Genomic DNA, 57,000 nt, shown 5'->3' on the forward strand with positions numbered 1-57,000 from the left:
GAAACAACTCCACGCCGATGATAGTGCGGATTGCCCGTGTGAAAGTAGGTAATCGTCAGGCTCCTTATGCAGTACGTCCAGAACCCCGGTCTCTCACAGCGAGAACCGGGGTTCTGGCGTTTACGCGCGTGGAAAAAGCACGCATCTGCGCTCACGATGCATGCTCCCAAAAGTCTGACGGCAAAACCGTAGGCACAATCGCCCACATGCTCACAAATCAGCGAGCAAAAAACCGTCGCGCATCAGACCTGAAGAGCGGGTCGACCGCTCTTCCAGCCACCACTCAATGCCTGCGCCGCACACGCTCCAGCACATGATGCTCGGCGAGCCAGTGATGCATCATCCCTTCGCCGTTGTGCTCTTTCCGATAGGCCCTCGACTCGAAAATCGATAGCCCAAACAGCACGAGCAGCCCAACAGCCAGCCCGATCAGTCCCGCAATAGTTTCCGCATCCATGGCAGCCTCCTTGGGTCGCAGCCATCACTTCATCTTAGGACAGTCAGAGACGGAAAAGCAGGCGGAAAAATAGCGCTGCTGGCAAGCCGCCAGAATCGGCGGACAGACGCTAGACTGTTGCGCGGCAACATTTCTTGAAGGAGTTTGTGCTGATGTCTCGAATGTCTCGAGCCTGGCTGGCCATTGCGATGGCCGCATTGCTTTCTGCGTGCGCCAACGATACGACGAACAAGCATCACGGTCCGCCGCCGCATGATCCGCCCGATTATCATGGCGTGCCGACGGACGATCGTCCGCCCATGATGATGGACGCACCAAAGCCGGCACAGTAACGAGCCGGCAAAAAAACAGGCGCCTCAGGGCGCCTGTTGTGTTTCCCGCGGAGTAATCGTATCGGTGACGCGCCCAAGCAGCGGCATCAGCGTGAATCCGCGTGCCGCCATGAAGATCAGCAGCGCGATCCAGAGACCGTGGTTGCCGAACGGCCCCACGAGTGCCCACGAAGCAGCGAGGAAGATCGCGAGCGACACCACCATCGCCTGCATCAGCTCACGCGTGCGCGTGGCGCCGATAAAGACGCCGTCGAGCAGAAAGCCCCACACGGAAACGAGCGGGGAGAGCGCGGCCCAAGGCAGAAAAGCCAACGCGGCCGCGCGCACGGCGGGTTGATCCGTTAACTTATCGATGATCCACGAACCGGCGCCCCAATAGACCAGCGAAAATCCGAGCGCGCCCAGCACGGACCAGAACAGATTGACCTTCACAGCCTGCCGGAAAGCATCGCGATCGCGCGCGCCGATGGCCGCGCCAACCAGTGCCTCCGCAGCGTGCGCGAACCCGTCGAGACCAAAGGCCATAAAGGTCTGGAAATTGAGCAGCAGGGCATTGGCGGCGAGCACCGCATCGCCTTGCCGGGCCCCGACATGGGCGAACCACGCAAACGAGCCGAGCAGGCACATGGTACGCAGAAAGATGTCCCGGTTGATGACGATGAGACGCCTGAGCGCGGCAGGCTCGAACACCGACGACCAGCCGAGCGGACCAAGCCCGCGCGGCCAGAGACGCCACAACACCACCGCCCCGAACACGAAACCCGCTGCATCGGCAGTGGCGGTCGCAGCGCCGATTCCGGCGATGCCCCAGCCGAAGCCGTAGACAAACGCGAGCACCGCGACCACGTTCACTGCATTGATGAGCACCTGCGAAGCCAGCGCGATGCGCACCCGCTGTGTACCCAGCAGATAACCAAGCACTACGTAATTTGCCAGCGCAAACGGCGCCGAACCGATACGCGCGTGGCAATAGCGCTGCGCGTTGCGCTGCACCTCGTCACTGCCGCCGATCAGTTCGAGCGCATAGCGAATCAGCGGCGTCTGCACGAGCAGAATCAGCGTGCCGATACCGAACGCCAGCAACATCGCGCGCACGATATTCAGACGCAGCGCCGCCCGATCGCCGGCGCCGTGTGCCTGCGCCACGAGCCCGGTCGTGCCCATGCGCAGGAAGCCGAAGCCCCAGAACACGAAACTGAAGAAGAGCCCGCCAAGCGCCACGCCGCCGAGATCCGCGGCGCTGCCCAGATGACCGGCCACCGCCGTATCGACGGCGCCGAGAATCGGCTGCGTGAGATTCGCGAGAACGATCGGGAACGCCAGCATCAGCACACGCCGATGCCAGCCGCCGCGCGTCGGCAGCGCGTGTGGATCGCTCAACTGCGTTCCTGCACGCAGACCCAGGGCGACACCACAACAGCCCAAAGCTCGGGCTTGCGCTCGGCGAAGTCGGCGGCGGTTTCGGCCTGCATGCGCTCGACGTGGCCGGCCGACAGCCATTGGGCGACTTGCGTGCCGTCGTCGCTGGCGATGGCTTCGGCGACGCTCACGAGGTCGAGGTCGCGCGCCACGTGCAATAGCTTGCCCTGGGCGAAGAATCGTTCGAGGTCCTGCCAGTCGATCTTGGCGGTTTCGCCGAGCAGTTTGGCGTAAAGGGAACTGGGAGTTGCGTCGTCGGTAATCATGATGCTGGGCCTGAAGGTGCGGCCGATACTATAAACGATAGGCCGCGTCGGGATGGAGCGCGCGAGTGCGTATCGAGTGCCGACCAAGGACAGGTCGGCCCGCCAGTCGCATCGCCGGGGAATCGAAATACGTTATTGACCACCTCGATTAAAGGCAATTAATCCGACAAATAGCAGCGTAAAGACAACCGCCAAAGCGTCGAATAAATGCTCATCGATTTCGGCAAAACGAGTGTTTCAAAAATCCCACTCGCGCGGATAATTGCGTGGATACGTGCGTTTGCACACCAAATAACGGGGGCCGTGCGAACGCGCAAAACGGCGTATTGCAGCGCGACAGAAAGCGCTCCCATATGCGCTAAAACGCATGATCGCTATCGTCGTGAAGTGCCCGCTGGACAAGCGTTTGCGACGATTTCAACCGATTGCGCAAAGAGCGCTGCAACGCGCATTTTTATGCGCAAATGCGGCGATGTCCGCACGTCAATTCGTCATCGGGAATTGTTACGACACACAAACCGTGCGCCGCGTCACATTTTCCGTTGAATTAAGTGATTGCGCCGGGTTAAGCCGATTGATAGATTGCCATTCGGCGCATGGTAAACCGGTCCTTTGCCGATATGCGCCAAACCCCCGTTAGCCCGGCGCCATGCCGGGCTTTTTTTTGTTTCGGAGATCGAAGCGCATGGACTTGCTGGTCGTCTGTCGCTTCGATGGACATCGATCAGCGCGGCGGCAGGTCGCGCGCCGGGTCGATCGATCGGCCCTGATAACGCAGCTCGAAATGCAGCATGACGCGATCGTTGTCGCTGCTGCCCATCTCGGCGATCTTCTGGCCTTGCGAAACGGCCTGGCCTTCCTTCACGAACAGCGACTGATTGTGCGCATAAGCCGTGAGGTAATCGCCCTCGTGTTTGATGATCAGCAGATTGCCGTAGCCGCGCAGCCCGTTACCCGCATAAACGACCGTGCCCGGCGCCGCCGCGACGATCGGCGTGCCCGCGGTGTTGACGATGTCGATACCCTTCGAGTCGCGACCGTCGAAGCTGCGGATCACCTGACCGGCGCTTGGCCAGACGAGGGAGATCGGCGCGGCGGCCGCCGGCGAAGCACTCGCGGTGGTGTCGGCGGCGCTATCGCGCGGCGCCGATGCCGCAGCGGATGCCGATGAAGACGCGCGCGGCGTCGTGCGTTGCGCACCGGCGCTCGAACCGGCAGGCGGCGAGACGCGCAGCACCTGACCGACTTCGATCGCGTCCGGGTTCGACAGATTGTTCCAGCGCACGATGCTCGACACCGATTGCCGGTTGCTGCGCGCGATCTGGTAGAGCGTGTCGCCGCGTTCGACGCGATAGAAGCCGGGGCCGACCGGCGCCGAGCCGCACGCAGCGAGCAGCGCGACCAGCGCTGCGCATGCGACACGTTTGAATCCTTGTCCAAATTCGAGTTTGAGTCTGGAATTGAGTCCTGTAGCCAACGGTCAACCTCGCTAGACGCTGCCGGCGGCTGGCCCGGCAAGGGGCGCCGCGACGGCAAAACGTCCGATTTTAGCGGGTTTGAGGCCGCGATTGGCTTTCAACCGACGAATCGGTTGATATCCGCTGGCTTTGGCTGACTTCTCGCGGCGATCAGACGCGATGTATCAGCCCAGCGACTCGACGCGCAGTTGCAGCGTGGCCGATTCGCTCGCGCCCGGCGCGAGCCAGCGCAAACCCTGGCCGTTGTGGATCGCATCGGGCAGGCCGAGCCACGGCTCGACGCAATAGAAGTCCGAATCGGCGGCTTCGGTCCAGGTCGTCACGGCAAACCAGGGGAGCGAGTCAGGTCGATCGAGATCGATCGTCACCGCACGCTTGAGACCCGGCGTGACAAGCCGCACGGGCGTCGCGGGCGGCGTGCGTTCGAGCACATGGAAACGGTCGATGATGCCCGCATCGTCGAGACGATAGTGCGTCTCGCCCGCTTCGGGCGCGCTGATGGAACCGTCGGGCAACTGGTGGCGGCGCTGCGCGGGCGGCATCTCGACCGTGCTCTGCGCGCGCTGCGTGTGGGGCAATTCGAAGTAGAAATGATGGCCCGCGTACCAGGGCAGCGGCACATCGCCGGTATTGGTCGCCGTGAGCGTGACGTCGAGCGCGTGATCGCCAGCGAGCCGGTAAAGCGCCTCGAAGCGAAAGGCGTACGGATAACCCGCGCGCGTGGCCGGCGAATCGGCGAGCGTCATGCGCACGCCGTGACCGTCTGCATCGACATCGGCGGAAAAGGGCAGATCGCGCGCGAAACCATGCGTCGGCAGCTCATGTTCGACGCCTTGCGTGTCGCGCCAGCGGCCGATCTGTCCATCGACGAAATGACGCCCGAGAAACGGGAACAGCAGCGGATTGCCGCCGCGCACGCGCGCAGGCTGATCCCAGTTGGCGTTGTCCGGCCAGCGAATCACGGGCTCGCCACCGACCTGCCAGGACAGCAGCCGGCCGCCGGCCCACGGCGCGAAACGCAGCGTCGAAGCGCCGCGGGTGAGTTCGAGGATGTCGTGCGGGGGACGGGATTCCATGTCGAGGCGTCGTGAGAAGGTGGAGGGAGCCGGCGGCGCCGGAGTGCCTGGCGATTGTGCGCTGCTTTCGGATGCGTGAAAACCCTCGTCGGGAAATCGTGGGTGTTGTGTGCGTGAGGGCGCGCCCATAATCCGTGACGACCGTGCGTTTTCGCACATGCCGAAGACGATACGCCGTAGCAATGTGCAATAAGGAAGGAGGGCGCAGGAATGGATCTCGCAATGGCCATGGGTATGGGACTTTTCAGCCTGTTCGTTGGAAGCAGCGCTTACTTCTTCTACAAAATGGCGCGTTAAAAACGCGCGCGAATTACCCCTTCGGCAACACGCAGGTCTTTCGCTTTCGATTGTCTTTCGCCGGCCTTCGCGCCGGTTTCCGCACGAATTCTCACGCATGGGTTTGAGGCCGCCAGAGCGCGGCCATCGGCATTTGCACCCGCCGTTTTCCTACACACGTCTCGCTTATCGCAGCCTTATTTTGTTGCGACGCGGTAACTTTTCCGACAAATGCGGCTGGAAGCTTGGCGCTGCAATTCGGGCCAGGCATAATCGGGGCGCTTTGCCGCGCCGTCCGCGCGATGGTCCGGCGTTCTGTCCAACCCTTCCGAGGATCCCCGCGTGAGTCTCTCGTTTCTGTTGTTTCTGAGCGTGCTGCAAGGCGTCACAGAACTCTTCCCCGTCAGCAGCCTTGGCCATACGTTGCTCGTGCCGGCGCTGTTCGGCATGCACATCGATAAACACGCACCGCAACTGCTGCCGTTCCTCGTCGCGCTGCACCTGGGCACGGCTGTCGCGCTGCTCTGGTATTTCCGCGCACGCTGGGTTGCGCTGATCAGCGGTTTCTTCGCGTCGCTGGGCGGCCGCAAGAACGACGACGGTCACATGATGTGGGCGTTGATCATCGGCACGATCCCGACGGGCATCGTGGGTCTCGTGCTCGAAAAGCGCATCGAAGCGATCTTCCACGACCTGCGCATCGTGGCGGCAGCGCTGATGGTGAACGGCGTGCTGCTGTGGGTCGGCGATCGCCTGCAGCAGGCGCGTGCGCATCGTGCGCCCGAAAAGCTCACGTTCCGCCAGGCGTTTCTGGTCGGCCTCGCGCAGATTGGCGCGCTGATTCCGGGTTTCTCGCGCAGCGGCCTGACGATGATCGCGGGCAATGCCGCCGGTCTCACGACGGAAAAGGCGGCTGAATTCTCGTTCCTGCTGGGTACGCCGATCATTTTTGCTGCGGGCGTGCTCGAACTGCCGAAGCTGTTCCATGCGCGCGATCAACTCACGACGGCGCTCGTCGGCGGTGTGCTGACCGGCATTGCGGCGTGGCTCAGCGTGAAGTTCCTGATGCGCTATTTCGAAGGCCGCGGCCGTCTGGCGTCGTTCGGTCTGTACTGCGTGATCGCAGGCGCGATCTTTCTTGGCTGGTTCGTGATGCATCCGCAACCGGTTTGATCAGGCATCCGTCGCGCAGGGAGAGGGCACGGCGCGTGGTCGATCGCGGTATAATCCACGCCCGTTGTTGTTCGCGAGGCGTTTAATCCGCGCCAGACGCCGCTCAACACGCAGATTTCCCACGCGACAGTAGCTCAGCTGGATAGAGCATCGGCCTTCTAAGCCGAGGGTCGGGGGTTCGAGCCCCTCCTGTCGCGCCAAACGAAAAAGCCCGCATTTTGCGGGCTTTTTGCTATTCGCCGCGCAGCATCGCCGCTGCCTCAAGCGGCCATCCTCATCTGCGCAAGCAACGCATCGCGCAACCTCGCCAGCCTTTCGCGAAACATAAAAGGCTTCTCGATCCCTGCGATCCGCAGCGCCGGTGCGCCTCCACGTCCGATCACCAGCGTGCCGTAATCGAAAATCCCGCCGACCGGACCCTGGCGCACATGCACGCGGCGCACCTCGCCGAGTTCGAACATCACGCGTCGCGGCCTGAAAACGCCAAACGTGGCGATCAGGCGCTTGCGCGTGAGCGCCAGTTGCGTCGTCAGCAACAGCGCAATCGCGAAACCAAACATCAGCAAACCGCCGCCGAACAGCAGCAGCGCCGAAAAGACCGCATCGCCGAGCGACCCCACCAGCACGCCCCAAACCATCAGCACGATGCCGAGCACGAGCCACGGGCTCATCGCCCACATGCTCAAGTGCCCCTCATAAACGACCCGCTCGCCGGGCGGCAATGTCGATTCCACGCGCCTCATATTTGATCTCCATCAAAACATGCCTAAGCAACTAAATTCAGGTTAGGCGATGGCGAAGATCAATGGCTGTGGTCAAAAGTCGCGTTCGAAGCGTGCTTCAAAAGGGCGCAAACGAGCGGAGGAACAGCAAAAAAACGGGCAGCCCGAAAGCTGCCCGCGAAAAAAGCTGGACGTACCCTGATGTCCAGCCGTCGATGGTCGTATTGGCTTAGAGCTTCAGGTCCAGCGAGTTGGTCAGGTCGCCCATCGCCTGGCCGCCGTTGCTCTTGAGTGCGGTGTCGCGCGCGGTCAGACCCGGCAGCGTCGGCAGGGAGAAGCGGCGCGTGATCAGGCGCAGGATCGAGGTCGTGTCGTACTGCGTGTGATCGACGAAACCCTTCTTCGCATACGGCGAGATGACGAGTGCCGGAATACGCGAGCCCGGGCCCCAGCGGTCGCCCTTCGGCGGCGCGACGTGATCCCAGAAGCCGCCGTTCTCGTCGTACGTCACGACGATCACCATGTCCTTCCACTGCGGGCTCTTCTGCAGATGCGAGATGACATCGGCGATATGCTGGTCGCCGCTTGCCACGTCCGTGTAGCCTGCGTGTTCGTTCAGGTTGCCCTGCGGCTTGTAGAACGACACGGCCGGCAGCGTGCCCGCGTCGATCGCCTTGATGAACTCGCTGCCGTCCATGCCGCCGTCCAGCAGGTGAGTGGTACGCGCGGTCGTGCCCGGTGCGTAATTCACGAAGTAGTTGAACGGCTGGTGGTGCGGCTGGAAGTTCGGCGCCGTCATGTTCGCGCCGTAGATCACGTTGCTCGTGCTGTTCTGCACGGCGCTCACGGCTGCGCCCCATGCGCCGCCGTACCACGCCCACGACACGCCCGCGGTCGAGAGCAGATCGCCGATGTTCTGCGCCGTTTGCGGCGGCAGCGTCGAGGCGTTGTTCGGATCGGCCAGATTGGCGTCGCCGCCCGACGCGGCGGAGTTGCCGCTCGGCTGATACGGCGGCTGCATCGTGTTGACTGCGTAGAAGTCGGGCGTGAGGTTGCCGGACTTCACGAATTTCGGCACGCCGGTCAGCGCCGATGCCGGCGAGTTCGAGGCGAGCGTGAGCGAGACGCCGTCGGCGTCGACCGTCGAGATGGTCGGCTTGGCGGTGACCGTGTCGGCGTTCGCGTAGTACGGCGTGCACGCGCAGATCAGCCATTGGTGATTCAGGAACGAGCCGCCGAATGCGCCCATGAAGAAGTTATCGGCGAGCGTGTATTGCTGGGCGATCTTCCACAGCGGCAGTTTTTCGGCGCTGGTCGTGTAGTGGCCCATCACGAGGCCGCCCGAATCGCCCCACGCGGCGAACATGTCGTTCTTGCCGCCGTGGATCTGCATCTGGTTCTCGTAGAAGCGGTGATACAGGTCGCGCGTCGTCGTCGACAGCGGGACGTTGTAGCCATTCGGATCGTCGATGGCGAACGGCGCGTTGGCCATGTTTTCGGTCATCGCGGCCGTAATGGCGGGCGTGATGCCGGTTTGCGTGAGACCGTTCCAGACCGTCGGCAGCGTGGCGAGCACGGTGCCGTCGCGGTCGAGCTGCTGGGCGCTCGCCGTCGTTACGTTCTGCAGACCATTGGCGTTCGGGAAGCTGCCGTAGAGATTGTCGAAGCTGCGGTTCTCTGCATAGATCACGACGATATTCTTCACCGACGCAAGGCCGGGCTTGACGTCGTTGCCGCCGCAGGCCGCGACGGCGAGCGCCGCTGCCGCCGCTGCGATCGGCGTCGCATAGAACCATTTTTTGTTGATCATTTTTTCTCTCTCGCGTTGGGGTCCCCTTGGGCCGACGCGGGAGGGGCGCCTGCCATTGGGCGAGGCGAAGTGTCTCAACGCAATTTGACAGCCATATGTAAATAATTACATTTAGCTTTTCTATTCCCTGTGATTGCATGACGTTCGTATTACGTTGCGTCATCTGAACGTCACATCGTTGACATACGCTTTCGCGACTTCGATGCGTGATGAGACGCATCGGCAATCGCGGCGAAAGGGCGCTGTGCAGCGCGCGCCGCCATGTTCCGGGGATCAGTTCATGTTGCGTAGATTGGCGCGTCGTTCGACGCGAATGGGGACTCCCGCGCGTTCGGCGCGGCTGATGCTGGCGGCCGCGATGTGCGCGGCACTCGCGGCATGCGACGGCGGCACCACGCAGCCGGATAGCGCCGATAGTCGCAACGCAGCCGGCGCGAGCGCGCACGACGCCAACGCAACTTCAAACAGCGACGGCGCCAGGCTGATGAAGATCTCGACGAATGCCGCCGCGGCGACGCACGGCCAGTCGCGCGCCGAGGTCTACGCGCAGGTGCGCCGCATGACGGCGCTCGGCAAGCAGATGTTCTTCGATCCGTCGCTGTCGGGCTCGGGCAAGATGTCGTGCGCGACCTGCCATAGCCCCGACCGCGCGTTCACGCCCACCAATGCGCTCGACGTGCAGATCGGCGGCGCCGATATGCATCGCCCCGGCATGCGCGCGGTGCCGACGCTCAAGTATCTGCAGGCGGTGCCGGCGTTCGCCGAGCACTATCACGACTCCGACGACGAAGGCGACGAAAGCGTCGATGCCGGCCCGACCGGCGGCCTCACGTGGGACGGCCGCGTCGATCACGGTGCGGATCAGGCGCGCATCCCGCTGCTTTCGTCGTTCGAGATGGCGAGCACGCCGCGCAAGGTCACCGACGCCGTGCGCGCAGCGCCGTACGCCAACGCGTTTCGCGAGGCCTTCGGCGAGCACATCTTCGACGACGAGGACGCCACCTTCAAGGCCGTGCTGAAGTCGCTCGAAACCTTCGAGCAGGCGCCGGACGTGTTCTATCCGTATTCGAGCAAGTACGACGCGTACCTCGCGGGCAAGGCCACGCTCACGTCCGCCGAACTGCGCGGGCTGCAACTCTTCAACGACGAGACGAAGGGCAATTGCGCGAGTTGCCATATCAGCCAGCGCGCGAAAGACGGTTCGCCGCCGCAGTTCAGCGATTTCGGTTTGATCGCCGTGGGCGTGCCGCGCAATCGCGCGCTTGCCGTGAATCACGATCCGCGCTTTTTCGATCTGGGCGCGTGCGGTCCCGAGCGCACGGATCTCGGTCATCGCGATGAATTTTGCGGCCTGTTCCGCACGCCGACGCTGCGCAATATCGCGCTGAAGAAAACGTTCTTTCACAACGGCATTTATCACTCGCTGGAAGACGTGATGCGTTTTTATTCGCGTCGCGATACGAACCCGGAAGAGTTCTATCCGGTGGTGAAGGGCAAGGTGAACAAGTTCGACGATCTGCCGCGCCAGTACTGGACCAATCTCAATACCGACGCGCCGTTCGATCGCAAGCGCGGCGATGCGCCGGTTTATACCGATGCGGAAATCAAGGATGTGATTGCGTTTCTGGGCACGCTCACCGATGGCTGGCAACCGGCGGCGCATTGAAGCGTAGTGGAGCGATTGAGGCGCTTGAAGCGTGAGATCTCGCGCTTCAATTGCCCGCGATCAGAAGACAGGTGGCGGTCAGGATCACGAAGGAAATCAGCAGGCACAGCGCACCGCCGCGCATCACGGTTTCGGGCCAGCGCGGCGCGTTATCGAAACGGATCGCGAAGGCTTCGCTAGCGTGATCCGTTTGCGGCGTGTGCGTATGGTGGGCGATCAGCGCCATCAGACCGATGCAGAGCAGGGCCAGCAAGACCGCGAATACCTGAAGTGCGATGGCGTAACTCATGACAGATAAGTCCTACGAGCGATTAAGCGGATGACAGTGAAAGATTAGGGTTTCGCTGTCGGGCGCTCCATCGGACCAATCCTAAAATGCCGCGGGCAGGCCAGGAGTGCGTGGCGCCGCGCCGCACAGATGGCCAAGGCAGAAATAGGGCGCGTGCTATTCTTTTTCAGATAGTTGGACGAGATAGCAGACCGTTGCCCTACAAGGAGAATGTTCGATGTCGAAATTGCCCCGTGTTCTGTCCGGCCTTGCCGCCGCGTGCCTGCTCGCGATCGGATCGAGCGCCCACGCCGCCAATCTGGGCTTTCTCAACGACACGCCGGCCGCGTGGATGAAGCAGGCCGACTACAACTCGCTCGCGCAAGCCGTGCGCGAAGCGGTCGCCACGAAGCAGGACGGCGAGACGGTCAACTGGAACAACGACGGACTGCGCAGCGGCGTGAAGATCGATGCCGTCATCACGGTCGTCAAGACCGAAAAGGATGGCGACAAGACCTGCCGCGATTCGGATGTGACCGTCAACGCCAAAGGCCAGTCGATGAGGCTGCGTCCGCAGTTCTGCCGCGTCGGCGAGGGCGCCTGGGTCTATCAGAAGAAGCATTGAGGAGCGCGGTGAACGGCAAGATTGTTTCCTGCGGCATCGTGCTGCTCGATGAGCATGGCCGCGTGCTGCTCGCCCATGCGACCGGCACCGGCCATTGGGATATTCCGAAGGGACATGGCGAGCCCGACGAGACCGCGGCGCAAAGCGCATTGCGCGAGATGGTCGAGGAAACCGGCATCGCCATCGATGCGGCGCGCCTCGTCGATCTCGGCCGCTTCGCGTATCGGCGCGACAAGGATCTGCATCTGTTTGCCGCGCGGGCGCTGGCAAGCGAACTCGATCTGTCGCGCTGCGTGTGCGTGTCGATGTTTGCGCGCCGCCACGACGGCGTGATGATTCCCGAGATGGACGCGTGGCGCTGGACCGCGCCCGCCGATGTCGATCAATACGCGAGCCGCAGTCTCGCGCGTCTGTTCCACACGACGCTTTCGCTGGCGGCGCTGCACGAGCGCATCTAGCGGCGCAATGAAAAAAGCCCTGCAAATGCAGGGCTTTTTGACTTTCGGTGACGCGGGTGAGGGCGGATTTGGCGCTTACTTGCCCCAGCTGTCACGCAGACCGACGATGCGGTTGAACACCGGCGCGCCCGGCTTCGAGTCGTAGCGGTCGGCAACGAAGTAGCCGTGACGCTCGAACTGATAGCGGTCTTCCGGCGCTGCGTTTTTCGCGGCCGGTTCGACGTACGCCTGGACGATGCGCTTCGAATCCGGGTTCAGCGCTTCGAGGAAGTCGCGGCCGCCTGCGTCCGGCTGCTCTTCGCGGAACAGACGGTCGTAGAGACGCACTTCGGCCGGCACGGCGTTGTCCGCGCTGATGAACTGGATCGTGCCCTTGACCTTGTAGTTGCTCGAGCCTTCGGTGCCCGATTTGCTGTCCGGGAAGTAGTTGCAGTGCACGGCGACGATATTGCCGTCGGCGTCTTTTTCCGCGCCCGTGCATTCGACGACGAAGCCGTACTTCAGGCGCACCTTGTTGCCCGGGAACAGACGGAAATAGCCCTTGGGCGGCGTTTCCTGGAAGTCTTCGCGCTCGATCCACAGTTCACGCGAGAACGTGAATTCGCGGTTGCCGCGCTCCGGGTGATGCGGATGCACCGGCGCGCTGCACAGCTCGGACTGGCCTTCAGGATAGTTGTCGACGATCAGCTTGAGCGGATCGAGCACGGCGGTCGCACGCGGCGCCTTGTCGTCCAGATCGTCGCGCAGCGCGCCTTCGAACACGCTCATGTCGATCCACGAATCGACCTTGGTCACGCCGATACGCTCGCAGAACAGCTTGATCGCATCGGGCGTAAAGCCGCGACGACGCACGCCGACGATGGTCGGCATACGCGGATCGTCCCAGCCGTCCACGTGCTTTTCGGTCACGAGCTGCAGCAGCTTGCGCTTGCTGGTGATCGCATACGTGAGGTTCAGGCGCGAAAACTCGATCTGTTGCGGCAGCGGACGTGCGAACACGCCGGCGTCGGCCAGTTCGTTGAGCACCCAGTCGTACAGCGGACGGTGATCTTCGAACTCCAGCGTGCACAGCGAATGCGTGATGCCTTCCAGCGCGTCCGAAATGCAGTGCGTGTAGTCGTACATCGGGTACACGCACCACTTGTCGCCGGTGCGATAGTGGTGAGCGAAGCGGATGCGGTAGATGACCGGGTCGCGCAGATTGAAGTTCGGCGCCGCCATGTCGATCTTCGCGCGCAGCACGTGCGCGCCTTCCGCGAACTCGCCGGCCTTCATGCGGCGGAACAGGTCGAGGTTTTCATCGACGGAGCGATCGCGGAACGGCGAATTCTTGCCCGCTTCCGTGGCCGAGCCGCGGTTCGCGCGCATCTCTTCCGGCGACTGGCTGTCCACGTATGCACGGCCGCGCTGGATCAGCAGTTCGGCGAATTCGTAGAGCTTGTCGTAGTAGTCGCTCGCGAAGAAGAGGTATTCCTTCTCTTCTTTCTTCCACTCGAAGCCGAGCCAGCTGACCGCGTCGATGATCGAGTTGACGTATTCGACGCTTTCCTTTTCCGGATTCGTGTCGTCGAAGCGCAGATGGCAAACGCCGTCGTAGCGCTGTGCGACGCCGAAGTTCACGCAGATGCTCTTCGCGTGGCCGATGTGCAGATAGCCGTTCGGCTCCGGCGGGAAGCGCGTTTCCACGCGCTGAGCCCACTTGCCCGAGCGATTGTCGTCGTCGATGATGTTGCGGATGAAATTGGATGCCGCAGGCGCGTCCGTGCGGTCGGCGTCTTTACGTTCGGTATTCATGCGAAAAGGGAAGTCGTTCGAGGGCGCGGTGCAAGTGGCCAGCCTGTCGGCGGGCGAATGTTCATGGACACTCGACCCTGCCGAAGCCGCACCGGGCGCCGGTGGTGCCTTCCATTCTACCTGACGCGACCTTTCCCGCCAGTCCTGGCGCCGGGGTGTCGCATCGGGCTCACTTTGGCGGAGAACAAATGTCGATCAACGAGCCGCGCGTGCTGGTCCTGCCGGGCTATATGAACTCCGGGCCGGGGCACTGGCAAACGCGCTGGGAGGCCGGGCACACGGGCTTCGAGCGGGTGTCGATGCCCGACTGGATGCGGCCGGATTGCGATGCCTGGTGCGCGACGCTGGAGGCGGCGCTGGTGGCGGATCAGGTGGCGGCGACGGGCGGCGAGCGCAGCGTCCTGCTGGCGGCGCACAGCCTCGGCTGCCTGACGGTGGCGCACTGGGCCGCGCGCCACGCCAGCGCGGCGACGCGCGCGAAAGTGGCCGGCGCGCTGCTGGTGGCGTTGCCGGACCCGCATGGCCCCGCCTTCCCGCGCGACGCCAAAGGGTTCGATCCGGTGCCGATGGCGGCGCTGCCGTTCGCAAGCGTCGTCGTCGCCAGCAGCGACGATCCCTATGGCGGCGTGGCCTTCGCGCAGCGCTGCGCGCAGGCGTGGGGCAGCCGCTGGATGGAGATTGGCGCGCGCGGACACATCAACGCGGAAAGCGGCCTGGCCGACTGGCCACAGGGTTTCGACTGGCTGATGTCGATGAAAGCGGGCGCGGCCGCCTGAATTACGTCACTGAATTACGTCACTTAGACCACGCCCTTGTCGCGCAACGCCGCCACCTGCGCGCCGTCATAGCCGAGCACCTCGCGCAGCACCGCTTCGGTATGTTCGCCGAGCGTCGGCGGATGGCCCGCCACCGTGGGCGGCGTCGCGCTCATGCGGATGGGATTGCGCACCAGCCGCGCCGTGCCGCCCGACGGGTGCGGCACATCCACCTGCATCTCGCGCGCGATCACCTGCTCGTTTTCAAACACTTCGGCGAGATTGTTGATCGGCCCGCACGGCACGCCTGCGCCCTCCAGCGCGCCGATCCAGTCGGCCTTGCTGCGCGCGCGGATCAGCTCCGCGAGGATCGGCACCAGCGTGTCGCGATGGCGCACGCGTTCGGGATTGGTCGCGAAACGCACGTCGTCGGCGAGATCCGGGCGGCCCGCCACCTCGACGAACTTGCGGAACTGGCCGTCGTTGCCCACCGCCAGAATGATCCAGCTATCGCGGGTCTGGAACGCCTGATACGGCACGATATTCGGATGCGCGTTGCCCCAGCGCGCGGGCGGATTGCCGCTCGCGAGGAAGTTCGAATTCATGTTGGCGAGCATCGCCACCTGCACGTCGAGCAGCGCCATGTCGATGTACTGGCCCGCGCCCGTGCGGTCGCGATGCGTGAGCGCCGTGAGGACGGCGACGGTCGCGTACATGCCGGTCATCAGATCGGCGATCGCCACGCCCGCCTTCTGCGGGCCGCCGCCGGGCAGGGCGTCGCGCTCGCCGGTGATGCTCATGAAGCCGCCCATGCCCTGCACGATGAAGTCGTAACCGGCACGCGACGCATACGGGCCGGTCTGGCCGAAGCCCGTCACCGAGCAGTAGACGATGTCGGGCTTCACTTCGCGCAGCGAGTCGTAATCGAGCCCGTACTTTTTGAGCTGCCCGGCCTTGTAGTTCTCCAGCACGACGTCGCTTTGCGCGGCCAGTTCGCGCACGATGCGCTGGCCTTCGGGCGTGGCGATATCGACGCTCACCGAGCGCTTGTTGCGGTTCGCCGCGAGGTAATACGCGGCTTCCGCCGTATCTTCGCCAGCGGGCGTTTTCAGGTACGGCGGCCCCCAGTGGCGCGTGTCGTCGCCGGCGCCCGGGCGCTCCACCTTGATCACGTCGGCGCCGAAATCGGCGAGAGTCTGCGCGCACCACGGCCCGGCAAGGACGCGGGTGAGATCGAGTACGCGGATGTGGCTCAGAGCGCCCATGCGATGTCTTCCAATGTCGTTTTACGTAGGACTCGCCGATGCCGGCGGCCGGTTGAGGCCCATCTTAAGCGATCCGCACGCTGCATGGTAAATTTCGGTACAAGGTTTCGCACAGCGGAACCTGGCGTGCCGAAGATGATCCGTGACAGGCCGCTGTCGCAAGCGCGCCAACCGCGCCGAGCGGGCCGCCGCGAGCGTGCGGCGATCCCGTATAATCGTTCGATTCAGCATCACGGAAACTGCGCGTTTCCGTGTTCAAACAAGATTCAGCACTGACGCCCCGAAGGTAAATACAGCACGCCATGAAAGCCTCCGAAATCCGCGAGAAATTCCTCAAGTTCTTCGAGTCGAAGGGCCACACGATCGTGCGCTCGTCGAGCCTCGTGCCGGGCAACGACCCCACCTTGCTCTTTACCAATTCGGGCATGGTGCAGTTCAAGGACGTGTTCCTCGGCGCCGAATCGCGCCCGTACTCGCGCGCCACGACCGCGCAGCGCAGCGTGCGCGCAGGCGGCAAGCACAACGACCTCGAAAACGTCGGCTACACCGCGCGCCACCACACGTTCTTCGAGATGCTCGGCAACTTCTCGTTCGGCGACTACTTCAAGCGCGACGCGATCCACTACTGCTGGGAACTGCTGACCAAGGTCTACGCGCTGCCCGCGGACAAGCTCACGGTCACGGTCTATCAGGAAGACGACGAAGCGTTCGACATCTGGGCGAAGGAAATCGGCGTGCCGGTCGAGCGCATCATCCGCATCGGCGACAACAAGGGCTCGCGTTACGCGTCGGACAATTTCTGGCAGATGGCCGACACCGGCCCCTGCGGTCCGTGCTCGGAAGTGTTCTACGACCACGGCCCGGAAATCTGGGGCGGCCCTCCGGGCTCGCCTGAAGAAGACGGCGACCGCTTCATCGAGATCTGGAATCTCGTGTTCATGCAGTTCAACCGTGATGCGCAAGGCAACATGACGCCGCTGCCCAAGCAGTGCGTCGACACGGGCATGGGTCTGGAGCGTCTGGCCGCCGTGCTGCAGCACGTGCACAGCAACTACGAAATCGACCTGTTCCAGAACCTGATCAAGGCCGCTGCGCGCGAAACCGGCATCAGCGATCTGGAAAACAACTCGTTGAAGGTGATCGCCGATCACATCCGCGCTTGCTCGTTCCTGATCGTCGACGGCGTGATTCCGGGCAACGAAGGCCGCGGCTACGTGCTGCGCCGTATCGTGCGCCGCGCGATCCGCCACGGTTACAAGCTCGGCAAGAAGGGTTCGTTCTTCCACAAGCTGGTGAACGATCTGGTCGCGGAAATGGGCGCGGCTTACCCGGAACTGACCGAAGCGCAGCAACGCGTGACGGACGTTCTGCGTCAGGAAGAAGAGCGCTTCTTCGAAACCATCGAACACGGCATGTCGATTCTCGACGCCGCGCTGGCCGATCTCGATTCGAAGGGCGGCAAGACGCTCGACGGCGAACTCGCATTCAAGCTGCACGACACCTACGGCTTCCCGCTCGACCTTACCGCCGACGTCTGCCGCGAGCGTAACGTCACGGTCGACGAAGCGGCCTTCGACGAAGCCATGGCACGCCAGCGCGAACAGGCGCGTGCGGCCGGCAAGTTCAAGATGGCCGCGGGCCTCGAATACTCGGGCGCGAAGACCACGTTCCACGGCTACGAAGAAATCGCTTTCGACGATGCCAAGGTGGTCGCGCTTTACGTTGACGGCGCATCGGTCAACGAAGTGAAGGCCGGCCAGGACGCCGTGGTCGTGCTCGACCACACGCCGTTCTACGCGGAATCGGGCGGCCAGGTGGGCGACCAGGGCGTGATCTCGAACGCGAGCATCCGCTTCGCCGTCGCCGACACGCTCAAGGTTCAAGCCGACGTTTCGGGTCACCACGGCACGCTGGAACAAGGCACGCTCAAGGTGGGCGACGTCGTGAAGGCGGAAATCGACGCGGTGCGCCGCGCCCGCACGCAGCGCAACCACTCGGCGACCCACCTGATGCACAAGGCGCTGCGTGAAGTGCTGGGCGCGCACGTGCAGCAGAAGGGCTCGCTCGTCGACGCGGACAAGACCCGCTTCGACTTCGCCCACAACGCGCCGATGACCGACGACGAAATCCGTCGCGTCGAACAGATCGTCAACGCGGAAGTGCTGGCCAACGCGCCGGGCATCGTGCGCGTGATGTCCTACGACGACGCGGTGAAGGGCGGCGCCATGGCGCTGTTCGGCGAAAAGTACGGCGACGAAGTGCGCGTGCTGGACCTCGGCTTCTCGCGCGAACTCTGCGGCGGCACGCACGTGCATCGCAGCGGCGACATCGGTCTGTTCAAGATCGTGATGGAAGGCGGCGTGGCAGCGGGCATCCGCCGCGTGGAGGCGATCACGGGCGATAACGCCGTGCGCTTCGTGCAGGACCTCGACGCGCGCATCAACGCAGCGGCCGCGGCGCTGAAGGCTCAGCCTTCGGAACTGACGCAACGCATCGGCCAGGTGCAGGATCAGGTCAAGGCGCTGGAGAAGGAACTGGGCGCGCTCAAGTCGAAGATGGCGTCGAGCCAGGGCGACGAGCTCGCCGGCCAGGCCATCGAAGTGAACGGCGTGCACGTGCTCGCCGCCACGCTCGAAGGCGCAGATTCCAAGACGCTGCGCGAAACCGTCGACAAGCTTAAGGACAAGCTCAAGAGCGCGGCGATCGTGCTGGCGGCCGTCGAAGGCGGCAAGGTCAGCCTGATCGCAGGCGTGACCGCCGAGGCCAGCAAGAAGGTCAAGGCCGGCGAACTGGTGAACTTCGTTGCCCAGCAGGTGGGCGGCAAGGGCGGTGGCCGTCCGGACATGGCGCAGGCTGGTGGCACGGAACCGGCGAACCTGCCGGGCGCGCTCGCAGGCGTGAAGGGCTGGGTCGAAGCGAAGCTGTAAGCGCTCAGACTTGCCGTTAGAAAAGGGCTGCTCGAAAGAGCGGCCCTTTTTGTTTGGCGCGCCGGGCGCTCATGCCGTGGCGATGTCGGCCGGCGCGGGCGTTTCGCGGCTGGCGTGTTCCAGCAGCGCCGATTTCAGCGCATCGAGCGCCGGCGAAAAATGCCCGCGCCGCCACACGAGCAAGGTATCGATACGGCCAAGCTTGCCGAGCGAATGAATCGTGATGTCGTCGGCGCTGCGTTGCAGATCGAGCACCGAACGCGGCGCGACCGCCACACCCGCGCCCGCCGCCACGCAGGCGACGATCGCGTGATACGACGCCAGCTCCAGCACGCGCGTGGGCCGGATGCCGTGCTCCAGATACCACGCCTCCACGTAGCTGCGATACGCGCAGCCGCGCTCGAACGCCACTAGCGTCGACAGCGCGACATCGCCGGGCTGGCGGATCGGCCGATGCCCGCGCGGCGTGATCATCACCAGTTCCTCGCGATAGACCGGCACGCATTCGAACACCTCGGCGTCGGGCGTACCGGCCAGCGGCGTGGCGATCAGCGCGGCATCGACTTCGAATTCGCGCAGACGCTCGATCAGACACCCAGTCGTACCGGTTTCGAGTTCGAGCGTAACCTCGGGCCAGCTCTGGTGATAGCGCGCCAGCACGCCAGGCAGGCGGCTTGCCGCGACGCTTTCCATCGTGCCCAGGCGCAGCCGCCCGGACGGACGCCCGGCCTTGAGCGCGTGGCGCGCTTCATCGGCGAGCGCGAGCAGGCGTTCGGCGTAGGGCAGCAGCGTTTCGCCCGCGGGCGTGAGTACGAGCCGGCGGCCATCGCGCGTAAAGAGCGGCGTGCCAAGCTGTTCTTCTAGCTGCTTGATGCGCGTGGTGACGTTCGACTGCACGCGGTTGAGCTTGGCGGCGGCGCGCGTCACGCCGTTTTCGCGCACCACGGCACGGAAGATCGCCAGCGCGGCCAGATCCATGATTCTCTCCTCGGGATGGATTGGATCATCATAATTCATTTTTCGTGAACGGTTGGCTTGACTAAGATGATCGGAACGGTGTCGTGCGCGATGCCGCTCATCCTCTGTTTTGTCCCTGTATTTGTCCCTGTTTGAATCGCCGATCATGACTAACGCTGCTTCTGACGTGAACGCTCGACCCAGCGCTTCGGATGCGCCGCTGACGCACCCGCAGCACCGTCCCCACGAGGCGCGCCGCGCCGCGCTGGCCTGCATGCTGACGCTGGCGGCGGCGCTCGGCATCGGGCGCTTTGCGTTCACGCCGCTGCTGCCGCTGATGCTGCATGGCGGCGGACTGGACTTGCGCCACGGCAGCTGGCTGGCGTCGCTGAATTACGCGGGCTATTTCGTCGGCGCGATGGGGTGTGCGGCGCTGCGCTTCGCACCGGCGCGAGTGGTGCGCGCCGGGCTGGTGGCGACGGCGCTGCTCACCGTCGTCATGGGCGTGACGCAGCAGTTCTGGCTCTGGGCGATCGTGCGTTTCGTGGCTGGCGCGGTGAGCGCGGCGACCTTCGTGTTCGCGTCGCAATGGGGCTTGCGGCGGCTTACGCAACTCGGCGCGCATGCGTGGAGCGGCGTGATCTACACGGGGCCTGGCGTGGGTATCGTGGCGACGGGTTTGCTGGTCAGCGCGGCTGGCGGCCTGGGCGCGCGGGCAGGATGGATCGGCTTCGGACTCGTGTGCGCGCTGATCGTCGCGATCGTCTGGCCGGTGTTCGTCGAAACGCCGCCGGTCGCGCCTGCTGCCGCGGCAACGGCAAACCCGGCGAGCGCGCAGAGCAGCACCCGGGCAAGTCGCGCCGATGCCTTCTGGCTCGTCGCGCTCTATGGCGTGCCCGGTTTCGGCTACATCATCACGGCGACCTTCCTGCCGGTGATCGCCCGCCATGCGTTGCCGGGATCGATCTGGCCCGACCTGTTCTGGCCGATGTTCGGTGCGGCGCTGATCGTCGGGGCGTTGTGTGCGGCGCGTTTGCCGCTGCATTGGGACAACCGCTTGCTGCTCGCCGCGTGCTATGTGCTGCAGGCGCTTGGCATTGCGTCGGGCATCGTCTGGCCGAATGCGCTGGGTTTTTCGCTCGGCAGCGTGCTGATCGGTTTGCCGTTCACGGCGATCACGCTGTTCGCGATGCGCGAAGCGCGCATCATGCGTGGCGATCATGCCGCCGCGCTGATGGGTTACGCGACGGGCGCGTATGGAATCGGCCAGATTCTCGGGCCGCTGGTAGCCGCGCCGCTTGCTGCGTCGAGCGGATCGTTTTCGCCATCCTTGTGGCTGGCGGCGCTGACGCTGGTGGCGGGCGCGGCGGGGCTGGTGTGGCGCACGGTGCGATCGGGCCAACAAGTTCGATAAGTCCAATAAGGCCCACGAACCGGCGCACCCGGAAAAGCCGTCCCGCGAAGGACGGCTTTTTGCGCTTAACGGAAGTAGTAGTGGACGCCCACCGTGAAGCTGTTGTTATTCCAGCTCGTGTTTTTCGAACTGGCGTGATCCGCCGTCCATTCCGCGGCCACGCCAAGATTGCGCGTGACGGCGTATTCCGCGCCCAGACCCCAGTGCGGACGCGTGGAAGGCCAGTCGACCGTGAAGCCCGCGCGCGCATACGGCATGATCCGGCCGATCGGCATGCCGATCTTCGCGTCGACACCGCCGTCCTTGAAGGTCGCGGAACCGTGATGGAAATCGGCGAAGGCTTCGGCGCCGATCATCAGCGAACCGACATCGACACCGTAGCCTAGCGTCAGGCCCGGGAACAGGGTAGTGTGCGTCGGTTTGTTGACCGCGCCCGAAGCATTCGAGATATTCGCGCCGACCTTGAAACCCGCGTAAGGGCCCGCAAACAGGCTGCTGCTGCCCGTGGCGTAATCGAACGGCTTTGCAGGCGCGTCCGCATGGGCGAGCGACATGCACGATGCCAGGGAAATAATAAGGATGCCAAACAGTTTCTTCGAAAGCATGATGCGTTGAGGTAATCCAGCGAATTCAGGCGTTGTTGCCTCGCCGATAACGCTGGGCATTTCGCGACGGTGCACATTCGAGACGTCAACAAATGTCAGGCTTCGACGTTACGCGGCAACGCACGATTGCGCCCCTGAAAACTCGCGCTCGCACGCTGTCATCGATAGCGCACTAAAATAGCCGCTTCGTGCTTTTTTGCGCCTTCCATCGATCCATGAGCGATTATCAGTTTTGCCCGCGCTGCGCCTCGCGTCTCGTCGAGCGCGCCGACCCCGCCCACGAGGGCGGCCGTGTGCGCCTGGCCTGTCCCGATACCGTCTGCGCCTACGTGCACTGGAACAATCCGCTGCCGGTCGTGGCGGCCATCGTCGAATATGAAGGGCGCATCCTGCTGGCGCGCAACGCCGCCTGGCCGGAAGGCATGTTCGCGCTGATCACGGGTTTCCTCGAAAACGGCGAGACGCCGGAAGAGGGCATCGCCCGCGAAGTGCTGGAAGAAACCGCGCTGCACGCGCAGAGCGTCGAGTTGATCGGCGTTTATGAGTTCATCCGCAAGAACGAACTGATCATTGCGTATCACGTGAAGGCGTCGGGCACGGTGTCGCTGTCGCCCGAACTGCTGGAATACCGTCTTGTCGAGCCCGCGAAGCTGCGTCCCTGGCGCGCGGGCACGGGGCAGGCGCTCGGTGAGTGGATGCGCCGACGCGGCCTGCCGTTCGAATTCGTCGAGCGTCCCGGCGACTGAGCGCCGCTGCATTTACTGACGAATTACGCGCGCCTTCGTCTGCCCGGTCTGCCTCGATTCTCTTTCTGAACTTCGTCCCTACGATCCGATGAACCGACCCGTCGCCATTGCCCGCTCCGACTATCGCCACTTCCTGTCCATCACCACGCGCTGGATGGATAACGACGTCTACGGCCACGTCAACAACGTCGTCTATTACAGCTACTTCGACACCGTCGTGAACGAGTACCTGATCCGTGCCGGCGCGCTCGATGTCGAGCATGGCCAGACGATCGGGCTGGTGGTCGAGACCCAGTGCAACTACTTCGCGCCGCTGGTGTTTCCGGAGCGTGTCGAAGCGGGTTTGCGCGTGGCGCGTCTGGGTTCGTCGAGCGTGCGCTACGAGGTGGGTCTCTTTCGCGAAGGCGAAAGCACGCCCGCTGCGCAGGGGCATTTCGTGCACGTCTATGTCGATCGCGAAACGCGCCGGCCGGTGAGCGCGCTGCCCGAAGCGTTGCGCGCCGCGCTTGCGCCGCTCGCGCTTGCGCCGCTCGCGCTTGCCGCCACGGACGGCTGACGCGTTCCGGTTGCTGCCCGTGCAGGCCTTCGTTATCGATACGCTCAACGGCGCGAGCTACGGCTTGCTGCTGTTCATGCTGTCCGCCGGACTGACGCTGATCTTCAGCATGCTCGGCGTGCTCAACTTCGCGCATGCGAGCTTCTACATGCTCGGCGCGTATCTGGGCGTGACGCTCGCGGGGAGCTTCGGTTTTGGCTGGGCGCTGGTGCTCGCGCCGCTGCTGGCGGGACTCGCGGGCGCCGTGTTCGAGGTGGCGCTGCTGCGGCGCGCGCGACCGGGCGGGCCGCTCAATGCGCTGCTGCTGACCTTCGGCGCGGCGTGGGCGATCGGCGAACTGGTCAAGCTGGGCTGGGGGCTTCAGCCGCTCGCCGCGGCCGTGCCTGGCTGGCTCGACGGTGCGCTGTTCACCTACGGCGGCGCGGCGTTTTCGCGTTATCGCGCTTTCACGATGGCCGTGGCCGTGGCGATGTTCGCGCTGATCTTCGCCGCGCTGCGCGTCTCGCGCACGGGGCTGGTGGTGCGCGCCGCGCTCACGCATGCCCAGGCCGTGGAAGCGCTCGGCCATAACGTGCCGCGCGTGCAGACGCTGGTGTTCGCGCTCGGCACCGCGCTCGCGGCGCTGGCAGGCGCAGTGGCCGCGCCGCTCTTCGTCGTCGAACCGGCGATGGCCGAATCGGTCGGCTCGATCATCTTCGTGGTGGTGGTGACGGGCGGGCTCGGTTCGCTGGGCGGCGCGCTGCTCGCGTCGCTCGCAGTGGGCTGGCTGCAGACCTTCGCGGTGGCGAGCGATGTGTCGTTCGGGGCGCTGGCCACGCGGCTCGGCGTGACGATCGCGCCCGCCTGGAGCGCGCTCACGCTCGCGCAGATCGCGCCGCTGCTGCCGTATCTGCTGATGGTCGCGATGCTGGCCGTGCGCCCGCAAGGGCTGCTCGGACAGCGTGGCGAGGACGCCTGAAGCGCCATGGCCAGCCTCAAAAACAGCACGCGCGCGTCATGGCTCGCATTGGCGGCGTTACTTGCGGTGCCGCCGCTCGTATCGGCGTGGCTTTCGCCGTCTGGCGCGCCGCAAGGCTGGCTGCTCGCGTGTCTCGCCCAGGCCGCGACGATGATTGTGTTCGCGCTCTCCTATAACCTGCTGCTCGGCGAAACCGGGCTGCTTTCGTTCGGCCACGCCGCGCCGGCCGGGCTGGGCGCGCTGGCGGCGGCGCAGGTCTTCAACCATGTCGGCCTGCCTTTGCCGCTTTTGCCGATCATCGGCGGTGCGGCGGGCGCGGCGGTCGGCGCATTGATCGCGCTGGTTGCGGCACGACGCGCGGGCACGGCCTTCGCGATGATCACGCTCGGCCTTGGCGAACTCGTGGCCGCCGCCGCGTGGGCGCTGCCCGACTGGTTCGGCGGCGAAGCCGGTGTGGGCATCGATCGCGCGAGCGGCCCAGCCATCTTCGGCTGGACCTTCGGCCCGGATCGCCAGGCGTACTGCGTGATCGCCGTCTGGTGTCTCGCGGCGAGCGCCGCAATCTACGCGATCTCGCGCACGCCTTATGCGCGCCTCGCCAACGCCGTGCGCGACAACCCGCTGCGCTGCGCCGCACTGGGCGCGTCGCCTGCGCGCGTGCGGGCCACGATGATCGTGCTGGGCGCCTGCTTCGCGGGCGTGGCGGGCACGCTTGCGCTCATCAATGTCGAACTGGCCGCTGCGGAGAGCGTGGGCATGACGCGCTCCGCCGCCGTGCTGATCGCGACGATGACGGGCGGCGCGTCGTCGTTCTTCGGCCCTGTGCTGGGCGCGCTCGTCTGGGTGGCCTTCAGCGTGGGCGTGGCGAGCGTCTCGCGCGCGTGGATGCTTTACGTGGGGCTCTTTTTTATCGTCGTGGTGTTGACGGCGCCGGATGGACTCGCGGGTGTGGTGGCGCGTCAGCGCGCGACGCTCGCGCAACACGGCTGGCGCCGCTGCCGCACGCACTGGACGATGGTTGCGCTCGCAACGGCATGCGGAACGCTCGCACTCGTGCTGGCGGTGCAGTGGGCTTACGCGCTGCGTTTCGGCGACGACGATCCGGCGGCATGGCTCGTCGCGCTTTCTCCGCGCGCATCGGCGGCGCTCGCCGCGGCCATCGTCGTCTTGTCGATCGCGGCGATAGGGTTGACGCGCCGGGCGCACCGCGCCGCCCGTTCGCTCGCCGACGCGCAAAAGGCGGCCGCATGACGACGCCTGCACTCCAGCTTCGCGGTATCGAAAAGCGCTTTGGCGCGACGCGCGTTCTGCAAGGCGTCGATCTCGACGTGCTGACCAGCGAGCGCCACGCGCTGATCGGCCCGAACGGCGCGGGCAAATCGACACTCTTCAGCCTGATCGCCGGCGAGCGCCGCGCGAGTGCGGGGCGCATTGCCTTGCGTGGCAAGGATGTCACGCGCCTCGCGCCGCCTGCGCGCGCCCGACGCGGCCTCGCGCGCAGCTTCCAGACCACGAGCGTGTTCGCGGGCCTCACGGTGCGCGATAACCTGCGTTGCGCGGTGCTGGCTTCGCTCACCGGCGTAGCGGGTTTCGCCGCGCGCTGGTCAGGCTCCACACGCGCCGATCGCCGCGCCGCGGAACTACTCGACGCACTCGATCTCGCCCACGTGGCCGATCGCGCTGCGGCGACGCTGAGCTACGCCCAGCAACGCGCGCTCGACCTGGGCCTCGCGCTCGCGGGCGGCGCGCACACCTTGCTGCTCGACGAACCCACGGCGGGTATGAACCGCGCCGAAGCCGCGCGCGCCATCGACCTGATCCGCACGATGACGGCGGGCAGAACCGTGCTGCTGATCGAGCACGACATGGACGCGGTGTTCGGTCTGGCCGATCGCGTCTCCGTGCTTGCGCAGGGTCGCGTGATCGCCACTGGCACGCCCGATGCCATTCGCGCCGATGCCGCCGTGCGCGAGGCCTATTTCGGCGCGAATCCGGAGTCGCCCGATGCCTGAATCCGGCACGATGCATCCGCTGCTCGAAGTCGCAAATCTGCGCGCGTGGTACGGCGCGAGCCAGGTGCTGCATGGCGTCGATCTGCGCATCGGCGCGGGCGAAGTGGTGGCGCTGGCGGGGCGCAACGGGTCGGGCCGATCGACCTTTGCCAAGGCGCTGATGTCGATGGTCGCCGCCGACGGCACGCGCCGTTTCGCGGGCACCGATCTCGCGCCGCTGCGCACCTTCGAAGTCGCGCGCGCGGGCCTGGGCTACGTGGCGGAGCAGCGCGACATCTTCCCGACCTTGAGCGTCGACGACAACCTGCGGCTGGGCATGACGAAGCGCCGCGAAGCCACGCGCTTCACGCTCGCCGACGCCCACACGCTGTTCCCGATCCTGCGCGAGCGCCGCGCCGCGCGCGCGGGCGTGCTCTCGGGCGGTGAACAGCAGATGCTGGCGCTGGCGCGCGCACTGCTGGGCAATCCCGCGTTGCTGATCGTCGATGAACCCGCCGAGGGCTTGTCGGCGCCGATGGCCGCGCGCGTCGGCGCGTGTCTGCGCACGCTGCGCGAACGCGGTGTGGCCGTGCTGCTGATCGAGCAGCGTCTTGCGCTCGCGCCGCAACTGGCGGATCGCATCGCGGTGATGGGACATGGGCGCATCGTGTTCGACGGCACGCCAGCGCAACTCGCGCAACGCGAAGACGTGGCGCGCGACTGGCTGGGCGTGGGCTGAACGCGTGCCTCAGCGTAGCGGCTGGGCGACGCGCGAAAGCGCCGTCATCGGCCCGATCTGCGCGAGTGTTGCGAGTTGCTGCGCGTCGCGCACGAATAGCGATCTGGCGAAACCCAGCGCGTTCAGCGAAATGCCTTCGACACGTTCAGCCGAGCGCGGCACGACCAGCATCCAGCGGCGCGTGACCAGCAGGTTGTACGGCGCGCTCTGGTGCGCGAGACCGTCTACATCGATTGCGCCGATGCCTGCTGCGTGCAGCAACGCGCGATAGCACGTGAACGCGGCGTGTCCGGCATCGTTCGCCATGAGATCGAGCGATGCGAACGCATGTTTGAAAGGCAAGGCAACCGAATTATTTGCTACGGATGCCGAATTAAATAACGCTTCGATTGGCGCCCTGAAACCCGAATCGTCGAGCGGCAAAGGCACCGCTTGCAGATGTTTATGCGCCTGGCTCGCGCCAGCTTCCTCGCCGCCGTTGTAGAAGCCGAGCGCATCGCGGCCACGAAGCGCCACGAGCAGAGCCGCGAAATCGGCCTGATCGAGCAGCGCGGTTTGCGGCACGAAGCGGCGCGTGACAATCAGCAGATGATCGTCGATCACGTTGTACTTGTTGAGCAGCGCGACGTGGGTTGGCGAGATGTCGCCGACGCATAGATCGGTTTCGTAAGGCAAAAAGGGATTGCGGCGTGGCGTGTTCGGCGCGCTCGCCGTGGACGCATCCGTGCGCCGCGCCGCTTCCTTGCGCGCAAGGCTCGACACCTGGCGCACGGCGAAGCGCACGCCGTCCTCATCGAGATGCGTGAGCGCGGTTTCGATCGGCTGCAGTGCGCCGCATTGCAGGGCGTGGCGCGTCTGGGCGCGCAGCGCGGGCCAGAGCGTTCGAGTGTCGAGCACCGTCATCGGCATCACGCCTTGTAGCCGATGGCGCGCAGCAGATCCTTGCGCCAGCGCACATCGTCATCGGTTTCGACGCCGAGCGGCGGTGCGCCATCCACCACGCCGACGATGCCGCGTCCCTGATCCGTTTCGGCGATCAGCACCTGCGTGGGATTTGCTGTGGCGCAGAAGATGCGGCACACCTCGGGCACCGCCTTGACGGCGTTGAGCACGTTGACGGGGAAAAACCCATCGCCGAGAAAGACGGTGAAGCTGTGGCCCGCGGCAATGCGCAGTGCGTTGTCCGTGGCCATCGTCACGAGCGCGTCGTTTGTGCCCGAGCGCCGCACCAGCCGCTTGCCCGACGCTTCGCAGAACGCCAGCCCGAAGGCGAGGCCGGGCACCGCGCCGAACAGCGCTTCGTGCAGATCTTCGACGGTTTTGATGAAATGCGACTGGCCGAGAATGAAGTTGGTGTTCTCAGGCTTGACGATATCGACGGTGGACAGTTGCATGGCGCACCTCGCGCGGACGTCTCGAAGGTCGTCGCCATGCTCGTTGTGCGGCGACGTGGTTCAAGCCTGGTACGAAGCGGCTGAATGTTCAAGGCGGTGTTAAAGACTCCGCGCGTGCGCCATGAAAAACGGCCGGCGCCCCGCAGGGCAGCCGGCCGTTTTGCCGTTTAACGCTCAAGCGTCAAGCCGCTTTCTTCGGCTGTTTTCGCTCGACGTTCGGCAGGAACACCGTGAGGATGCCGATCAACGGCAGGAACGAGCAGACCTTGTAGACGAAGCCGATGCTGGTGGCATCCGCGAGCTGGCCGAGCACGGCCGCGCCGATGCCGCCCAGACCGAACGCGAAGCCGAAGAACAGACCCGCGACCATGCCCACCTTGCCCGGAATCAATTCCTGCGCGTACACCAGGATCGCCGAGAACGCCGACGCCAGCACCACGCCGATGATCACCGTCAGCACGCTGGTCCAGAACAGGTTCGCGTAGGGCAGCAGCAGCGTGAACGGCGCGACGCCCAGGATCGAACCCCAGATCACATATTTACGGCCGATACGGTCGCCCACCGGCCCGCCGATGATCGTGCCCGCCGCCACCGCTGCAAGGAACACGAACAGATGCACCTGGGCCGTCTGCACCGGCAGATGGAAGCGGTCGATCAGATAGAAGGTGAAATAGCTGTTGATGCTGGCGAGATAGAAGTACTTCGAGAACACCAGCAGCACCAGAATGCTGATGGCCATCGCCACGCGGCCACGCGAGAGCGCGACTTGCGGCGCCTCGGCGCGCTTTTTCTTCAGATTCGGATGCGCCTTGTACCAGCGGCCGATCTGCGTGAGCACGAAGATCGCCACGAGCGCGGCCACCGAGAACCACGCGATGCTGCGCTGACCGTGCGGAATGATGATCGCAGCGGCGAGCAGCGGCCCGAGCGACGAACCCGCGTTGCCGCCCACCTGAAAGAGCGATTGCGCGAGACCGTGCTTGCCGCCCGACGCCATGCGCGCCACCCGCGACGATTCCGGGTGAAACACCGACGAGCCGCAACCCACCAGCGCGGCGGCGACCAGCAGCACGCCAAAGCTGGGCGCCACCGACATCAGCAGCAGACCGCAGAGCGTAAAGCCCATGCCGACGGGCAGCGAGTACGGCATCGGCTTTTTGTCGGTATAGACGCCGACCAGCGGCTGCAGCATCGAGGCCGTGATCTGGTAGGTGAGCGTAATCAGGCCGATCTGCGTGAACGACAGCGAGAAGTTGTCCTTGAGCATCGGATAGATGGCCAGGATCAACGACTGGATCATGTCGTTGAGCAAATGCGAAAAGCTGATCGCGCCGAGTACGGAGTAGACGGTGCGCTGCGCGCCGGAGGCGGCAGGCGTCGGCGCGGATTGCGCGGACGCAGGGGCGGCGCCGGACACGGCGCGCTTGTCGATGCTGGTTTCCATGATGTCGATAAGCAGAGGAGCCGCACGCGGGCGCCGCGCCGCTAGTGAGCCAGCGGACGACGGCGATGGCGTGACGTTGTCATGTATAGGAGTTATGAAGCGCAGTGTAATGTGTCTTGAGCGAATCGTCCTGACAACATTTGTCGCGAATCGGACATGGCGATGAAGGTGCAACCCGCGCTTGTCGCTGCGACGGCTTGCCGCACGGTGCTGACGGGCGCGCGCGATTTGTCGATTTTTGTCTCTAAAGCGCTGCGCTTTTTTTGATCGCCGATTTTGGCCGGGTATAACCCGGTGATACCTGTGCGCGGCAAGGATCCCGCGCACGTCGGGCTACGGGGCCGGAACGCGGATTGGGTTAGCGCACGACTAAAGATTGCGCAACGCCATGCCGTTGACCGGAGTTGAGGCGTTACGCAGTGCGCATGATTTCATCGACGGCCATCTGACCGATGGCGGCGTGACGCCGGACAACAAAAGCAGCGACAGCCTTGCAACAAATCTGCCGCGGCGCCAAAAGCGCCAAGGCAGGCCAACGGCTTTGCACGGGGACAGACCGAAGATGAGAGCAATCAAAGAGGCGAGCCTGCACGCGGGTTTCGTGCCGGAAGTGGATGGGGCAGCAGGACCAGGCGCTGCAGGCGCATCACGCCGGCGCAAGCGCGGCACAGCGGGGGAAAGCAGCAAACTGTCGGTCAAGTCGATGCTGCGCACCGCGTTCGCGGTCGTGCTGATCGGCACGCTGGTGATTGGCGCGTTTTCACTTGCGCAGATCAGCCGGCTCAACGATTCCACCCAGTCGATCTACGATCAGGGCCATGTCGCCAGCCGCGCCGCCGAGGAAGCGCGCGGCCATGTTCTGCGCGCGAGCCGCGCGCAGAAAATGCTGCTCACGGCCACCACGGCGAAAGAGCGCGACGAACTCGGTCAGGACATCGAAAAAGACCTCGGCACGCTGGTGACCGAAATGCAGGCGCTCAATCAGTACGCCGCGCAATCGGGCAGCGACGCGCTCGCGCAGCAAAAGCAGTTCGCGACGGCGGCGCAAACCTGGAGCGGCCATCTGCGCGATTTCGTGACGCTCGTGAAGGCGCAACCGCTCGATCTTTCGCAGATGAGCTGGCAGGTCGGCACGCAGGATGTGTCGCTGCTGGTCGAAACCGGCAAGCTCGAAACGCTCGTCGATCAGATCGTCGAGCAGCGCGGGGCGGCTGCGAAGGCAACGATTGCGAAATCGGCGTTCATCTACAAATCGTCGTTCGTGATGATCGCCGTGGCGACGGTTGGGCTTTTCGTGCTCGCGTTCGTGGTGAGCGAATGGGTCGTGCGGCGCATCGCGCGGCAACTCGGCGGCGAGCCGGCGCATGCCAAGGCGATTGCCGCGCGCATCGCTTCGGGCGACCTCGCGCAGCCGGTGAGCGTGCATGCGCGCGACGCTTCCAGCATGCTCGGCGCGCTGCGCGACATGCAGACCGGACTCTCGACCACGGTCGCCGAAATCGCCGCGAGCGCCGAGGCCATCGCCAGCGCATCGAGCCAGATCTCGACCGGCAATCTCGATCTCTCGCATCGCACTGAGGAGCAGGCCGTCGCGCTCGAACGCACGGCGAGCAGCATGGAGCAACTGACCTCGACCGTGCGCCTGAACGCCGAAAACGCGCAGCAGGCCAGCACGCTGGCGGGCAACGCATCGCAGATCGCGGAAAAGGGCGGCACGGTGGTGGGCCGCGTGGTCAACACGATGAGCCAGATCAACGAGAGCGCGAAGAGTATCGCGGACATCATCGGCGTGATCGAGGGCATCGCGTTCCAGACCAATATTCTGGCGCTGAACGCGGCCGTGGAAGCGGCGCGTGCGGGCGAGGAAGGGCGCGGGTTCTCGGTGGTCGCGGGCGAAGTGCGCAATCTGGCGCAGCGCAGCGCGGCGGCGGCCAAGGAGATCAAGACGCTGATTACGGCATCGGTCGAGCGCGTGGAAAACGGCTCGACGCTCGCCACCGACGCGGGCCGCACCATGGAGGAAGTGGTCAAGGCCGTGAGGCGCGTGAACGACATCATCGGCGAGATTTCGGCGGCTTCGAGCGAGCAGCGCGCGGGCATCGAGGAAATCAGCCGCGCGGTCTCGCAGATGGATTCGGGTACGCAGCAGAACGCGGCGCTGGTGGAAGAGGCGACGGCGGCGGCGCAGTCGCTCGACGATCAGGCGAAGGTGCTCAAGCGCCTGGTGGGGAAGTTTCAGTTGGGTTGAGGCATCCTGATCGTCGCACGAAAAAACGCCGCTTTTCAGCGGCGTTTTTTCATTCCAGCGTGCTTGTCAATCCTTCTATTTCGCATCCCGCTCGATAATCCACTCATGCGCGGGATCGTTATGGAAATGCCACTCGCGCGTGGGACCGGCCATCACGTTCAGATAATACGAGTCATAGCCGTACGGCACGACGACCGGGTGATACCCGCGCGGCACCATCACCACATCGTGGTCCTCAACCGCCATGGTTTCGTCGAGATCGCGAGCATCGGTATAAACGCGCTGAAACGCAAACCCCTGACTCGGGTTCAGCCGATGGTAATACGTCTCTTCCAGCGCGCTTTCCTGCGGCAGGCGATCGGCATCGTGCTTGTGCGGCGGATAACTCGAAGAATGTCCCGAAGGCGTGCGCACCTCCACCACCAGCAGCGATTCCGCCGCTTCGGTCTGCGGAAGAATATCGCAGACGTAACGCGTATTCGCGCCTTTACCGCGCGTGGAACGCTTCATCTGCGCAGGCCCGATCAGGCGAATCGGCAATGTACCTTGCGCGGGCGCGCTGGCCACGCCCACCTCCGCATCGCGTTTCGCGCGCACGGTTGCCTTCACGCCGGGCGGCACGTAAAGCGCAGTCGGCGCGGCATCTTCGAACACGCTGTCACGCGAACCGAGATTCGAATAACGTTGCCCGTTCGCCTCGATATCCACCGCGCCCGCCATCACCACGATGCAGCTTTCGCGATTCGTCTCGTAGACATGCACGACTTCTTCCGCACCGAGCCGATACGCGGCGAAGCCCACATAACGCCAGCCCGCCGTAGCGGGCGTCACGCGCGCGATCGTCTGGCCTTCGCGCGAGGCTTTGACCAGCAAGCTCATGCTGCCTCCTTTGCTTCGGTATCCTGTGCATCGACCAGCGTGCGCAAGGTGCGATAGCCCTTTTGCGCGTACTCGTAAGACGGCGCGATCACCGGGTCCTGTTCGGCTTCCACCACGAGCCAGCCGCGATAACCATGCCGCTTGAGCCGGGCGACGATCGCCGGAAAGTCGACGCAACCGTCGCCCGGCACCGAGAACGCGCCTGCCAGCACCGCGTCCAGAAAACTCCAGTTGCGATTGCGCGCGAGCTTCACGACGGCGGGGCGCACGTCCTTGCAATGCACGTGGCACACGCGCGCGATGTGCTTGTCGAGTTCCTTGACGGGATCGCCGCCCGCGAACGTGATATGCCCGGCGTCGAACAGCAGGCCGACGGCGTCGCTCGTGCGCGCCATCAGCTTGTCGACATCGGCGGGCGTTTCCACATACGCGCCCATGTGATGGTGATACGCAAGCCGCACGCCGCGCGACAACGTATGCTGCGCGAAGCGATCGAGACGCGCGGCGTATTCGTCCCATTGCTGCTCGCTGAAAAACCGCGGACGCTGATAAAGCGGACGCGGCGCGCCCTGGATCGAATCGGCGACTTCGCCGTAGACCATCACCGTCGCGCCGTTCTGCGCGAGCAGGTCGAGATGCTTGTCCACGGCGGCGATCTCTTCCTCGACGCTGCGCTTCGCGAGCATGCCCGAATACCAGCCCGACACCAGCGCGAGATCGTATTGCGCGAGCAGCGCCTTGAGCGCCTGCGGTTCGCGCGGAAACTTGTTGCCGAGTTCGAAGCCTTGATAGCCGATCTCGCGTCCTTCGGTCAGCGCCGTCGAAAGCGGTGTTTCGCCGCCGAGCGAGGGCAGGTCGTCGTTCATCCACGACAGCGGATTGATGCCAATGCGTACGTCAAATGCGCTCATGTGCGTGCCTCGATCTGGGGATCGTGAATTGCGTCATGCGTTGGATGTGGGGTCGCCGGGGGTGTCGCCCATCGTGTCGCTTATCGTGTCGTCGGCCTTCGGCGTTTTGGTCGATGCAGCGTGCTCTGCGCGTGCGCCGCGTTCCGCAAGCTTGCCGTCGTAACGCTCGCGCGCTTCGCGCACGGCCGCTCGCGGCGAGACTTCCGGCACCGCGACTTCCCACCACCAGCCGCCGTCTTCGGTTGTGCGGGCCGGGTCGGTATCGATGCTGATGAGGTACGTGCGCGAGGCCGCGCGGGCGCGTTGCAGCGCCGCTTCGAGTTCCGCGACATTGGCGACGTGCTCGGCCTGCGCGCCCAGCGAACGCGCGTGCGAAGCGAAGTCGATACGCGGCGCACCGAGCGGCCCTTGCGCGCAATCCTCGAACAGATTGTTGAATGGCGCGCTGCCGCAAGCCTGCTGAAGCCGGTTGATACAGCCATAACCGCGATTGTCCAGCACGACGACGATGAGCTTCGCGCCCAGCATCACCGAAGTGGCGATTTCGCTGTTCATCATCAGATAGCTGCCGTCGCCGACCATCACGATCACTTCGCGTTCGGGCCGCGCGAGCTTGGCGCCGAGTCCGCCCGCGATTTCGTAGCCCATGCACGAATAGCCGTATTCGACGTGATACGCGCCGGGCTGGCCCGCGCGCCAGAGCTTGTGCAGTTCGGCGGGCAGCGTGCCGGCGGCACAGACGACAATATCTTCGGTGTACGAACGGCTCGATGAGCGCTGCACCGCGCCGATCACATCGGCATCGTAGGGCAGGCAGTTGCGTTCCTGCGGCGCGTGCGTGAGCTTGTCGACGCTCGCGCGCCATTCGTTGGCCAGACGCAGGGCTTTGGCGCTCCAGTCGGCTTCGGCGCGCCAGTGCACGAGCGCTTCGTCGAGCGCGTCGAGCGCGAGCTTTGCATCGGCCTGCACGGCCACACTATTGAGCTTGAGCGTGTCGAAACCATTGGCGTTGATGCTGACGATATGCGCTTTCGCGAACAGCGAGTTCGAGCCGGTCGTGAAGTCCTGCAGACGCGTGCCGACGGCCAGCACGCAATCGGCCTCGCTTGCGAGCGCATTGGCAGCGGGTGAGCCCGTCACGCCGATCGCCCCCGCGTTGAGCGGATCGTCCCACGCAAGCGCGCCTTTGCCGGCCTGCGTTTCCACCACCGGAATGCCGTGCGCAGCCGCAAAGGCCTGCAATTGCGGTGCCGCGCGCGAATAAAGCACGCCGCCGCCCGCGACGATCACCGGCCGCTTCGCGCGATGAAGCTGTGCAATCGCGGCATCGATTTCCGTCTGCACCGGCGCGGGCGCATGGAAACTCACGAGACGCGGCGTGAAAAAGCTCGCGGGATAATCCCACGCCATCGTCTGCACGTCCTGCGGCAGCGCGAGCGTCACGGGGCCGCACAGCGCGGCATCGGTGAGCACGCGCAGCGCGCGCGGCAGGGCAGTGAGCAACTGCGCGGGATGCACGATGCGATCGAAGTAGCGCGAAACGGGCTTGAGCGCGTCGTTCGCGGAAAGGCCGCCATCCTGCAGATCTTCGATCTGTTGCAGCACCGGATCGGGTTCGCGCGAAACGAAGATATCGCCGGGCAGCAGCAACACCGGCAAGCGATTCACATGCGCGAGCGCGGCGGCGGTGACGAGGTTGGTCGCGCCAGGACCGATCGACGTGGTGACCGCCATCATGCGGCGGCGAAAGTGCGCCTTCGCGTAGGCAATTGCGCTGTGCGCCATGGCCTGCTCGTTGTGCGCGCGCAGCGTCGGCAATTCATGCCGATACTGATAGAGCGCTTCGCCAAGCCCGGCCACGTTGCCATGCCCGAAGATCGCGAATACGCCGCCGAACAGCGGTTCGGTGCGGCCCGAGCCGTCTTCGCACGCCACGCGCTGCGCCGCGAGATAGCGCACCAGCGCCTGCGCGGCGGTGAGGCGCACGGTGGCGCTCTGCGTGTGTTCCTGCGCCGCGCTGGAGATGGGAGCGATGCGTTGATTCATGCCGCTTTCTCCTCGTGCGCCATCGCCGAAGGGGCGTGCGTCTGGCCCGCCGCCGCGCCGCGCGCCGAACGCCACGCGGCGATCAGCGTTTCGAACGCGTGCCGCACGCGCGCGATGACTTCCTTATCGTCGATTTCGCCTTTGAGCCACGCGAAGCTCGGCTCGTAGAAGATCGTGCGGCCGACGGTAAAGCCCCGGCAGGTGTCCGATGCCGCCGCTGCCGCGAAGCCGTTCATGAGCTGATCCATCGGCGCGGAAAGTCCCAGCAGCACCACGCCACGGCAATGTGGATCGCGCTCGGTAATCAGCGCGTCGATCTCGCGCCATTGCGACGCTTCCATCGGTTCGAGCTTCCACCATTCCGGATAAAGGCCGATGTTGTAGAGCCGCTTGAGCGCGCGATAAACCGTGTCGGGCGCGTTCGGCTTGCCGTTGAGTTTGGGCGGAATCACTTCGAGCAGCAGTTCGTGGCCGCTCGCCTGCACGGCGTCGTAAAGCGCGCGCAGTTGCGCTTCCTGTTCGAGGCGCTGCTCGATCGGCTCGTCGGGATGGAACTGCACGAGGCACTTGACCGTGTGACCGATCGGCCAGGCCGCGAGCGTCGTGCCGATCGAGCGGCCATGATCGAACACCAGCGGCACGGAGCCCGGCAATTCCACCGGACGCCCGATCCACCAGTCGCGCCCGGTCGCGGCATTGAGCGCATCCTGGCCGTAACGATCGTCGATCAGCACGCCAATCTTGCCTTGCAGGCCCAGTGCGCTTTCGGTCTGCGCGACGGCTTCCACGAAGAGATTCTTCAGGTGCGAGATGCGCGTTTCGCTCGCGCCGGTCTGCTGCGCGAGATCGAAGAACTGGTTGCGATGATCGAAGGCGAAACCCAGCACTTCGTCGTACTGCTTGCGCGCGGGTGTGACGCGATGCAGGCGGGCAAGGGTGGCGTCGCGGTCGGGGCGGCGCATGCGCACGGGATCGGCTTTCGCTTCGCTCAGGAAGTAGTCGAGTTCGGCGGGCGTGGGCATCGCGGGCGCGCAGCCGTGACGCGAGACCACCAGCGCGCCGCAGGCGTTGGCCGCGCGCGCGCAGTCTTCCAGCGGCGCATCGCGCAGCCAGCCGGACAGAAAGCCCGAGGCAAATGCATCGCCCGCGCCCAGCACGTTGAGCACGTCGACTTCGACGCCGCGCTGCATCGGCAGATCGTCGAGCGAGGCGGGCACCGCGCCTTCCACGATCTGGCAGCCCAGCGGCCCGCGTTTGACCAGCAGCGTGCCCGCCGTGACTTCGCGCACACGACTGAGCGCCGCGACCAGATCGTCCTGACCGCCCGCGATGCGGAATTCTTCTTCCGTGCCGATCACCAGATCGAAGTTCGGCAGAATGCGCTGCAGATGCTCGCTCACGCCCGCGCTGGCGACAAAGCGCGTTTCGCCGTCGGCCTTGCCGGTGAGGCCCCAAAGCACCGGGCGATAGTCGATATCGAGCACGGTGCGCACGTTGTTGCGGCGCGCGTAGTCGAGCGCTTTCAGGCTGGTGCGGTTGACCTGTTCGGTGGAGAAGTGCGTGCCCGTGATCAGCAGCGCCTTCGAGGAAGCGATGAAGGCTTCGTCGAAATCGGTGGCATCGACGGCCATATCGGCGCAATTCTCGCGGTAGAAGATCAGCGGAAACGTATCGCGATCCTTGATGCCCAGCAGCACGAGCGCGGTGAGGCGTTCGTGGTCGATGCGGATATGGCTCGTATCGCAGCCTTCCTTGGCGAGCGTTTCGGTGAGAAAGCGGCCCATGTGATCGTCGCCGACGCGCGTGAGCATGGCCGATTTCAGCCCGAGGCGCGCGCAGCCAAACGCAATATTCGCCGACGAGCCGCCCAGATACTTCGAGAACGTCGATACGTCTTCGAGCCGCGCGCCCACTTGCTGCGCGTAGAGATCGACGCCGAGGCGGCCGAGGCAGACGATATCGCGGCTGCGCCCGGACGCGAAGCGCGACGACGGATTCGTGACAGAGCTTGTCATTTGCATTCCTGATGAATTCGGTATCAGATCGTGGCGCCGTCGAGTTCGGCGATCATCTTCTGCATTTCCGCGCCGCCCGCCATCATGTCGAGGACTTCGTTCTTGGTGATCGTGTCCTTCGTGTAGGTGCCGAGCGAGCGGCCGCGATTGAGCAGCGTGAACGAATCGCCGATCGGGTAGGCGTGGTGGACGTTGTGGGTGATGAAGATCACCGAAATGCCCTTGGCGCGCGCCGCGTGTATCAGCTTGAGCACGTTGAAGCTCTGCTTCACGCCCAGCGCGGCGGTCGGTTCGTCCAGAATCAGCACGCGGGCGCCGAAGTGAATCGCGCGCGCAATCGCCAGACACTGGCGCTCGCCGCCCGACATCGTGCCAATCGCCTGATGCGGATCGCGCACATGAATGCCCATTTCCGCGAGACGATCCTTGGCGATGGCTGCGCTCGCATCGAGATCCATCACGTTGATAAAGCCGAACAGCTTTTTCTGCGGCTCGCGGCCCATAAAGAAGTTGCGAGCGACAGATAGCAGCGGCACCAGCGCGAGATCCTGATAGACGGTTGCGATGCCAAGGTCGAGCGCGTCTTTCGGCGATTCGAAGCGCACCGGCTTGCCATCGACGTAATACTGGCCGGTAGTGGGCGCGTGCACGCCGGCCAGCGTCTTGATCAGCGTGGACTTGCCCGCGCCGTTATCGCCGAGCAGACAGTGGACTTCGCCACGCTTGAGGCGCAGCGTGACGCCGTTGAGCGCAATGACCTTGCCGAAGTGCTTGCTGACGTTATCGAGCGCGAGAATGTAATCCGCATTCGCGTCGTTGGCATTCGCTTGAGTGGTATCCGACATGTTGGCCTCCGTCTTACGATTGCGCGACGCGGCGGCGCACATAATGGTTGAAGAGCACGGCCACCAGCAGCATGCCGCCGAGGAACACGCGGAACCAGTCCGAATCGATATTCGTGTACGTGATGCCGATCTGCACGACGCCGAAAATCAGCGCACCGAATGCAGCACCGATCACCGATCCATAACCGCCCGTGAGCAAGGAGCCGCCGATCACCGCAGCGATGATCGCTTCGAATTCCTTTTGCAAGCCACGATCCGCCGCAGCCGAACCGATGTCGCACACTTGCAGCACAGCGAACAGGCACGAGCAGAACGCGGTCAGCATGAAGAGCGAAATCTTGACGCGCTTGACCGGCACGCCGACGTTTTTCGCGGCGTTCGCATCGCCGCCCACGGCGAAGATCCAGTTGCCGTAGCGGGTGCGGGCCAGCGTGAAAGCACCGATGATCACCAGCGCGATCCACCACAGAATCACTTTCGGAATGCCCGGCACGAGCGGCTGGCCGTTGTCGAGCATCTTGCCGATGCCGACATGCGCGAGCGCCACGAACAGGCCTTTGAACGCCGTGCCATGAAACAGCAGGTTGGTCACGTAATCCGCTTTCGCGACATCGCCCACGCCGGAGACGATGGTGCGATCGGCGAACATGATCGAGAGCGCGAGCGTCAGGCCGCGCAGGATGAACAGGAACGCGAGCGTGACGATGAACGAAGGCAGCCGCGTGCGCATCACGAGGTAGCCGTTGAGTGCGCCCAGCGCCGTGCAGCCCGCGAAGGCGAACAGGATCGACAGCGCGATCGGCCAGTGAAAATACATGGTCGGAATGGCGACCATCATGCCCGCGAAGCCGATCATCGAACCGATGGAAAGATCGAACTCGCCGGCGATCATCAGCAGACAGGCGCCAACCGCAAGGATGCCTAAATAAGCAGCCACTTGAGACCAGTTCATCACGCCATCGAGGTCGAACATCCCGGACCCGCCTGCGCCAATCGCGAATACGGCGAACACGAGCACGGTCCCCGAAATCGCGGCGAATTCCGGCCGGCCGAGCAGAAGGCCGAACCACGATTCATGGCGTACGCGTTCGTCGGTGGCCGCGGCGTTCGCGGTCGGCGGCGTGGCGGCATCGCTGCCGTCCGGTGCGTGCGAGGGAAAGTGTTTGCCGGCTACACCCATGATGTCTCCTATCTACCCGGATCACTGCGATGCAGGTTCGATCCGGTAATTAGACGCGCGGCGTTGCATGCGTTTGACGAGGCAGGTTCGCGCGGTGTGGACCGCCGCGTGCCGCGCCGCGCGTGACTGACGAAAAGAACAGATCAGCGGTACTGACCCGCGTACTTCACGACCTTGTCCAGATTCTCCCTGGTGATGAAGCCCGGGCCCGAGCGGATATTTTTCGGGCCGTAGGACGGTTGCAGGCCATAGGTATCGAGGCGCTGCTTGAATTTCGGATTCGCTTCGAGGATCTGGCGAATCTTCGCGGGATCGGTGGTGTGATCCTTCTTCACGATCGCCAGCACGGCCACCGGGATATAGCCCTGCAGGTAGGGCTGCTGGTCGATGGCGAACTGGATCGTGCCCGCGCGAATCGCCTTGGCGATTTCATCCGAGAAGTCGAAGGTGCAGAAGTAGATCTTGCCCGCGAGGCCCATTTGCTGGACCGCCTTGAGCGTGGCTGCGGCCGGCACGGGGCCGAGCGTGAGGATCGCGCCCGTGTTCGGATGGTTGCGCAGATAGGCGCTGACCTTCGACTGGATTTCCGTCGGGTCCTGGCCCGAGTCGATCGTCGAGGTCTTGTAATCGACGCCAATCGCATCGGCGAAACCGCGGCAGCGATCGAACGACACCGTGTTGGTGGCGATGTGATTCACGCACAGGAACGACTTCACGCCGGCGGCCTTGGCCTTTTCGCCAGCGGCGTGGCCCGCCACATATTCGGGCTGACCCACGTGCATGATCGCGCCGAGTTGCGCGCTTTGTTCTTCAGTGCCGGAATTGATCGTCACGAGCGGGATCTTCTTGGCCGTGACCTTGCCGATCGAGCTCTTGAGCACGTCGAAGTCGGCGATGGTGGTGATGACGCCGTCGTAGTTACGCGCAGCCGCCTGCTCGATCAGACGCGCCATGTCCGCGATGTCGCCGTTGGGCGGATTGCGGTAGTCGGTTTCGACGTTGAAATCTTCGTCGGCCTGCTTGATGGCGTTCTTGATCACGTTCCACCACGAGTCCGAATCCGGCGCGTGGCTGATGAGGACGAAGTGCGCGTCGGCGGCCTGCGCCGTTGGTGCGGCCATTACGCTCAAGCCGGTCAAACCCGCTGCCAGCGCGAGCGCCGCAGCCAGCCTTCGGAGCATGGTCTTGCCCTTGCGTTGCGTCATTGTCTCCACCTTTCTCGGTCTGTCGTTCGTTTTTGGGGTGAGCCCCGCGAGCGAATTCTCCGGCGCTCATCGACAAGATTAGGCGATCGTCCGAGGGCTTGCAACAGAAATTTCATTACAAATAAAAATGGAAAATCTGTTCCATTCCGTGCGGGCGCTGCCTATAATCGGCTCCGTTAGCCTCGTCCGTATCGCCCGCCCAGCAAGGGTTTGCGGCAGTGCGGCAAAGGGCAGGGGTAAAAGCAGGGAAAACGATCATGGCGGATGAAACCAGCGACGCTGTAGCAGGCGTGGACGATTTGATGCAGCGCATCGCACACGATTACGAGGCGCTGCCGCGGCAGCTCAAAAGCATTGCCACGTATATCGAGCAGAACCGCGCGAGCGTGATGATGGACCGCACGAGCGACATCGCCGCGAGTTGCGGCGTGCATCCTTCGGCGGTGGTGCGCTTTGCGCAGCGCTTCGGCTTTTCGGGGTTTTCCGATCTGCAGGCGGTGTTTCGCCAGGCGTATGCGGGACAGGGCGTATCGGCGACGAGCTATCAGCAGCGCATCCGCCAGTTGATCGACGCAAAGGATGGCGAGGCGAGCCCGGAAATGGGCGGTTCGGTGGCGCGCGAGTTTATCGGCGCGTGCCGTAGCGGGCTGGACGAACTGGAAGCGGGTCTCGACGACGCGCAGTTCGACGCCGCCGTGCAGATGCTCGAACACGCGGACAACATCTACGTGATTGGCGTGCGCCGCTCGTTTCCGGTCGCCAGCTACATCGTCTATGCGCTGCAACACACGCGCAAACGCGTGCATCTGGTTTCGGGCCTCGGCGGCATGTATCACGAGCAGATTCGCAGCGTGAGAAAGGGCGACGTAGTGGTCGCCATCAGTTTCGCGCCGTACGGCAAGGAGACGCAGTATTGCCTGCGCACGGCGCAGCAGCATCAGGCGAAGACGCTGGTGATTACCGATAGCCAGCTCTCGCCGCTCGCGCGTCACGCCGATGCGCAACTCTATGTGAAGGAGGGGAGCGCATTTGCGTTCCGCTCGCTGACCAGCACGTTCTGTCTGTGCCAGGCGCTGTTCGTGGCGCTCGCGTACCGGCTCGAACTCAACGTAGAAGAATCGACCGACCCTGGAGGATACGATGACTGATGGAAAGACGCTGAACGTCGCGGTTTTTGGCGCGGGCCGTATTGGCCGCATTCACGCGGCGAATCTCGCGCGCCAGCCCGGCGTGCGTCTGAAGTACGTGATCGACGTGAACCGCGAGGCCGCCGCCGCGCTTGCCGCGCAGCATGGCGCGCAGGTCGTCGATGTCGATAGCGCATTCGGCGACAAGGAAATCGACGCGACGGTTATCTGCTCGTCCACCGATACGCACTCCGAACTGATTCTGAAATCGGCGGCAGCGGGCAAGCATATCTTCTGCGAAAAGCCCGTCGATCTCGCCATCGGCCGCGCGCGCGAGTGCGCCGAAGCGGTCGCGCGTGCAGGCGTGGTCGCGATGATCGGCTTTCAGCGCCGTTACGATCCCACGTTCGCGGCGCTCAAGACGCGGCTGGATGCGGGCGAAATCGGCACGCCGGAAATGCTGATCGTGACGAGCCGCGATCCGGGCGCGCCGCCCGTCGAGTACATCAAGCATTCGGGCGGCATCTTCAAGGACATGCTGATTCACGACTTCGACATCTTCCGCTGGATTCTCGACGACGAAGCCGAAAGCGTGCACGCCACCGGAAGCTGCCTGTCCGATCCGGCGATCGCCGATGCGGGCGATATCGATTCGACCGCCGTGACGATCCGCACGAAGCGCGGACGCCTTTGCCAGATCAACACGGCGCGGCGCGCGGCCTATGGCTACGATCAGCGCTTCGAGATTCTCGGCAGCGAAGGCATGTTGCAGGCGGGCAATATGAAGCCGACCGAAGTGGTGGCGTGGTCGAAGACTTCGGTGGCGCAGGATGTGCCGGAAGCCTTCTTTCTCGAACGCTATCGCGCGGCGTACGCGCGCGAAATGGCGCATTTCCACGAAGCGGTGACGCAGGGCGTGCCGGTGCGCACGAGCGTCGCCGATGGTTTGAAAGCGCTCGAACTGGCCGAAGCGGCGGCGTTGTCGTGGCGCGAAGGACGTGTGGTGAAGCTGGGCGGTTGATAGACGGATCGAGCGGGCGCCGCTTTTCATGGTATGAAGCGGCGCTTTTTCTATGCGAAGGATTCCGAATCAAAATCGAAGGAGACGGACCATGCAATCAAACGATCGTGCCCGGCCATTGCGCGTGGGTGTGGCGGGACTCGGGCGGCTGGGGCGGCGGCACGCGCAGAATCTCGCTTACCGCGTGCCCGGCGCCACGCTGGCGGCCGCGTGCAGCCCGCTCGAAGACGATCTGACGTGGGCGCGCACGGCGCTGCCCGAGGCGCGTCTTTATGGCGATTACGCCCAACTGCTGGCCGACGATCAGATCGACGCCGTCTGGCTGGTCACGCCGTCCGCGCTGCACGCGCAGCAGATCGTCGAGGCCTTGCGTGCCGGCAAACACGTGTTCTGCGAAAAGCCCTTGTCGCTCGACGTGGCCGAATGCGAGCGCGTGGTCGAGGAGTCGCGCCGCTTTGCGGGCCAGCAGGTCACGATCGGCTTTATGCGCCGTTTCGATCCGAGCTATCACGACGCCTTCGAGAAGCTGCGCGCGGGCGCGATCGGCCGGCCGTTTCTGGTGCGCTCGCAAACCTGCGATCTCAACGATCCCGATGGTTTCTTCGTGCGCTTCGCGCCGGGCTCGGGCGGCATTTTCCTCGATTGCACCGTGCACGATATCGACGTCGCGCGCTGGCTGCTCGGCAAGCCGCGCGCCACGCGTGTGTTCGCGGCGGGCGCGGTGGCGTTGCACGACGGCTTGCGTGAATTCGGCGATGTCGATAACGGCGTGGCGATCTGCGAGTTCGAGGGCGGCAAGCTGGCGATGTTCTACGCCTCGCGCACCATGGCGCACGGCAACGATACGTCGAGCGAAGTGATCGGCACGGCGGGGGCGCTGGGCATCGGCCGGGTGCCGCGCACGAATCGCGTGGAGATTTACGACGCGCACGGCGCGCGCAGCGAATGCACGCCCACCTTCTTCGACCGCTTCGAGGAGGCGTTTCTGATCGAGGCGCAGGCGTTCGTTGCGGCGGTGCGCGCGCGGCTGAACGGCGCGGCCGCCAGTGCGGGCGAGGGCGCAACGCTGGAGGATGCGCTGGAGGCGACTCGCATCGGCTATGCGTTGCGGCAGTCGCTGCAGACGGGGCAAGCGGTGACGCTTTGAATCTTGACGGAGCGTGGCATGAGCGGGGCGCGAGCGTGGCACGAGCGGTGCGGCGTGCGGCTGCGGTAAAATCGCAGCAATCTGACGTACCGAGCAGATGCAAAACAGATGCACAGCGCCAGCAAACGTGTCGGAAACTGACCGCACGTGCTGACGCGCCACCGAAGGATGCAACCCCGATGCAGATTCAGGTTCACAAGGAAGTGGATGCACGCGGGCTGAGCTGCCCGTTGCCGATCCTGCGCGCCAAGAAGGCGCTCGCCGATATGGAAAGCGGCCAGATTCTCAAGGTCCTCGCGACCGACCCCGGCTCGCAGCGCGATTTCGCCGCGTTTGCGAAGCAGACGGGCAACGAGATCGTCGAAAGCACGCAGCAGGACAAGACGTTCGTGTTCCTGATGCGCCGCCGCTAAAGCGCGTTAAAACCGCGTTTCAGGCATAAAAAAAGCCCGCAATCGTGAGATTGCGGGCTTTTTCGTTGCGGAAGGAAAACTTAGCCTTCCAGCACCGGGTTGCGCGTGCGCAGGTATTCCTCGAAGTCGGCGGCGACTTCCGGGTGACGCAGCGCGAATTCCACCGTCGCCTTCAGGTAGCCGAGCTTGCTGCCGCAGTCGAAACGCGTGCCGTGATACTTGTACGCCAGCACTTGTTCGTCGGCGAGCAGCGACTGGATCGCGTCCGTGAGCTGCAATTCGCCGCCCGCGCCCGGCTTGAGCGAGCGCAGGTGGTCGAAAATACGCGGCTTGAGCACGTAACGGCCGACCACGCCCAGATTCGACGGCGCGACTTCAGGCGCCGGCTTTTCGACGATGCCCGAGAGCTTGACGATCGAGTCTTCCCACTCCTTGCCGTCGACGATGCCGTACGAACGCGTTTCCGAGGGCGGAATCTCTTCCACGCCCAGCACCGAGCTATGGTAGTGGTCGAACACTTCGACCATCTGCTTCATCACGGGCGGCGTGCCGTACAGCAGGTCGTCCGCGAGGATGACGGCGAACGGGTTGTCGCCAACCAGCTTTTCCGCGCACAGAACGGCGTGGCCCAGACCGAGCGCTTCCGGCTGACGCACATAGAAGCAGTCGACGTTGGCCGGCTTGATGCTGCGCACGAGTTCAAGCAGCTTGGCCTTGCCGCGGGCCTCGAGTTCGGCTTCGATCTCATACGACTTGTCGAAATGGTCCTCGATCGCGCGCTTGCTGCGGCCCGTCACGAAAATCATCTCCGTGATGCCCGCCGCAATGGCTTCTTCGACCGCGTACTGGATCAGCGGCTTGTCGACGACCGGCAGCATTTCCTTCGGGCTGGCCTTCGTTGCCGGAAGGAAGCGCGTGCCGAGGCCCGCCACCGGGAATACCGCTTTAGTCACTTTTAGCATGTCTGTTGTCCTGGTCCTCTTGGGGTCCGGCGCCGCGCGCGCCGCCAGACCTCACCTTAGCCGAATCAGGCAGGCAGGCGCGCGAGTTGCGCGGTCAGCTTGCCCAGCGTTGCCTGGAATTCTGCCAGTCGTTTCTGCTCTTGTTCAACCACAGCAGGCGGCGCTTTTGCTACAAAACTGTCATTTCCCAGCTTGGCATTGCACTTCGTCACTTCATTCGACAATCGCGTGATCTCTTTCGAGAGGCGTTCGCGTTCGGCGGCCACGTCGATTTCGACCTTCAACACCAGCTTGTCCGTACCTACGATAGCAACTGGCGCGCCCGCCGAGGCGGCGTCGAGCGCGGCTTCGTCGGCGATCACCTGGACTTCCGACAGCTTCGCGAGCGCCTTTGCATAGGGCGCGAACGATTCGAGGCGTTCGGCGTTGCCCGTGACCAGCAGCGGCACCTTGGTTGCGGGCGAGAGGTTCATCTCGCCGCGCAGGTTGCGGCACGCGTCGATCACGGCCTTCAGGTCCGTCGCCCACTGTTCGGCGGACTCGTCGATCTTCTTCTGTTCGGCGACCGGGTAGGGCTGCGTCATGATCGACGCTTCGCCTTCGGCCTTGCCTGCGGGGTAAGCGTCGGTCAGCGGCGCCACCTTCTGCCACAGCGCTTCGGTGATGAACGGAATCACCGGATGCGCGAGGCGCAGGACCGTTTCCAGCACGCGCAGCAGCGTGCGGCGCGTGGCGCGCTGCTGCTCCGGCGTGCCGGTCTGGATCTGTACCTTCGCCAGTTCCAGATACCAGTCACAGTATTCATCCCAGACGAACTTGTAAATGGCATTGGCCACATTGTCGAAGCGATAGTCGGCAAAGCCCTTGGCGACGTCGGCTTCCACGCGCTGGAGCTGCGAGACGATCCAGCGGTCGGCCTGCGAGAAGTCGGTGTAGCCGCCCGGGCCGCAATCGCCCGGCTGGCAGTCGCCCGGCTTGCTGAAGCCGCAATCGTGGCCTTCGCAGTTCATCAGCACGAAACGCGTGGCGTTCCAGAGCTTGTTGCAGAAGTTGCGATAGCCTTCGCAGCGCGCGAGGTCGAAGTTGACGTTACGGCCGAGCGTGGCCATCGACGCCATCGTGAAGCGCAGCGCATCGGTGCCGAACGCGGCGATGCCGTCCGGGAATTCCTTGCGGGTTTTCTTCTCGATGGTGGCGGCCTGCTTCGGGTTCATCAGACCCGTGGTGCGCTTGGCGACCAGCTTTTCCAGTTCGATGCCGTCGACGATATCGATCGGGTCGAGCGTGTTGCCCTTGCTCTTCGACATCTTCTGGCCTTCGGCGTCGCGCACGAGACCGTGCACGTAGACCGTCTCGAACGGCACCTGGCCGGTGAAGTGCGTGGTCATCATGACCATGCGCGCCACCCAGAAGAAGATGATGTCGAAGCCCGTGACCAGCACGGACGACGGCAGGAAAGCCTTCAGTTCCGGCGTTTCAGCGGGCCAGCCGAGCGACGAGAACGGCACGAGCGCCGACGAGAACCACGTGTCGAGCACGTCTTCGTCGCGCTTCAGTGCGCCCGTGTAGCCGGCGGCGTCGGCCTTGGCGCGCGCTTCTTCCTCGGTTTTCGCGACGAAGATCTCGCCGTTTTCGCCGTACCACGCCGGAATCTGGTGGCCCCACCAGAGCTGGCGCGAAATACACCAGTCCTGGATGTTTTCGAGCCACTGGTTGTACGTGGTGGTCCAGTTTTCCGGCACGAACTTGATCTGGCCGTTGCGCACCACGTCGAGCGCGGTTTCGGTGATCGACTTGCCCGGATTGAAGGTGCCTTCCGGCGCGGGCTTCGTCATGGCGACGAACCACTGGTCGGTCAGCATCGGCTCGATCACGACGCCCGTGCGGTCGCCGCGCGGCACCATCAGCTTGTGCGGCTGCACCGAATCCAGCAGACCGAGCGCTTCGAAATCGGCGACAACCTGCTTGCGCGCTTCGAAACGGTCGAGGCCGCGGTACTTTTCAGGCGCGTTGTCGTTGATCTTCGCGTCGAGCGTGAGGATCTCGATCATCGGCAGGCTGTGGCGCAGGCCGACCTGGTAGTCGTTGAAGTCGTGCGCGGGCGTGACCTTCACGACGCCCGTGCCGAACTCGCGGTCCACGTATTCGTCGGCGATGACCGGAATTTCGCGATCGGTCAGCGGCAGCTTGACCATCTTGCCGATCAGATGCGCATAACGCTCATCTTCCGGGTGCACCATCACGGCCGTATCGCCGAGCATGGTTTCCGGGCGCGTAGTGGCGACCGTCAGGTGGCCGGAGCCATCAGCGAGCGGGTAGCGCAGATGCCAGAGGCTTCCGGCTTCTTCTTCGCTGGCGACTTCGAGGTCCGAAACGGCGGTGAGCAGCACCGGGTCCCAGTTCACGAGGCGCTTGCCGCGATAGATCAGGCCCTGTTCATAGAGGCGCACGAACACGTCGCGCACGGCGGCCGACATCTTGTCGTCCATCGTGAAGTATTCGCGCGACCAGTCGATCGACGCGCCCAGACGGCGCACCTGGCCCGTGATGGTCGAGCCCGACTGCTGCTTCCATTCCCACACGCGTTCGACGAACTTTTCGCGGCCGAGGTCGTGGCGCGAGATCTTCTGCGCGTCGAGCTGGCGCTCCACGACGATCTGCGTGGCGATGCCCGCGTGGTCGGTGCCCGGCACCCAGAGGGTGTTCTCGCCGAGCATGCGGTGATAGCGCGCGAGGCCGTCCATGATCGTCTGGTTGAACGCGTGCCCCATGTGCAGCGTGCCGGTGACGTTGGGCGGCGGCAACTGGATCGAGAAGTTCTTGCGGCCGGGCTCGAAGGTCGCGGCCGCGTAGCCTCGACGCTCCCATTCCGGGCCCCAGTGGGCCTCGATGGTCTGGGGCTCGAAGCTTTTCGCTAGCGTGCTGTCGCTCATGGGTGGAATCTGCCGAAAAAAGGATGCGGAAAACCTTCGATTATACGGGCTAGCGAAGGCTGTAGCGGCCCGCAGCCCGGTAGAGGGGGCCGCGGCGGCTGCGCGGCGGTCCTCGAATCGCGATTGCCGCGATCCTTCGCGCGGCGTTGCGGGCGCTTTTCAGGAGGCGCTTCAAGACTCAAGCGCGGGCAAGACCGCGAACGAGCCATGCCGGACGGTTCGGCATGGGCATTTATAATGGCGGTCTACTCTGGATTCCGCTGCCCCATGCCCGAACTGCTCGCCAATCTGAACCCCGAACAACACGCCGCCGTCACGCTGCCCAACGAACCGGCACTCATTCTGGCCGGGGCCGGCAGCGGCAAGACGCGCGTGCTGATCACGCGTATCGCTTGGCTGATCCAGCAAGGCCTCGCCTCGCCGATGACGATCCTCGCCGTGACCTTCACGAACAAGGCCGCGCGCGAAATGATGGGGCGTCTGCAGGCGATGATGCCCATCGACACGCGCGGCATGTGGATCGGCACCTTCCACGGCCTGTGCAACCGCATGCTGCGCGCGCATTACCGCGACGCCGGCCTGCCGCAGACCTTCCAGATTCTCGATACGTCCGACCAGCTTTCGGCCATCAAGCGTCTCATGAAGGGCCTGAACATCGACGACGAAAAATATCCGCCGAAGAACGTTCAGTACTTCATCAACAACGCGAAAGAGCAGGGTCTGCGCCCGAAGGACGTCGACGTCACCGACAACTTCAACCGCAAGTTCGTCGAGCTGTACGAAGCCTACGACCAGCAGTGCCATCGCGAAGGCGTGGTCGATTTCGCCGAGCTGCTGCTGCGCTGTTATGAACTGCTCGCCTACAACCCGCCGCTGCGCGCGCACTATCAGGCGCGCTTTCGCGACATCCTCGTGGACGAGTTTCAGGACACCAACAAGCTTCAGTACGCCTGGCTCAAGCTGCTGGCGGGCGAGGGGAACGCGATCTTCGCGGTCGGCGACGACGACCAGTCGATCTACGCGTTCCGCGGTGCGAATGTCGGCAATATGCGCGATTTCGAGAACGAATTCCGCGTCAAGCACATGATCAAGCTCGAGCAGAACTACCGCTCGCATGGTCATATTCTCGATACCGCCAACCATCTGATCGCGCATAACTCGCGCCGTCTGGGCAAGAACCTGCGCACCGATGCCGGTCATGGCGAACCGGTGCGCGTCTACGAGGCGGCCACCGATTCGCAGGAAGCGGGTTTCATCGTCGAAGAGATTCGCGCGCTCATCAATCAGGGGCTCGCGCGTCACGAGATCGCCATTCTCTATCGCAGCAACGCGCAGTCGCGCACGATCGAGCACACGCTCGTCAACGGCGGCATTCCGTACAAGGTGTATGGCGGCCTGCGATTCTTCGAGCGTCAGGAAGTCAAGCACGCGCTGGCGTATCTGCGCCTGATCGACAACCCGAACGACGATACGGCGTTCGCGCGCGTGGTCAATTTCCCGGCGCGCGGCATCGGTGCGCGTTCGATCGAGCAACTGGCGGACGCGGCGCGTCTCTACAACTGCTCGATGGCCGCGGCGATTCCCTACGTCACGGGCAAGGCGGGCACGACGCTCGGTTCGTTCGCGAATCTGGTCGCGAAAATGCGCGCCGAAACCGCGCAGATGAGCCTGCCGGAAGCCGTCGAATACACCGTGCGCATGAGCGGTCTCGCCGAGTTCTATCAGGGCGAGCGCGAAGGCCAGGACCGCCTGGAGAATATGCAGGAACTCGTGAACGCCGCCACGGCGTTCGTCAGCGAAGCGGGTTACGGCATGGACACGCCGGCGCGTTCGATTCCGCTGCGCCCGGGCGCGTCGAACCTGCCCGAAATCGTGTCGCAGGACGGCGAGATCGAAGTGCTCGACGCGCCTTCGCTGATCGATCCCGCGCAGAACCCCGACGTCATGACGCCGCTCGCCGGTTTCCTCTCGCACGCCTCGCTCGAAGCGGGCGACAACCAGGCGCAGGCGGGCCAGGACGCCGTGCAACTGATGACGGTGCACGCGGCCAAGGGGCTGGAATTTTCGGCGGTGTTCATCACCGGGCTGGAAGAAGGCCTGTTCCCGCACGAGAACAGCGCGATGGAAGCCGATGGCCTCGAAGAAGAACGCCGCCTGATGTACGTGGCGATCACGCGCGCGAAGGAACGGCTCTATCTGTCGTTCGCGCAAAGCCGCCTGCTGCATGGCCAGACGCGCTACAACGTGCGTTCGCGCTTCTTCGACGAACTGCCGCAGGAAACGCTCAAGTGGCTCACGCCGAAGGTCGAGGCGGGCGCGCGCTGGGGCGGCCGCTCGGACAACGCCGGCTGGGGCCGCGACTGGTTCTCGCGCGGCGGCAATGGTGGCAATGGCGGTGGCGGTAACGGCGGCGGCTCGCGTGAACGCGACGCTTACGTGGCCGACAAAACGCCGCTGCCGAATTTCGCCAACGAGCAGCGCGCCGCCGAAGCGGGCTTCCGCGTGGGCCAGGACGTGTTCCACACGAAGTTCGGCGAAGGCAAGATCACGGCGCTCGAAGGCAGCGGCGCCGACGCCAAGGCGCAGGTCCGCTTCAAACGCCACGGCGAGAAGTGGCTCGCGCTGGCGGTGGCGAAGCTGCAGGCCGTCGACTAAATAGCGCCGGATTAGCCGGATCAGCCAGATTAGCCGGCCCAAGCCAGCCAAATTCAAACGGGGAATCCAGACGATGACCAGCAACACCCGCCCGTTGGGCGTGCTCGCCGCCTTGCCGCAGGAACTCGGCGATCTGATCGCCGCCATGCAGGCCGAATCCGGCGTGCAGACGCGCACTTTCGGGCAGCGCGATTACCACCTCGGCACCGTGCATGGCGTAGCGTGCGTGGTCACGCTCGCGCGCGTCGGCAAGGTGGCGGCGGCCGCCACGGCCAGCGCGCTGATTCATGCATTCGACGTCGAAGCCATGGTATTTACGGGCGTGGCGGGCGGCGTGGGCGAGAACGTGCATGTGGGCGATGTAGTGGTCGGCACGACGCTGCTTCAACACGACATGAACGCCGAACCGCTGTTTCCGCGCCACGAGATTCCGCTGCTCGGCCGTGCGCGCTTCGATGCCGATAGCGCGCTGGCCGCTGCGCTGGCGGCGGCCAGCGAGCGTTTCGTCGAAGAAGAGGGCGTGGCGCTGGCGGCGCGTTTCAAGACCGCGCTGCCGCGTCTGGAACATGCGCTGCCGCGCGTGCATCGCGGTCTGGTGATCAGCGGCGACCAGTTCGTGGCGAGCGCCGCCGCCGTGCGCGCGCTGCGCGAGGCGCTGCCGGACGCGCTGGCGGTGGAAATGGAAGGCGCGGCCATCGCCCAGGTCTGCTACGAGTACGGCGTGCCGTGCGCGGTCGTGCGCACGATTTCCGATACCGCCGACGAGCACGCCAGCGCGTCGTTCTCGTCGTTCCTCACCGATATCGCCGGCACTTATTCCACCGGTATTCTTCGCCAGTTTCTGGCCGCTTATGGTCGCTGATCTGGCCACGAATCGAGGCCGCTGAATCGAAGTTGCCGAAATGCGGTGCGGTAAAACGGCGCGCAGTCATTCCTTGCGCGCCGCCTGCACCGTCTCGCGAATCTGCTGGAGCGCCGACGCGTCTTCGATCGTCGGCAGATCGCCGGGCTCGCGTCCTTCGGCCAGCGCCGCAATCGCGCGGCGCAGCAGCTTGCCGGAGCGCGTCTTCGGCAACATCGACACGAAATGCACGCGCGCCGGCCGGCCAATCGCGCCAAGCTGGCGGTCCACGGTCGTGGCGATGGCGGCGGCGAGCCGGTCGGCGGCTTTCGGATCGGCGGCGGCCGAGGCGTCGCGCAGCACCACGAAAGCCAGCGCGGCCTGACCCTTCACCGCGTCGTTCACGCCCACCACGGCGACTTCCGCCACCGACGCATGCGATGAGATCGCTTCCTCGATCTCGCGCGTGCCCAGCCGATGGCCCGCCACGTTGATGACATCGTCGGTGCGCCCGAGGATCGTCACGTAGCCGTTTTTGTCCTGCACGCCCCAGTCGAAAGTCGAATAGACCTGCTGGCCGGGCACGCTTTCCCAGTAGGTTTTCACGAAGCGCGCGTCGTCGCCCCAGACCGTTTGCATGCAGCCCGGCGGCAGCGGATAACCGAGCGTGATGACGCCTTTCGTGCCGCTCGCGCAGGGCTCGCCGGTGTGCTCGTCGCGCAGCACGAGGTCGTAGCCGTAGCAGGGCACGCCGGGCGAGCCGGGTTTCTGCGGCAGCGCCTCCACGCCCCCCTGGATCGCCAGCATCGGCCAGCCGGTTTCGGTCTGCCAGTAGTTATCGACGACGGGTTTGCCGAGCGCATCCGAAATCCACGTCGCGGTGGGTTCGTCGAGCGGTTCGCCGGCGAGGAACAGCGTGCGCAGGCTGGACAGATCGGCGGCGCGCAGCAGCGCCGGGTCCTGTTTCTTGAGCACGCGGATCGCCGTGGGCGCGGTGAACATCAGGTTGATCCGGTGCTGCTCGACGAGGCGCCACCAGATGCCGCCGTCCGGGCGCAGCGGCGTGCCTTCGTACATCACCGTGGTCATGCCCGCGAGCAGCGGCGCATAGATGATGTAGCTATGGCCCACGACCCAGCCGATATCGGACGCCGTGAACATCGTGTCGCCCGCGCGGCCTCCGAAGATGTATTCCATCGATGCCGCGAGCGCCACCGCATAGCCGCCGACGTCGCGCTGCACGCCTTTCGGCTTGCCGGTCGTGCCCGAGGTGTAAAGGATGTAGGACGGCGCGTTCGATTCGAGCCATTCGCAGGGCACCTGCGCGTCGTGGAACTGCGCGCGCAGCGGTTCGTAGTGCACCAGATACGGCGCCGAAAAACGCTCCGGCGCGAGCTGGCGGTCGATCAGCAGCACGTGCGGCGGGGCGTGTTCGGCGCGCGCCATGGCTTCGTCCACCAGCGGCGTGTAGTCGATCACCTTGCCGCCGCGCGCGCCTGCATCGGCGCTCACGAGCAGCACGGGTCTGGCATCGTCGATACGCGCCGCGAGGCTGGGCGCCGCGAAGCCGCCGAACACGACCGAATGGATCGCGCCCAGCCGCGCGCAGGCCAGCATGGCGAACACGGCTTCGGGAATCATCGGCAGATAGATCAGCACGCGCTCGCCGCGCTTGACGCCCAGCGAGCGCATCACGGCGGCCATGCGGTTCACTTCGGCGTGCAGATCGGCGTAGGTGTAGCGGCGCTCGATGCCGGTTTCGGTCGAAACGTAGACCAGCGCGTTCTGCTGGGCGCGCGAGGCCAGATGGCGATCGACGGCGTTGAAACAGAGATTGGTGCGACCGCCCGTGAACCAGCGCGCAAAAGGCGGATTCGAGCGGTCGAGGACGCTGTCGAACGGCGTGTCCCAATGGATGCGCGCGGCTTCGCGACGCCAGAATGCTTCGGGGTTGTCGATCGACTCGCGGTGAAAATCGCGGTAACGCCTGACGTTCTGCATGACGTCCATCCTCCCGTGCCCGATCGCCGTTGTGGCCCGGCCGGCCAGAACCGGCGCTAGAAAACCGAGGATAGTGCAGCGCAACGGCGGCGGGCAACGCGGGCGAACCCGCGTTCGAGGGTGTCTTCGATGGCGCGTGCCTGGGCGTGCGCGGCCGGGCCGTGACTCAGCGCCCCGCGCCGCGATCCTGATCGACGGCGCACGCCGCAGCGGCACCCGCGCGCGCACGCGGACGCGGCTGCGCATGCCAGCGCCGCAGCCAGCGGCAGGCGATCGCGATGGCCGGATCGATCTGCGCGCTCACGGCCGGGCCCAGGCCCGTGCCGTAGTCGTCGTGGGCAAGCGGCTGCACGCCGATCAGCACCAGCTCGCGCGGATAGCGGCCCTTGAGCTGGGCGCAGGCGAGCACATCGGCGAAATCCATCTGATGCAGGCTGACCGGAGGCGTGCCCAGATGCTTCACGGCGTCGTCGTCTTCGCGCACGCAGAGCGTGCCCGGCGCGCAGCCGAAATCGGCGGCATTGAAGACGATCATGCGTTGCGCCGATTCCACCAGCGGCAGCAGCGCGCGGCCTTCGATGCCGCCGGCCACGAATTCGACGTGCGGCGCACATTGCCAGCCGGCCTTCATGCGCTCGATCGCACGCATGCCGAAGCCCGCATCGCCCCATTGCTGATTGCCGATACCCAGTACGACGATGCTGGGCGATGTCTGGACGCGTGCGCCGGTGTCTGTCGGCACACTCATGTAGCGGGCGAAGACATACGGAACGTGCTCGTAGAGAAAGCTCACGCGACTCCCTTGGCGAAGGACAGTAAAGTCAGAATACTCTTAGCTGTCGATGCTTTTTGTGTTGACGTGAGTCAATTTTGAGAACGGTTCGGCGCTTGGGCTAACCTTATTTTGCAAGCGTTGCTCATCGTCTGTCGGGCAATGCCTGGAATGTGCGAGAAAGTGTTCGCGCAAAGACAAGGAGCGCCCGAAGGCGCTCCTTGTTTGCTGCTCGTCGCCGGGCGAACCGGCCGGTCGTCCGGCGCTCGTGGCGACGTCGGCGAGGGACTTACGCGCCCGGCTTGACCACCACCGTGCAGGTCGTGCCTGCCGAGAGAATCATGCCGTCCGGCACCTTGTCGATGTGAATACGCACCGGCACGCGTTGAGCAAGGCGCACCCAGTTGAAGGTCGGGTTCACATCGGCGAGCAGTTCGCGGCTTTGCGGATTGTCGCGGTCGTAGATGCCGCGCGAGATGCTTTCCACGTGGCCTTCGAGCGTGCCGCCGCTCATCAGCTTGATGTCGGCCTTGTTGCCCACCTGCACGTGCGGCAGCTTGGTTTCCTCGAAATAGCCGTAGACCCAGAACGAGTGGCTGTCCACCACGGCGAGCTTCGCCTGGCCGCCGATCGCGTAGTCGCCCTTGAACACCTGCAGGTTGGTGATATAGCCGTCGACCGGCGAGATCACGCGCGTGCGTTCGAGATTGAGCTTGGCGGCGTCGAGCGCGGCGATGGCCTGCTGGTACTGCGCCTGCGCCGAATTCGCGGTGTGCGAAGCGTTTTCGCGGTTTTCCTGCGAGACCACGAGGCTGTCCATGTCGGCGCGGCGGCGGGCGTCGTCGAGCTTCATGGTCAGTTCGGCCTTGCGCGCGGCGACGGCCGCCTCGGCCTGCTCGACGGCGATCTGGTAGTGCGACGGGTCGATCTGCATCAGCAGGTCGCCCTTGTGCACCATCTGGTTGTCCTTCACGGGCAGATCGACCACGGCGCCGGAGACGTCGGGCGCGATGTTGACCACTTCGGCCCGCACGCGGCCGTCACGCGTCCACGGTTCGTCCATGTAGTGGACCCACAGCGCGCGGCCGACCAGGATGGCGACGACGAAGATGATGGCCGTCGCGATAAAGCCAATGATGTTTCGGATAGTCATGATTCTTTAGCCGGTTCAACGCCGGTTCAACGATAGACGGCAAGCCCGATCACGCAGCACACGACCACGAGCAGACTCACGCGGAACAGGGACGGGTGCCACACGATGCGGTACAGGCCGGTACGGGCCAGCACGGAATCGAGCACCCAGGTGATCGCCGCGCCCAGAATGAAGAGCAGGACGATCGCCGGAATGTAGGCGTCCAGAAACGCCACGTCACGAGGCATGGTTCGCTCCTTGCGTGTCGCCGGGGCGCTTGCCCGACGGGTTATTCGTATCGGCACGCGTAGCATCGGCATAGGCCGCGAACGGCGACTGCGGATCGATGAGCGCGGTGCGCATGAAATGCAGATGGCTCAGGCAGCGCTGCAGCGGGTGGCGTTCCTCGCGCGGCGCGGCGTCGCGCAGCACGGCTTCGAGCACGCTTTGCGTCGTGGCGATGGCAGTGCTGGTCGCGGCGAGCGCTTCGGCATGGCGGCGCGCATCGGGGCGCTCGAACAGCGCGCTCATGCGCTTGAGCACCACGTTCGTTTGCTCGCGCCACGGCGCGTGCTGCGCAAAGCGCGGATGGGCGCCGGTTTGCGTCGTCATCGCCGCCAGTTCTTCGCGCAGATCGAGCGCGGCATTGCCGATTTCGAGCGTCGAGAACATCCAGCGCAGCGTGTCCTGGCGGAACGCCTGATCGCTGCCCGCAATCGCGTTGAGCTGGAACATCAGATCGCGCGCGCCGCTTTCGAAGCGGTTGCGCAGACCCGCTACGCCGGGCATGCCCGGCAGACCTTGCAGACGCGCACGGCATGCATGCACGGCCTGGCCGCGCAGATTGGCGAGCAGACGGTTGCGCAGCCAGCGCGTCGAAGGCGGCAACAGCACCGCGAAGGCGGCCGCCGAAACGATCTGCGAGACCACCAGCGCGAGCGCGTCGTTGATATAGCCGCTCGGGTTGTACTGCACCACGTTGTCCGGGCCCGCGAGGAAGCACAGGAAGATGCAGTAGCCCACGCCGTAGCCCGCGTAGGCCGGGCGCGTCGTCAGGAAGGTGCCGAAGGCCAGCGCCGGCGCGAGCGCCACGCAC

Annotated in this window: 50 protein-coding genes and 1 tRNA gene (1 of these 51 only partly in view); 22 read left to right on the plus strand and 29 right to left on the minus strand. The window is 64.7% G+C overall.

Going from position 1 to position 57,000, the window contains the following annotated elements; genetic code table 11:
* Window positions 1–283: 283 nt before the first annotated feature.
* Window positions 284–457, minus strand: coding sequence for a hypothetical protein (locus tag G3N59_RS22125; protein WP_205984766.1), 174 nt, complete (start codon window positions 455–457; stop codon window positions 284–286).
* Window positions 458–609: 152 nt separating this feature from the next.
* Between G3N59_RS22125 and G3N59_RS22130 the strand changes: the two genes are divergently transcribed.
* Window positions 610–789, plus strand: coding sequence for a hypothetical protein (locus tag G3N59_RS22130; RefSeq protein ID WP_205985057.1), 180 nt, complete (start codon window positions 610–612; stop codon window positions 787–789).
* A 24-nt stretch (window positions 790–813) separates the two neighbouring features.
* Here G3N59_RS22130 and G3N59_RS22135 read toward each other — a convergent pair whose 3' ends face one another.
* The 4 genes from G3N59_RS22135 to G3N59_RS22150 form a co-directional block, all read right to left on the minus strand.
* Window positions 814–2,169: an MATE family efflux transporter gene (locus G3N59_RS22135; protein ID WP_205985058.1), complete on the minus strand. Its 1,356-nt coding sequence runs from the start codon at window positions 2,167–2,169 to the stop codon at window positions 814–816.
* Window positions 2,166–2,474, minus strand: a complete 309-nt coding sequence (locus tag G3N59_RS22140; RefSeq protein WP_205984767.1) for a DUF2288 domain-containing protein — start codon at window positions 2,472–2,474, stop codon at window positions 2,166–2,168. Before G3N59_RS22140 ends, G3N59_RS22135 begins: the two co-directional genes overlap by 4 nt.
* Window positions 2,475–3,198: 724 nt before the next feature.
* Window positions 3,199–3,951, minus strand: a complete 753-nt coding sequence (locus tag G3N59_RS22145) for a peptidoglycan DD-metalloendopeptidase family protein (RefSeq protein ID WP_205984768.1) — start codon at window positions 3,949–3,951, stop codon at window positions 3,199–3,201.
* Between the two features lie 165 nt (window positions 3,952–4,116).
* Window positions 4,117–5,028 carry an aldose epimerase gene (locus G3N59_RS22150; RefSeq protein ID WP_205984769.1) on the minus strand — a complete coding sequence of 304 codons (912 nt, stop codon included), beginning with the start codon at window positions 5,026–5,028 and terminating at the stop codon, window positions 4,117–4,119.
* 618 nt (window positions 5,029–5,646) lie between these two features.
* Here G3N59_RS22150 and G3N59_RS22155 point away from each other — a divergent pair.
* Both G3N59_RS22155 and G3N59_RS22160 read left to right on the plus strand, forming a co-directional pair.
* Window positions 5,647–6,477 (plus strand): undecaprenyl-diphosphate phosphatase, encoded by an 831-nt coding sequence (locus G3N59_RS22155; protein WP_205984770.1) that lies wholly within the window; start codon window positions 5,647–5,649, stop codon window positions 6,475–6,477.
* A 123-nt stretch (window positions 6,478–6,600) separates the two neighbouring features.
* A tRNA-Arg gene (locus tag G3N59_RS22160) sits at window positions 6,601–6,677 on the plus strand.
* Window positions 6,678–6,737: 60 nt separating this feature from the next.
* Here the strand turns inward: G3N59_RS22160 and G3N59_RS22165 are convergent.
* Window positions 6,738–7,220, minus strand: a complete 483-nt coding sequence (locus G3N59_RS22165) for a PH domain-containing protein (RefSeq protein ID WP_205984771.1) — start codon at window positions 7,218–7,220, stop codon at window positions 6,738–6,740.
* Window positions 7,221–7,428: 208 nt separating this feature from the next.
* A complete protein-coding gene (locus G3N59_RS22170) occupies window positions 7,429–9,009 on the minus strand; it encodes an acid phosphatase (RefSeq protein ID WP_205984772.1) in 1,581 nt (526 codons plus the stop codon).
* Window positions 9,010–9,352: 343 nt separating this feature from the next.
* On the opposite strand from G3N59_RS22170, the gene G3N59_RS22175 reads away from it, so the two are divergent.
* Window positions 9,353–10,675 carry a cytochrome c peroxidase gene (locus tag G3N59_RS22175; protein ID WP_205985032.1) on the plus strand — a complete coding sequence of 441 codons (1,323 nt, stop codon included), beginning with the start codon at window positions 9,353–9,355 and terminating at the stop codon, window positions 10,673–10,675.
* 46 nt (window positions 10,676–10,721) lie between these two features.
* Here the strand turns inward: G3N59_RS22175 and G3N59_RS22180 are convergent, their stop codons facing one another.
* Window positions 10,722–10,964: a hypothetical protein gene (locus G3N59_RS22180; protein ID WP_205984773.1), complete on the minus strand. Its 243-nt coding sequence runs from the start codon at window positions 10,962–10,964 to the stop codon at window positions 10,722–10,724.
* Between the two features lie 217 nt (window positions 10,965–11,181).
* Here G3N59_RS22180 and G3N59_RS22185 point away from each other — a divergent pair, with 217 nt between their 5' ends.
* Window positions 11,182–11,568, plus strand: a complete 387-nt coding sequence (locus G3N59_RS22185) for a hypothetical protein (RefSeq protein ID WP_205984774.1) — start codon at window positions 11,182–11,184, stop codon at window positions 11,566–11,568.
* Between the two features lie 8 nt (window positions 11,569–11,576).
* Window positions 11,577–12,026 carry an NUDIX hydrolase gene (locus G3N59_RS22190; RefSeq protein ID WP_205984775.1) on the plus strand — a complete coding sequence of 150 codons (450 nt, stop codon included), beginning with the start codon at window positions 11,577–11,579 and terminating at the stop codon, window positions 12,024–12,026.
* A gap of 75 nt (window positions 12,027–12,101) precedes the next feature.
* Here G3N59_RS22190 and G3N59_RS22195 read toward each other — a convergent pair whose 3' ends face one another.
* Window positions 12,102–13,820 (minus strand): glutamine--tRNA ligase/YqeY domain fusion protein, encoded by a 1,719-nt coding sequence (locus G3N59_RS22195; protein ID WP_205984776.1) that lies wholly within the window; start codon window positions 13,818–13,820, stop codon window positions 12,102–12,104.
* Window positions 13,821–14,008: 188 nt separating this feature from the next.
* On the opposite strand from G3N59_RS22195, the gene G3N59_RS22200 reads away from it, so the two are divergent.
* Window positions 14,009–14,596: an alpha/beta hydrolase gene (locus tag G3N59_RS22200; RefSeq protein ID WP_205984777.1), complete on the plus strand. Its 588-nt coding sequence runs from the start codon at window positions 14,009–14,011 to the stop codon at window positions 14,594–14,596.
* A 23-nt stretch (window positions 14,597–14,619) separates the two neighbouring features.
* Here G3N59_RS22200 and G3N59_RS22205 read toward each other — a convergent pair whose 3' ends face one another.
* A complete protein-coding gene (locus G3N59_RS22205; RefSeq protein WP_205984778.1) occupies window positions 14,620–15,840 on the minus strand; it encodes a CaiB/BaiF CoA-transferase family protein in 1,221 nt (406 codons plus the stop codon).
* A 302-nt stretch (window positions 15,841–16,142) separates the two neighbouring features.
* On the opposite strand from G3N59_RS22205, the gene alaS reads away from it, so the two are divergent.
* A complete protein-coding gene (gene alaS / locus G3N59_RS22210) occupies window positions 16,143–18,767 on the plus strand; it encodes an alanine--tRNA ligase (RefSeq protein ID WP_205984779.1) in 2,625 nt (874 codons plus the stop codon).
* Window positions 18,768–18,836: 69 nt separating this feature from the next.
* On the opposite strand, the gene G3N59_RS22215 is transcribed toward alaS, so the two are convergent.
* Window positions 18,837–19,745 (minus strand): LysR substrate-binding domain-containing protein, encoded by a 909-nt coding sequence (locus G3N59_RS22215; RefSeq protein WP_205984780.1) that lies wholly within the window; start codon window positions 19,743–19,745, stop codon window positions 18,837–18,839.
* Window positions 19,746–19,890: 145 nt separating this feature from the next.
* Between G3N59_RS22215 and G3N59_RS22220 the strand changes: the two genes are divergently transcribed.
* Window positions 19,891–21,138: a YbfB/YjiJ family MFS transporter gene (locus G3N59_RS22220; RefSeq protein ID WP_241023777.1), complete on the plus strand. Its 1,248-nt coding sequence runs from the start codon at window positions 19,891–19,893 to the stop codon at window positions 21,136–21,138.
* Window positions 21,139–21,203: 65 nt separating this feature from the next.
* Here the strand turns inward: G3N59_RS22220 and G3N59_RS22225 are convergent, their stop codons facing one another.
* Window positions 21,204–21,692: an outer membrane beta-barrel protein gene (locus G3N59_RS22225; RefSeq protein ID WP_241023780.1), complete on the minus strand. Its 489-nt coding sequence runs from the start codon at window positions 21,690–21,692 to the stop codon at window positions 21,204–21,206.
* Between the two features lie 266 nt (window positions 21,693–21,958).
* On the opposite strand from G3N59_RS22225, the gene G3N59_RS22230 reads away from it, so the two are divergent.
* From G3N59_RS22230 to G3N59_RS22255, 6 genes are all read left to right on the plus strand, one after another.
* Window positions 21,959–22,489, plus strand: coding sequence for an NUDIX domain-containing protein (locus G3N59_RS22230; RefSeq protein WP_205984781.1), 531 nt, complete (start codon window positions 21,959–21,961; stop codon window positions 22,487–22,489).
* A gap of 88 nt (window positions 22,490–22,577) precedes the next feature.
* A complete protein-coding gene (locus G3N59_RS22235) occupies window positions 22,578–23,045 on the plus strand; it encodes a thioesterase family protein (RefSeq protein ID WP_205984782.1) in 468 nt (155 codons plus the stop codon).
* Between the two features lie 19 nt (window positions 23,046–23,064).
* A complete protein-coding gene (locus G3N59_RS22240; protein ID WP_205984783.1) occupies window positions 23,065–24,003 on the plus strand; it encodes a branched-chain amino acid ABC transporter permease in 939 nt (312 codons plus the stop codon).
* A 6-nt stretch (window positions 24,004–24,009) separates the two neighbouring features.
* Entirely contained in the window at window positions 24,010–25,254 is a 1,245-nt protein-coding gene (locus tag G3N59_RS22245; protein WP_205984784.1) for a branched-chain amino acid ABC transporter permease, read from the plus strand.
* Entirely contained in the window at window positions 25,251–26,015 is a 765-nt protein-coding gene (locus tag G3N59_RS22250; protein WP_205984785.1) for an ABC transporter ATP-binding protein, read from the plus strand. The genes G3N59_RS22245 and G3N59_RS22250 overlap by 4 nt, the downstream gene beginning before the upstream one ends.
* Before the next feature lie 10 nt (window positions 26,016–26,025).
* Complete coding sequence (locus tag G3N59_RS22255) at window positions 26,026–26,733, plus strand: ABC transporter ATP-binding protein (RefSeq protein ID WP_205985038.1); 708 nt, start codon at window positions 26,026–26,028, stop codon at window positions 26,731–26,733.
* Between the two features lie 9 nt (window positions 26,734–26,742).
* On the opposite strand, the gene G3N59_RS22260 is transcribed toward G3N59_RS22255, so the two are convergent.
* From G3N59_RS22260 to G3N59_RS22270, 3 genes are all read right to left on the minus strand, one after another.
* On the minus strand, window positions 26,743–27,636 hold the full coding sequence (locus G3N59_RS22260; protein ID WP_241023782.1) for a DUF4922 domain-containing protein: 894 nt from the start codon (window positions 27,634–27,636) through the stop codon (window positions 26,743–26,745).
* A gap of 5 nt (window positions 27,637–27,641) precedes the next feature.
* Window positions 27,642–28,127, minus strand: a complete 486-nt coding sequence (locus G3N59_RS22265) for an adenosine-specific kinase (protein WP_205984786.1) — start codon at window positions 28,125–28,127, stop codon at window positions 27,642–27,644.
* A gap of 181 nt (window positions 28,128–28,308) precedes the next feature.
* Window positions 28,309–29,571, minus strand: a complete 1,263-nt coding sequence (locus G3N59_RS22270) for an MFS transporter (RefSeq protein WP_205984787.1) — start codon at window positions 29,569–29,571, stop codon at window positions 28,309–28,311.
* A 562-nt stretch (window positions 29,572–30,133) separates the two neighbouring features.
* Here G3N59_RS22270 and G3N59_RS22275 point away from each other — a divergent pair.
* Complete coding sequence (locus G3N59_RS22275; protein WP_205984788.1) at window positions 30,134–31,819, plus strand: methyl-accepting chemotaxis protein; 1,686 nt, start codon at window positions 30,134–30,136, stop codon at window positions 31,817–31,819.
* 75 nt (window positions 31,820–31,894) lie between these two features.
* Here the strand turns inward: G3N59_RS22275 and iolB are convergent, their stop codons facing one another.
* The 7 genes from iolB to G3N59_RS22310 form a co-directional block, all read right to left on the minus strand.
* Window positions 31,895–32,698 (minus strand): 5-deoxy-glucuronate isomerase, encoded by an 804-nt coding sequence (gene iolB / locus G3N59_RS22280; protein WP_205984789.1) that lies wholly within the window; start codon window positions 32,696–32,698, stop codon window positions 31,895–31,897.
* Window positions 32,695–33,609 carry a myo-inosose-2 dehydratase gene (gene iolE, locus G3N59_RS22285; RefSeq protein ID WP_205984790.1) on the minus strand — a complete coding sequence of 305 codons (915 nt, stop codon included), beginning with the start codon at window positions 33,607–33,609 and terminating at the stop codon, window positions 32,695–32,697. The genes iolB and iolE overlap by 4 nt, the downstream gene beginning before the upstream one ends.
* Window positions 33,610–33,642: 33 nt before the next feature.
* On the minus strand, window positions 33,643–35,655 hold the full coding sequence (iolD, locus tag G3N59_RS22290; RefSeq protein ID WP_205984791.1) for a 3D-(3,5/4)-trihydroxycyclohexane-1,2-dione acylhydrolase (decyclizing): 2,013 nt from the start codon (window positions 35,653–35,655) through the stop codon (window positions 33,643–33,645).
* Window positions 35,652–37,676, minus strand: a complete 2,025-nt coding sequence (iolC, locus tag G3N59_RS22295) for a 5-dehydro-2-deoxygluconokinase (protein ID WP_205984792.1) — start codon at window positions 37,674–37,676, stop codon at window positions 35,652–35,654. Before iolC ends, iolD begins: the two co-directional genes overlap by 4 nt.
* A 17-nt stretch (window positions 37,677–37,693) precedes the next feature.
* On the minus strand, window positions 37,694–38,515 hold the full coding sequence (locus G3N59_RS22300) for an ATP-binding cassette domain-containing protein (RefSeq protein WP_205984793.1): 822 nt from the start codon (window positions 38,513–38,515) through the stop codon (window positions 37,694–37,696).
* A 13-nt stretch (window positions 38,516–38,528) separates the two neighbouring features.
* The gene (locus tag G3N59_RS22305; protein ID WP_205984794.1) at window positions 38,529–39,695 is read right to left on the minus strand and encodes an ABC transporter permease; all 1,167 of its coding nucleotides are present in this window, start codon (window positions 39,693–39,695) and stop codon (window positions 38,529–38,531) included.
* A 143-nt stretch (window positions 39,696–39,838) separates the two neighbouring features.
* Window positions 39,839–40,900, minus strand: coding sequence for a sugar ABC transporter substrate-binding protein (locus G3N59_RS22310; RefSeq protein WP_205984795.1), 1,062 nt, complete (start codon window positions 40,898–40,900; stop codon window positions 39,839–39,841).
* Between the two features lie 257 nt (window positions 40,901–41,157).
* Between G3N59_RS22310 and G3N59_RS22315 the strand changes: the two genes are divergently transcribed.
* The 4 genes from G3N59_RS22315 (at window position 41,158) to G3N59_RS22330 (ending at window position 44,608) form a co-directional block, all read left to right on the plus strand.
* Window positions 41,158–42,048, plus strand: coding sequence for a MurR/RpiR family transcriptional regulator (locus G3N59_RS22315; protein WP_205984796.1), 891 nt, complete (start codon window positions 41,158–41,160; stop codon window positions 42,046–42,048).
* Window positions 42,041–43,048, plus strand: coding sequence for an inositol 2-dehydrogenase (gene iolG / locus G3N59_RS22320; RefSeq protein ID WP_205984797.1), 1,008 nt, complete (start codon window positions 42,041–42,043; stop codon window positions 43,046–43,048). Before G3N59_RS22315 ends, iolG begins: the two co-directional genes overlap by 8 nt.
* Window positions 43,049–43,139: 91 nt before the next feature.
* Window positions 43,140–44,195: a Gfo/Idh/MocA family oxidoreductase gene (locus G3N59_RS22325; protein ID WP_205984798.1), complete on the plus strand. Its 1,056-nt coding sequence runs from the start codon at window positions 43,140–43,142 to the stop codon at window positions 44,193–44,195.
* 185 nt (window positions 44,196–44,380) lie between these two features.
* The gene (locus tag G3N59_RS22330) at window positions 44,381–44,608 is read left to right on the plus strand and encodes a sulfurtransferase TusA family protein (RefSeq protein WP_205985046.1); all 228 of its coding nucleotides are present in this window, start codon (window positions 44,381–44,383) and stop codon (window positions 44,606–44,608) included.
* 80 nt (window positions 44,609–44,688) lie between these two features.
* On the opposite strand, the gene galU is transcribed toward G3N59_RS22330, so the two are convergent.
* Together galU and G3N59_RS22340 are read right to left on the minus strand one after the other, a co-directional pair.
* Entirely contained in the window at window positions 44,689–45,570 is an 882-nt protein-coding gene (galU, locus tag G3N59_RS22335; RefSeq protein ID WP_205984799.1) for a UTP--glucose-1-phosphate uridylyltransferase GalU, read from the minus strand.
* A gap of 65 nt (window positions 45,571–45,635) precedes the next feature.
* Entirely contained in the window at window positions 45,636–48,503 is a 2,868-nt protein-coding gene (locus tag G3N59_RS22340) for a valine--tRNA ligase (RefSeq protein ID WP_205984800.1), read from the minus strand.
* A 267-nt stretch (window positions 48,504–48,770) separates the two neighbouring features.
* Here G3N59_RS22340 and G3N59_RS22345 point away from each other — a divergent pair, with 267 nt between their 5' ends.
* Window positions 48,771–51,158, plus strand: coding sequence for a UvrD-helicase domain-containing protein (locus tag G3N59_RS22345; protein ID WP_205984801.1), 2,388 nt, complete (start codon window positions 48,771–48,773; stop codon window positions 51,156–51,158).
* A gap of 73 nt (window positions 51,159–51,231) precedes the next feature.
* Window positions 51,232–52,020: a 5'-methylthioadenosine/adenosylhomocysteine nucleosidase gene (locus G3N59_RS22350; protein ID WP_205984802.1), complete on the plus strand. Its 789-nt coding sequence runs from the start codon at window positions 51,232–51,234 to the stop codon at window positions 52,018–52,020.
* A gap of 66 nt (window positions 52,021–52,086) precedes the next feature.
* Here the strand turns inward: G3N59_RS22350 and G3N59_RS22355 are convergent, their stop codons facing one another.
* The 5 genes from G3N59_RS22355 to G3N59_RS22375 all read right to left on the minus strand — a co-directional run.
* A complete protein-coding gene (locus G3N59_RS22355; protein WP_205984803.1) occupies window positions 52,087–54,000 on the minus strand; it encodes a propionate--CoA ligase in 1,914 nt (637 codons plus the stop codon).
* A gap of 166 nt (window positions 54,001–54,166) precedes the next feature.
* Complete coding sequence (locus G3N59_RS22360; RefSeq protein WP_346777916.1) at window positions 54,167–54,793, minus strand: HyaD/HybD family hydrogenase maturation endopeptidase; 627 nt, start codon at window positions 54,791–54,793, stop codon at window positions 54,167–54,169.
* A 268-nt stretch (window positions 54,794–55,061) separates the two neighbouring features.
* A complete protein-coding gene (locus G3N59_RS22365) occupies window positions 55,062–55,925 on the minus strand; it encodes an HlyD family secretion protein (protein WP_205984804.1) in 864 nt (287 codons plus the stop codon).
* A 26-nt stretch (window positions 55,926–55,951) separates the two neighbouring features.
* Window positions 55,952–56,152 (minus strand): DUF1656 domain-containing protein, encoded by a 201-nt coding sequence (locus tag G3N59_RS22370; protein WP_167056474.1) that lies wholly within the window; start codon window positions 56,150–56,152, stop codon window positions 55,952–55,954.
* On the minus strand, window positions 56,142–57,000 hold the 3' portion of the coding sequence (locus G3N59_RS22375; RefSeq protein ID WP_205984805.1) for an FUSC family protein. The gene runs 1,433 nt beyond the window's last position; 859 of the gene's 2,292 nt are visible here — the last part of the coding sequence; its start codon lies beyond the right edge, outside the window; its stop codon occupies window positions 56,142–56,144. The genes G3N59_RS22370 and G3N59_RS22375 overlap by 11 nt, the downstream gene beginning before the upstream one ends.

The sequence above is a fragment of the Paraburkholderia sp. Ac-20340 genome, assembly GCF_017104965.1.
Lineage (GTDB): Bacteria > Pseudomonadota > Gammaproteobacteria > Burkholderiales > Burkholderiaceae > Paraburkholderia.

What these genes read in the sequence shown, in the direction of transcription:
- G3N59_RS22325 (WP_205984798.1), top strand. Translation starts at nt 43,140, where the DNA reads ATGCAATCAAACGATCGTGCCCGGCCATTGCGCGTGGGTGTGGCGGGA.
- G3N59_RS22245 (WP_205984784.1), top strand. Translation starts at nt 24,010, where the DNA reads ATGGCCAGCCTCAAAAACAGCACGCGCGCGTCATGGCTCGCATTGGCG.
- G3N59_RS22350 (WP_205984802.1), top strand. Translation starts at nt 51,232, where the DNA reads ATGACCAGCAACACCCGCCCGTTGGGCGTGCTCGCCGCCTTGCCGCAG.
- G3N59_RS22250 (WP_205984785.1), top strand. Translation starts at nt 25,251, where the DNA reads ATGACGACGCCTGCACTCCAGCTTCGCGGTATCGAAAAGCGCTTTGGC.
- G3N59_RS22225 (WP_241023780.1), bottom strand. Translation starts at nt 21,692, where the DNA reads ATGTCGCTCGCCCATGCGGACGCGCCTGCAAAGCCGTTCGATTACGCC.
- G3N59_RS22130 (WP_205985057.1), top strand. Translation starts at nt 610, where the DNA reads ATGTCTCGAATGTCTCGAGCCTGGCTGGCCATTGCGATGGCCGCATTG.
- G3N59_RS22140 (WP_205984767.1), bottom strand. Translation starts at nt 2,474, where the DNA reads ATGATTACCGACGACGCAACTCCCAGTTCCCTTTACGCCAAACTGCTC.
- G3N59_RS22200 (WP_205984777.1), top strand. Translation starts at nt 14,009, where the DNA reads ATGTCGATCAACGAGCCGCGCGTGCTGGTCCTGCCGGGCTATATGAAC.
- iolB (WP_205984789.1), bottom strand. Translation starts at nt 32,698, where the DNA reads ATGAGCTTGCTGGTCAAAGCCTCGCGCGAAGGCCAGACGATCGCGCGC.
- G3N59_RS22125 (WP_205984766.1), bottom strand. Translation starts at nt 457, where the DNA reads ATGGATGCGGAAACTATTGCGGGACTGATCGGGCTGGCTGTTGGGCTG.
- G3N59_RS22235 (WP_205984782.1), top strand. Translation starts at nt 22,578, where the DNA reads ATGAACCGACCCGTCGCCATTGCCCGCTCCGACTATCGCCACTTCCTG.
- G3N59_RS22355 (WP_205984803.1), bottom strand. Translation starts at nt 54,000, where the DNA reads ATGCAGAACGTCAGGCGTTACCGCGATTTTCACCGCGAGTCGATCGAC.
- G3N59_RS22230 (WP_205984781.1), top strand. Translation starts at nt 21,959, where the DNA reads ATGAGCGATTATCAGTTTTGCCCGCGCTGCGCCTCGCGTCTCGTCGAG.
- G3N59_RS22305 (WP_205984794.1), bottom strand. Translation starts at nt 39,695, where the DNA reads ATGGGTGTAGCCGGCAAACACTTTCCCTCGCACGCACCGGACGGCAGC.
- galU (WP_205984799.1), bottom strand. Translation starts at nt 45,570, where the DNA reads ATGCTAAAAGTGACTAAAGCGGTATTCCCGGTGGCGGGCCTCGGCACG.
- G3N59_RS22195 (WP_205984776.1), bottom strand. Translation starts at nt 13,820, where the DNA reads ATGAATACCGAACGTAAAGACGCCGACCGCACGGACGCGCCTGCGGCA.
- iolE (WP_205984790.1), bottom strand. Translation starts at nt 33,609, where the DNA reads ATGAGCGCATTTGACGTACGCATTGGCATCAATCCGCTGTCGTGGATG.
- iolD (WP_205984791.1), bottom strand. Translation starts at nt 35,655, where the DNA reads ATGAATCAACGCATCGCTCCCATCTCCAGCGCGGCGCAGGAACACACG.
- iolG (WP_205984797.1), top strand. Translation starts at nt 42,041, where the DNA reads ATGACTGATGGAAAGACGCTGAACGTCGCGGTTTTTGGCGCGGGCCGT.
- G3N59_RS22365 (WP_205984804.1), bottom strand. Translation starts at nt 55,925, where the DNA reads ATGACTATCCGAAACATCATTGGCTTTATCGCGACGGCCATCATCTTC.
- G3N59_RS22370 (WP_167056474.1), bottom strand. Translation starts at nt 56,152, where the DNA reads ATGCCTCGTGACGTGGCGTTTCTGGACGCCTACATTCCGGCGATCGTC.
- G3N59_RS22340 (WP_205984800.1), bottom strand. Translation starts at nt 48,503, where the DNA reads ATGAGCGACAGCACGCTAGCGAAAAGCTTCGAGCCCCAGACCATCGAG.
- G3N59_RS22175 (WP_205985032.1), top strand. Translation starts at nt 9,353, where the DNA reads ATGCTGGCGGCCGCGATGTGCGCGGCACTCGCGGCATGCGACGGCGGC.
- iolC (WP_205984792.1), bottom strand. Translation starts at nt 37,676, where the DNA reads ATGCAAATGACAAGCTCTGTCACGAATCCGTCGTCGCGCTTCGCGTCC.
- G3N59_RS22150 (WP_205984769.1), bottom strand. Translation starts at nt 5,028, where the DNA reads ATGGAATCCCGTCCCCCGCACGACATCCTCGAACTCACCCGCGGCGCT.
- G3N59_RS22265 (WP_205984786.1), bottom strand. Translation starts at nt 28,127, where the DNA reads ATGCAACTGTCCACCGTCGATATCGTCAAGCCTGAGAACACCAACTTC.
- G3N59_RS22275 (WP_205984788.1), top strand. Translation starts at nt 30,134, where the DNA reads ATGAGAGCAATCAAAGAGGCGAGCCTGCACGCGGGTTTCGTGCCGGAA.
- G3N59_RS22185 (WP_205984774.1), top strand. Translation starts at nt 11,182, where the DNA reads ATGTCGAAATTGCCCCGTGTTCTGTCCGGCCTTGCCGCCGCGTGCCTG.
- G3N59_RS22300 (WP_205984793.1), bottom strand. Translation starts at nt 38,515, where the DNA reads ATGTCGGATACCACTCAAGCGAATGCCAACGACGCGAATGCGGATTAC.
- G3N59_RS22220 (WP_241023777.1), top strand. Translation starts at nt 19,891, where the DNA reads ATGACTAACGCTGCTTCTGACGTGAACGCTCGACCCAGCGCTTCGGAT.
- G3N59_RS22180 (WP_205984773.1), bottom strand. Translation starts at nt 10,964, where the DNA reads ATGAGTTACGCCATCGCACTTCAGGTATTCGCGGTCTTGCTGGCCCTG.
- G3N59_RS22310 (WP_205984795.1), bottom strand. Translation starts at nt 40,900, where the DNA reads ATGACGCAACGCAAGGGCAAGACCATGCTCCGAAGGCTGGCTGCGGCG.
- G3N59_RS22315 (WP_205984796.1), top strand. Translation starts at nt 41,158, where the DNA reads ATGGCGGATGAAACCAGCGACGCTGTAGCAGGCGTGGACGATTTGATG.
- G3N59_RS22260 (WP_241023782.1), bottom strand. Translation starts at nt 27,636, where the DNA reads ATGACGGTGCTCGACACTCGAACGCTCTGGCCCGCGCTGCGCGCCCAG.
- G3N59_RS22345 (WP_205984801.1), top strand. Translation starts at nt 48,771, where the DNA reads ATGCCCGAACTGCTCGCCAATCTGAACCCCGAACAACACGCCGCCGTC.
- G3N59_RS22215 (WP_205984780.1), bottom strand. Translation starts at nt 19,745, where the DNA reads ATGGATCTGGCCGCGCTGGCGATCTTCCGTGCCGTGGTGCGCGAAAAC.
- G3N59_RS22170 (WP_205984772.1), bottom strand. Translation starts at nt 9,009, where the DNA reads ATGATCAACAAAAAATGGTTCTATGCGACGCCGATCGCAGCGGCGGCA.
- G3N59_RS22270 (WP_205984787.1), bottom strand. Translation starts at nt 29,571, where the DNA reads ATGGAAACCAGCATCGACAAGCGCGCCGTGTCCGGCGCCGCCCCTGCG.
- alaS (WP_205984779.1), top strand. Translation starts at nt 16,143, where the DNA reads ATGAAAGCCTCCGAAATCCGCGAGAAATTCCTCAAGTTCTTCGAGTCG.
- G3N59_RS22255 (WP_205985038.1), top strand. Translation starts at nt 26,026, where the DNA reads ATGCATCCGCTGCTCGAAGTCGCAAATCTGCGCGCGTGGTACGGCGCG.
- G3N59_RS22165 (WP_205984771.1), bottom strand. Translation starts at nt 7,220, where the DNA reads ATGAGGCGCGTGGAATCGACATTGCCGCCCGGCGAGCGGGTCGTTTAT.
- G3N59_RS22205 (WP_205984778.1), bottom strand. Translation starts at nt 15,840, where the DNA reads ATGGGCGCTCTGAGCCACATCCGCGTACTCGATCTCACCCGCGTCCTT.